Genomic DNA, 57671 nt, shown 5'->3' on the forward strand with positions numbered 1-57671 from the left:
TCCATATTACGGTTTGTTCCGTTGGGGCTGCGTATCATGAGTTGTTTAGGCACAGTCCAATTTTCTGAATGAAGAAGTAACGATTGTTCTGGGGAAAGGCACCATTCGTCACCAAATCGTTCATTTAAATAGGAAGCACAAAAACTCCAGAAAGAAGCATACCAAGCTGTACTTTCGCCTTTTTGTTCATCAGGTTTTATNGGTACATACCAACCTTTTACAACCTCTTCTAAAAATGCATTTTCTACAAGCCGCTCCCTATGAGTACGACTTATCTCTTTGGATTGGATGGCGTACTTACCTTGCTTTTGTAGATTGTGTAAAACTTCTAGTGACTCCGCTAGCTTTTCTGAAGGTTTCATAATATTTCAATTTATAGTTGCATGTGGAAATTATAGTATATTATGTTGTTGAGATTATAGTTTATTCCGTTGTGGAAATTATAGTTTTTGGGGTTGCGATTTCTAAATATATTTAAAAAATAATTATTAAACAAATAGTTAATTTCGTATAATATGGAATACAATCTCGTCTAAAATGGAATATAATGAATTTTTCTCATTTATTTAATACACTTTTAATTTTTATTTTCATTGAAAATCTATTTAAGCAGTATAGATATAAAAAACGCTAGAAACTGAAGGGCAAGTGGGACTGCCATGTCATTACTGAGTTAGATGTGTACTAGCCTATTTTGCAACTTTGGTACAGGGATAACCCCTGTATTTAAGTGTTTAAGGATTTATTTCTGGTATCAACCATATATTCGATAACACATTTTTGAATTCGATCTTTTGTGCTTGACAGACGCAAGGTTTTGTACCGAAAAAGCGATGTATTGAATTTTCTCCAACAACAAAAGATTTATTACTCAACCAGTGACGAAGGTCAGTTACAACCCGTTGAGAACGCATAAATTTAAAAATTCGTCAGAATAACTTTGATTCATTTCCGATGGTTTGACTGTTGTTTGGAGAATAATGAAAAATCAATAGTGCCATTTGAGTATGACTTCATGGATTTGCTGAAAAAACATATGCTTGAACTAATTACATAGCCTAACGCAATATGCCTAACTTTAATTTTGTCACGTTTTATCCAATTAATCGTGACAAATTCCACTTGGTTTTTTCCGGGCTGTAGAACCTCTTCAGCAGCTCTTGTTTTCTGGCTTTTAAAAATGAATAGAAATGTAATGCTATTTTTGATTAATTATATAGTTTCAGATAAATGACTCATGTTAAGAAAACTTAAAAATGTTAACATGACTTACTTTTCATGTTAAAAAAATCGGATTTTCTTAACATGACTAAAATTAAAACTACAGGTCTTAACGTGTGCAGAATCCTACTAATCAGTGATACCCATGGAAATTTGGATATCATCAATCAAATGGTAACTCAAACTAATGCAGATATGGTCATTCATGCTGGTGATTTTGGATTTTATGATGAGCAAAGCATTGATCGGCTCACCCAGAGGGAATTACGCTTGTTAGTATCCCACTCACCAGTTTGGCGGCAATATGAAGTTGATAAACAAACTAGTCGAGAAAGATTAATAGAAATCATCAAAGAAAATCGATTACTAGGTGATTTTCCAAATTATGTCTCAGGTGAAAAGAAGTTCTCTGTTCCTGTATATGCTGTGTGGGGAAATCATGAAGATGTGCAAGTTTTAAGGCAATTAAATACCGGCCTCAATGTTGAAAATCTGCATGTGCTTGACGAACACCACTTTTATCAATTTCACACCAGTGAAAATGAGCTTGAATTTTCTCTTTATGGCTTAGGAGGAAATTTTTTGGTCAGTAAAAAGTTATTTGATAAACCAATTGCGGGCAATGGGGGAAAGGTCTGGACAGCATTGCATCAATTTGGCGTTTTGTATCAGCAGATTAAAAATAAAAGTAAACCTTCAATATTCGTTTCACATGTTAGTCCAGGGAAAGAGCCACTTTTGTCTCGTCTAATTATGCATTTTATGCCTAACTTTTGGATCAGTGGTCATATGGGGGCACCGTTTACCTGTACATGGAATCAATTTACTATCCGAGATATGGATGAATCTTTAGATTGGTTAGATAGCGATATTGATTTAATAGAAGAACAATATCAGCAAGGTCGCCTTACAGATGAGGCCATATTGGCTTATGAGATAATAAAAAGACCTCTCGATAGGGATGAATCCTGGTATAAAAAATTATGGAATATTAATCTTCCTGATGTGGCAGATGGACATGCACTTTTAATTCTGAAAGACGATAAATTTTCCTTAGAGACCTATTCAAACGGAATTAAATTCAATAATTAGATACCGCTATTTGCAGACATAGGAAATCATCTGTGAACGACAAAATAATCCTTAAATATAAAATTCCTCTGGTTCTGATTTGCCATCTAATAACGCCATCAATTCGAATAACAATAATTGAGTTTCATTAATCAAAAACTCTTTAAACTTATCTTTTTTTAGAGTTCTTTCCTGAACATCTAAAGGAATAAAGCGTGATAGCTCATTATGGAATGCTTCGCTGTAGATGATTTTTTCAATATTTGCAATTGTGCTTTCAAGTTTGGCTGGGTAATCACTAATTTTATAATCATTGATTTTGGATAAAATGAATTGTTTGTTAATAGAACTTCCGCGTTGCTGTAGCCAGCGTAAATCCCAAATGTCTCTATGACGTACATATTTGGTTGTATTAACCAAGGAGATTAATTTATCGGCCATAATTTCATCAGGGCTTTCTGTCATGATCAGTACATCGCCATAACCGTCAGGCAAAAAATCATAATTAGCATTTAGATCCAGTGGTGTTCTTGTATATGCGGGGATATTGCATACCTCGATTTTAATTTTTTGTTTTGGTAAGTCCTTTCGAGTTGGTGATGTAGTAATGGCAATTTGCCATTTATCGACTTTAATGTCTTGATACTCAGGCTCAATAGACATTTCTGACGGTCCTTTCACCGTTACATCCAAACCATACCGAGAAGCGATATAGCCTTCAATGCACTCTTTCATATCCAGTAGTTTTGACGTGGTAAAATCATGACCTCCAGCAAAATCGAGATCCTCGCTAAAACGTGAAGAGCCATAACATAGACGAAGTGATGTACCGCCTTGAAAGGTCAATTTATCCAACAACCCTTGTTTATCCAGAGCAAAAAGCAAATCATAGTGTAATAATTCTTTTTCAATGACAGGCCTCATATGCGAATAACCTTCTTCCCGCATGGCAAGTTCTACTAAAAAATTAAAATCTTCTCTGTTAATGGCAGTAGATTTAATCATACTAATTCATCCAAATTAACTAAATTCATATTTCGACCAACTCGTTTTAGGTCTCTTAAAGCAGCTTGTTTAGTGGCCATTCTAAGCGGTCGTTCATTGATTTTGGTAGTGTTATTGAGAATATCTTTAACTGTCCGCTTGGTATGTGTAAATTCAATAACACCATAGGCTGTCTTGTAGACTCCCTTTCTGCCCGTCGTCATGATCGTTATTCTATCGATAGGAATTTGTGAGATGATGCCATATTCGGATAGCATGGACTCCAAACTGACATAATTGTACTCGCCTCGTCTAAGTGTTTTCGCAATACGTTCGATGGCATAACTATCAAATTGCCTGGCATCTTCATTAACATATACATCTCGGCAAGCGCGCTTAAGTACCCCTGATTTTACTAGACGTTTAAGTCCTTCATTGAACGTTTTAAAGGAGTCCTCTGGAAATAATTTAGATAGATCGCGATTAGTAAAGATGTATTTGCCTTGTCTATCTTGTTCTTTCAGTACATTACTGGCGTGTTCTTTATTCATAAGCGGACTTAAGTGGACGTTTATACCATATAATTATAGTATAAATGTCTACTTAAAGCGATAATTTTAGATAAGTACACAGAAATACTATATTTATATGGTATTTCTGTATACTTATTTTTATTTGTATGAAGAAAATTCAGCATAAGAATTCGAATAAGTTAAATTATTAGAATAGTGTTAACCCGATTTAACACTTATATCGAGATGCTACGTCCTATTAATCAGTGATTCAAGATTGATGATCCATGCTATAAAAATAAAAACCCGCACGATTTGAGCTTAAAGACAGAAGTCTCTATAGGCTTGGCGGGTGTATTGCTTGTAATTGTACTGTGATAAATATAGTTCTGCAAATATATGTAATTAAATTCGGTCTTTGAATACCGGATTTGTAGGTACATAAAAAATCCCTGGGATGAAAGGGACAAATGGGGCACCCTTGTCATTACTGGGTAAGATTCGTTCCCTCCCTATTTTTCATTCTTGGGACGTATGGGACACAAATCTTTGAAATCGATCTTTTTTCCTTGACAATCTTTGAAGGAATGCGCAATACTTTTTTCGAGCTTGAAGTTGAAGCTTCCATAGCCAAAAGGCTAGTGAATATCAATTACATGTCCAAGTCTAGTCGGATAGGCATTTGAATTCATCTCCAAGGATGGTACTGGTCGGCATTATGCTGAATGAATAACCAATTGCGGAGATCCCTATGTCTGCTCAAAAACCATCCCGTTTACATCTATTAAACGAATTTGAATCTGCGCCACATTCTGCGCTTTTTAATCAACAAACCATTGCTGCGGTATTGAGCTGCTCCACCCAGGGAAACGCTTAGGGAGGAGGGGAGCTTCACAGCAACTTACAATACCTTCAGGTTGTACGTATTGAAATATTTGAATGGCCAAAAGTCCAGGTATTCACAAAAGAATGCAAACGACCAGCAACCGAAGAGACTGGCTGTAAATCAGGACAAAGAGAAAAAGCCGACCACGATGCCTTCATTTAGCTTTAATCCTATACCCAAGGAGTTATTATGATAAAATGCATTTTTATTGATGGATATAGTATTCATAAAGTCCCACATGCCCCACCTTAATTGTAAAGTGTGNGGACGGCTGAAACCTAGTATTGACGCGCCTGCCCCAAATGTCCCCTTTGTCCCCGAGATATTGAACAACATGCTTATGTGAATTTATGTCCAAAAATTATATACGATTTTCGCTTGATTGAAGTTGTGCATAGAGCACCACCATTTTATAAATTGATATCTCATCAACCGTAATTTACGCAAAAATTTTCATGTTTTTGAAGTCTATTTTCAAATTCATTAACTAAAACTCTGGGTAGTGAGCAGTCTGGGCTATCGTCATATTTTTTATCTACTTTTGCAAGGGATTTGCAAGTGTTGGCCCATTCTTGCNTATATGATTCATAAATATTTTGCANGCAGTTATNAGTTCTAGCTTTTGTCCAAGCNCCATAGCCAAAAAATGCAATAACAGCAAAAACAATCGCACCACCTATAGAGATGGAACGGCTTGCTTTAGCATGATCTGTGGGTGAATTATCTTTCATTCATTTTACCTAAGTCGCAATTTTATCTATTTGTAGTAAGTGCTTTGTTTGGCCTAAGAAGGTGGACATATAATACTCATGTATTCAAAAAATGTCCAATAGCAATTGTAGCCTGTATTAGACGAAGTCGTAATACAGGTGGTCAGATTGCCTGTCTAATCAAGTTAATGTGGAAAAATAGGTGGTACCGGGTGAATAATCTCTACGATATCGTACTATGAAAAAGCTTTTCTAAGTTGAACGATGATGTTTATATAAAATTGAAATGAAAAGGGCGATGACATGATTGGGATAGATCCTGTATTACGACTTCGTCTAATACAGGCTACGCTTGCTAAAGCACTATACATTAGTGTTTGAATTAGACTGGCAAGTACATTACTAAGTTAATGGCGTATGTAGTCAGCCTTGGATTTTGACCACATCAGGGTGGAAGTAAATTTACTGCAGCTAAATCTTAATCCTAGTTCATTTCATGGCTTGTAGGTTCAGTTATTTTTATATTCAGAGCTCTTTCATCACTTAATAATTCGACTAAACGTTTGCGTATGAGTGCGAGCTCCATATTCAAAATTCCATGAGCCATCGGTGAATATGCTCCTTTTTTTAGGATGACTTTATCAAAATCATATGAAAAATATTTAGACATACTATATAGCAGATCTGTGAAATAATTTATTCTATTTTCTTCCCATCTTTCTTGCGCATTTTTGTCTTGTGTTTGTGGATAGGAATTTAGATGATCACGATATATATTCCAAGTATCTCTGATTTCTTTTTCATTATAAAACTCAATATCAATAAGATTTAGTGCTTGGACATGTTCAAGTGAAATTGTATCCGCTCGAGTAGCAAGAAGAGTTTTGAAAATATACAGTTTTCTTTGATTTTGCTCATTATATTTTTCAATTTTTTTCTGAATTTTTAATGCAATTACTGGGGAGAATAAAATGGCTCATCGACAGACCCTATTAATCTGCCCACAGTTGCTAATCGATCGTATGACTCTCGCCGGATTACCACCCACAAGAGTATTCGGTGGTATGTTCTTGGTGACTACTGAACCGGCAGCCACAACCGAATTTTCACCTAATGTTACACCGCCGATAATTATTGCACCGGTCGCTATCCAGACGTTTTTCTCAATCACAATGGGTTTTCCTATTGTGATATTGCGGCGTTTTGAAGGCTCAAGGGGATGGCTGGCAGTAATGATGCTCACGTTAGGCCCAATCATTACATCATCTGCGATATCGAGTCCGCCAAGATCATAGAGGGTACAGTTCTGATTTATGAAGACATTACGTCCGATGCGGATTTCATCTCCGCCAGCGGTATAAAAGGGTGGTATCAGTAAAAAGCTTTCATCTACCTTTTTCCCGATAAGTTCACTAAACAAAGCTCGAATTTCATCTGCGTCATTAAACGTTAAACGGTTAAGCTTGGCTGTGATTGTCATCGCCCTTTTGATGTTTGCCGACATGGCTGCTGATTCTGGTGTCTTACTCAAGATTATCTTGGAGTCTTCCACATTCGACATTTGGTATTCCCTTTGCACCTTATTTTATGTCTACATTGCGTCTACATGACTTTTTGAATTTTCCGAAAACTACACATAACTACTTGATTTTATTGGTGGGCCCACTAGGACTTGAACCTAGGACCAACGGATTATGAGCCCCCAGCCTTAAAATTAACTCGTTGATTTTAAAGTAATAATCTGTCGCGAGATACCACTACAAATGTCGTACAGAGTATAACAGTGTCGTACTCAAACACGCAAATCTCACGCAAGGGTATTTTAGCTACTTTATTGGCATTTTTATAGAAATGACTATTTGTGACGTTATTTTGTGCTATAATAAAATGACTATTTGTGACGCAATGGTAAAAAGCTATGAACATAAAAAAGCATTACAACACAGCTTTTCGTGCAGAGTTAATAAATAAAATTAATTGCATAAAAAGCCGTGTATTTTCGAGAGATGATTTAACAAAAGATCATTCTAATCGAGAACAATTACGTTTAAATCGTGCGCTTCGTACTTTTATAGATGAAGGTATTATTATTAAAATTGCACATGGCTTATTTGCCAAGGCTGAGCCCATGACAATACCTGGACGAGATACTCAACCAGTGCTTACTGAACCTTTTGAAGCTGTAGCGACTGAAGCATTAGATAAGTTGGGTATCAAATGGGAATTGGGAAGTGCCATCCGCGATTATAATGCTGGAAAAACCACTCAGGTTCCTGCGGTTTTTAGTGTTCGATTAAAAAGCCGATTTCGTGGTTCTATTCATGCTGAAGGCCGAAAGCTAATATTTGAGGGTGGTATCAATGCCAGGTGAATTAAATGAACAACAAATACGCCAAACTGCCATTATATTAGGCTTGTCTGCTGACTTCATACGTAAAGATTATTTTGTTACCAAAGCAATCCGCTTATTGTCTGAAATATCTAATGATTATTTTGATCTTGTGTTTCAAGGAGGAACAAGCCTTTCTAAAGGTTATGGGGTGATTAGCAGATTATCTGAGGATGTTGATTTCCGGGTAATTTCCAAGGCTGTTACTTTGAATTTAGGTCAAAGTGCGAAAAGACGCGAACTTAGATTGTTTCGGCATTCTTTAGTTGAGTCATTAATCAACGCTGGTTTTGATGTACAGGAACAAGACGTTAAGGTTTTTTATGCGGGGCGATATATGAGCATTCGTGCCTCCTTTGATGGTGCCCAGGGTATTGTATATTTGAAACCGCATATTGCCATTGATTGTTTTCTTGGTGAGCTTGAATTAAAACCAGAAATTAAAAGTATCTCATCAATGATTAAAGTGACTCTTGGTGATACAGAATGTAATCATCGTTATTTTCCAGTTCCTTGTGTAGCCTTGGATGAGACAGCTGCGGAAAAATGGGTAGCACTGTCACGCCGGATAGTTGACGCTAATAAAACTCCGAGAGATTCAGATAAGCACTTGGTTCGGCATTTGTATGATCTCTATCAACTACACCAACAAAATCGGCTGTCTGATGATTATTATTTAGTGCGCGAACGCGTTTTGGAAAAAGAGCAAGCAATGTTTGGAGCTGGATCTTTTGATAATATACAGACAAAAATAGCAGCATCATTACATCATCTTCGTACTGATAAAAAATGGAAAGAGCATTGGCAATTTTTCCTTGAGCAAATGGTTTATCAATCAGAAAAACCTGGTTTTGAGCAGGCTGTTATTGCTGTAGAAGAACTTAATTGTAGATAGAAATAGGAAATCTCAAATAGCAACTTCAATTGATAACGGATTATAAGCAAACGCACCAGAATCAAAATATGGCATTGCCCACTAAGCTTTATACTGCGTTGCAAGTTCATTCGTCTTCAGTCATGTACTAATGTATACTCCTTCGCCTCATTCACTTGCGCCTTGTCTAAAACTTAGTGGGCAATGCTATATAGTTTATCTTCTATTATTACTTAGCGGCATCAAAGCTATAATCAGCTATTTTTATCTTCATCAAGCCATTTCTGGGTTTGTTTTTTCCATTCAGCATAACACTCATTGCCGCAAAAATACCGGACATAATCTTCCCCTTCAAATGAATTAGCTGCTGATTTTGGAACCAGTTTAAGGCAGGTATAACAGCTTTCTGTTTCGCAGTTTTCCTGGAGATTAAATTTTTCAAATGAAGTGAATAAGGGCAAGGCTTTTCTATCTTCTTCGGTATGTGTTTTGAGTGGTTCTGTATGGTGTCCTAAAGCCAATGCACCAATAATGGTATGTCCTTTAGAGATTTCTATTTGCTCTTTGGTAGCAGCCTCATCCAAGGTAACCCAGCAGCAGCCAATATCAAGGGCGGCTGCAGCCAGCCACATATTCTGCATGGCGGCTGCACCGCTGTATAGGTGCTGATTATGCTGCTTTAACCACTTATCAATGTCAACACCTGTATCAATGGTCACGATAATTAACAGCTGGGCTTGAGAGAGGAATGAAGCATGCTGTGCTTTCTTAGATAATGTGTTCAAGGTGTCTTTGTTGCGAATCAGGGTGAAATGCCAGGGTTGTGAATTTAAAGGGCTGGGTGCGTATTGACCGGCTTGCAGTATTTTTTCAATGGCTTCCTCATTCAGAGGCTTATCAGAAAATTGACGTACCGCCCGTCTTCGTTTTATTACTTCAAATAGATCCATAAATAACCATCCTGTGTTTTCTATATTAACTAAGTAAAACAATGTTCATCACTCAGAAAAAGTGCAGAAAAACCGTTACCGGGGTAGTTTGCGCGTTGTTGATTTTCGCCAGTCAGCGCAAAATATTTTTTCTGCGATAGCAATTCCTCGAGTACCACGTGCATCTCTAATCTGGCTAGAGGTGCTCCTAAGCAAAAATGAATCCCTTGCCCCCAAACTAAACTATGCTTCGTGTCCCCTCGAGCTTAATGATGTTTGGCTCATCGAAGATACGCGGGTCGCGATTGGCCGCTATCCACATCAGCGACAGATTCTCACCTTGCGGAATGGTTCGATCTGCGATTTTGACTTCACGTGTTGTAACACGGCGATTGGCGACAAGCGGACCATCGACGCGCAAAATTTCTTCGATTGCCTGAGGAATAAGCTTATGATCGTTTCTAAGCCTATCTTGCAGATTGAAATCTTGTGCAAGATGAAAAAGTAGAATACTTAATCCAGCTGCTACGGTACCGTGTCCGGCTGCCCAATTGCGTAAGATACTTACGATTTGTTCATCATCTAATTTCGTGCCATCCACGTCCGTCTTAAGTAGCGCGTCGGTTGCGTTATTTTCAAACTCTAATGAAGCTCGGTGTTTATCTAAATTAGGCTTGACGCATTCTGAAAAAAGTGTGGCTAGTGCTTTGCCAGCTGTTTGATCTCTATTAAAAGCAGCATGTTGATTGTCATTTGCCCAGCCACTTAAAAATTCCCATTGCTGCTCGGACCAACCCAGAAAAGCACACAAGGTTTTGAATGCAAATGGGGTAACAAAAGAGCGCATGAGTTCTGTTTTTTCATTAAAAGGTATAGAATCAATAAAGTCTCTGGCAATTTTGCGGGCTTGGGGTTCAAGGCTTGCCATTTGTTTTTTACTAAAATTGGGAGCTAAGGCTTTGCGGTATTGTTCGTGAATCGGAGGATCCATTCCATTAGGAATAGCTAAAAATTGAGATTGATTATTAAAGGTTCCTGGTTCGGATAAAACAGTTGTAATGTCTTGATGGCGAAATAAAGACCAGCCCATGAAGTCGCTATGCGCTACGGGACATTTCTCTCGCATTTTATCATAGGCTGATCGTTGATTTTGCAAGACCGATTCATCTCGCGGGTCCCAGTCATCGCGTGTCATTTCATCCATTGTGCACTACCTTGTTCAAATATCGGAATTGAAAAAATCAAATGTAATTTCTTTTATCTGGTATTTTGTTATTTTAAACTATGAATCATAAGACGATGATTGTCACGTTCTTAACATTTTTGAAATACTTTAAATTCTTTATTTTTACAAAAACGCATCGCTGTAAATTTTATATGAGGGAACGCCAGCCAGAAATGCTTTTGTTTTTAGTTTATTGGTCGTTTCTTTTGGACCACACACATAAACTTGAACATTATCGGTATTATTTAAATGTATCAATAATTGCTGTGTAATATCCGATTCTTGGTAACGTCCATTACTCTTCAATACGCAGGGAATGTATTGAAAACTCTGGTAAAACGTTGATAGCGTTTGCAGTTCTTCAGCATAATAAATATCATTGTCCTGACAGCCCCCATGGATTAAGGTGATTTTACCTTGGTGTTGTTCGCTTAATGCCGTTTTGACGATGCCTAATAAAGGAGCTAATCCAGTACCGGTTCCGGCTAAAAGTATCTCGAAGGAAGATTGGTCCGGATTCATATAGTAGCATTTCCCAAAAGGTCCTCTAATATGAACCATTGTGTCAACGGTTGCTTTTTTCCGTAGCCATTGGCTCATTGCCCCATCGTCTTTAAGCTTGATATGCAGTTCAATATAACCTTCTTTTTCGGGCATGTTGGCGATGGAATAACTTCGCGATACCCCTTCAGGATTCAACAGATTCAGATATTGCCCTGGTATCCAGTTTTCCAAATGTTCTGCTAAAAGTTTTACTCTAATAACATTGTCAGTGAGGGAGCATAGCTCTGTAATCACGGCTTGTTGTTCACACTCAGCCGCATCCGGGTCTTTCAGATAAATAGTATTCGCAGGTTTGGCCTGACAAGCAAGAAAATATCCTTGAGATTTTAATGCCTCAGGCAAACCTTCCTGCCATTTTGGCTCGATTGGTCGATCAGTTGTTTTTATCAAACAAGCTTGGCAAATTCCTGAACGACAGGCATGAGGATAATCAACATCATGCCGTAGCAGGCAATCAAGGACAGACTCATCTTCTATTGAATGAAGAACTTGCTTATTATAATACAGTTCAGTCATAGCCTTACCTGTCCAAAACGTCATCACGCACGCTGTTGGCAATAGCAGCTACCCCCTGAATATCCTTTTCATTAGCGCCCAACTCTTGCAAAGTTGCTCCCAGGTGCTCAATAACAATATTGACATGGGAATCATTTAATCCACGTTTGATTAAATGGCGATGACCTTCGCGCATGTCTTTTCCGCTATAATGATTAGGGCCACCAAAAACCATGGTTAAGAAGCCTTTTTGTTTGAGGATTTGTTGCTCCATATCTACATCCTCAAAAAAATGACTGACTCTATCATCGGTTAACATTTTGCGGTAAAAGATATCAACAGCAGTGTTGACGGCGTTTTGACCACCCAAGCGCTCAAATAATGTTTCAGACATGATATACTCCTTAAAGATGTATTTTAAATACATCTTATAAGAAGAAATAATATCCGTCAAGAAATGGTTTAGAAGGATTACTTATGCAGTTAACTCAGTTTACTGATTATTCATTGAGAGCGTTGATATACATTGCTCTTAGAAAAGAATTGTGCACGATTAATGATATTGCCAATGCTTATGCAATATCATCCAACCATTTGCTGAAGATCATTCACAATCTATCTAAGATGGGGGCTATTAAAACCACTCGAGGAAAAAGTGGTGGTATTACAATGGCTCAAAATCCCTCTGATATTAATTTGGGCGAATTGGTTATCAAGCTGGAGCCACATTTTGATTTGGTGCCTTGTTTTAATAAGGAAAAGGCAAACTGTTGTATCGCGCCTGCCTGTAAGCTAAAACGTATTTTATTTGATGCCAAAGAAAGCTTTTTGGCTGTTTTAAAAGAATACACACTTGCAGATATTCTCGACAATCAAATTGCCTTGAAAGAATTTCTTTCTATTGATGAGAAGACGTAGCCAACAAATCCAATTCCGGTTTCTTCGGCCAGCAATCAAGAAAAGCTTTTAGTACCCTGGCATGATTGTGTTTTTTATCTTTTGCCGCATAAAACAATACGACTTCCTTGTTTTTGGCTTTTGTCAGTATTTCTTCAACTAATTCTTGTTTGCTACCAAGCTCATCGATATATTGACTTGCAAAGTCCAGCCATTTTTCAGGTTCATGATTGAACCATTTTCTTAGCTCTGGACTGGGTGCTATTTCTTTTAACCACGCGTCAATTGGAAGTTTATTTTTCTTTAAACCGTGAGGCCATAACCGGTCTACTAAAAGCCATAAGCCATCCTTTGTTTCAGGGGGCTCATAGACTCTACAAATTTTGATGTTTATTTCGTTGGTTGTCATAACAATCCTTGGATTTTTATAAATGTTTCTGAGCAAGCAGATGACCGAAGATGCCTTGTTTGGGTTTGCCGCTGTCATCCAGCTTATGCAATTGGCCTGGTTTCTCCTTATATTCCAGAATAGACCAGCCACTGTCTTGATAAAAATGATAAAGTTCGTTTGTCTCTGCCAGATAGGTAAAATTTTGAGGATAAATATAGGGTTCTGCTTTAATGGGGAAAACCAGAAAATGCGTCCCTCCTGTCGAGGTTAGGGATTGAAGTTTTGTCAGTAACGGATGAACGCTGGAGTGGTTTAAAAATTGCAGGGTTACTGTGGAATAGATAAAGTCAAAGGACTTATCTGTGATGGGAAGAAGTTGATTCAAATCATGAATATGGGTTTCAATGTTTGATAATCGTTCTTGTGCTGCGATATGGCTAATATTTTCAATAGCTTCCTTATCCTTATCTATACCAACAATTTTGTGTCCGGTTAAGCCAAAAACCAATGGATTTCGACCCGAGCCGCAGCCAACATCCAAAACAGACATTTTTTCCTGCTTTCTCAGGTATGTTTGATGGATGGTCCATAAGTCATGATGGACAGGTGCCAGGCGATATTTTTTCTCAAAATAGCGATGAGGCTGGCAGCAAAACTGCAAAGTGGCTTTGAAATCACTGCTTGTCGAGGCAATTTTATGCCATGATGCAGGCGGTATCGCAAGCGTTTGGGATTTGGAGTTTAATGTATGATGTGACAGCTCATGTCCATGTCCATCGAGAAAAACAAACTCAAGGGTACCTTCATGAACGGTCAAGTGTCCCCATGTACCTTCTTTGGTGCTGTGTTTATCAAGAAAAAATTGAAGATTTTTTTCACTGCTTAGCTGAATTTGTTTGTACACTTTTAAGTCTTTGATTGCCTGTTGATAATTCATAATTAAACCTGATGTTTTGAAGAGTTTACTAATCCTAACCGTTTAACCAACATAGTGTCCAATGCCCAACGTCCAGCTCCTACAACCAACAAGTAGCAGGCGCCCATTAACATCGCCCAGTCGGTTCTTGATTCGTGCATGAAGCTCCAAAAGCCATAGCGATTGAGCTCGTGAACATGAAAAATCCACCAGTCGCTTCCTATCCAGATGGGAATTTTTGTGGAAAGAAACGCAACCACCATAATGATAATCAAAGGGATGCTGGCAAGACGCGTGAAAAGTCCAAGCAATATCAATGAACCACAAATGAGTTCTACCCAGCCGACAAAAGGTCCCATGATATCAGGATATGGAATACCGATACCTATAAAGCGACCTGCACCAAGCATATTTGGATATAGTAATTTTTGAATACCTTCTGGCAAGAAAACCAATCCTACAGATAGACGGATGAATATCACCCAAGGAGAGGCAGAGCTATATAATAGGCGTTGGAATAAGTTTTTATTCATTGCAATCAACTCCATTTCATTGATCTTTTAAGTAGTAACGATGGAAGAGGTGCCAAATTAGTCCCAGCGCAATTAATAACAATCCTGATAGCCAAATGGCCAGAGGCACCCAGAAAGCTAGAAACAAACAGGAAATAAGACCCGAAACCGCAATGAAATTTGGATACAATCGCTGTTCTTTGGGTAAGTACAGCGCTGATAGATTGGTAATCGAGTAATATATCAAAACCGTGAAAGCACTGAAGGACCAGGTAGTTTCAACGCTGCCAAACAAGGTAAGAGACGTAATGACAAGTCCAATCCCAATAACCGCAGCAACAGGTGTACGATGCTTACTGGAAACCACTGCAAATGATTCTGGCAAATCCAGATGACGACCCATGGCCAATACCATCCGAGAAAGCCCTAATATGAGATTTAATAATACGCCCAGCATTGCGGTACATGCACCGACAGCGATAAGGGTAACCAGTCCAGGTCGGTTTATGGTACTGGCGGCTATTTCAAGCGGGGTTGCTCGACTTTCTGTGACGGTTGCCAGTTGGTTTGAACCTACAGTGCCAATGGCAACCAAAGCGACTAAAACATAAATGGCCGCACTTACAACTAAGGTCAGGATAATGGCTTTGGGGATAGTGTTTTCCGGCTCTTTAACTTCCTCACCCATGGTAGCAATGCGTCCATATCCGGTGTAAGCGACAAACATCAAAGCAGTTGCATACAAAAAATGACTGAGTCCCTCTTCAGCCGTTTTTGGAAAAAAAGGAGAGAGATTTTGCCCGCCATGTTGTAGTAGGCTGGGGGATCCATAAACAACAAATATCACAAGCGATAGCAGTGTAATCGATACAATAACTAGGTTGGTTTTGCTCGAACGCTTGATACCGCTTAACACAATCAAGGTTAAAACAACCACAACTGTTACGGCAACAGGAATAATGGAAACTGACCGAAATCCAAACAGGTGCAAAAAATACCCCGCAAAACCCAATGCAGCCGTTGCGGCAGAAGCTGTTTTGGCACATAAAAACATCCACCCTGCAGTAAATCCTATTGCCGGATGAAGATATCGATAACCATACTCATAAGTTCCACCGCTCACTGGATGGCTGGCTGCAAGTTGCGCACTCGATAAGGCATTACAGGTTGCAACCAATGCCGCAAGTATAATGGCTAAAATAACTGAGGGGCCTGTTACACCTGCTGCAATACCGATACTGACAAACACACCTGTACCTAGGATGGAACCTAAGCCCATCATTGTTGCACCCAACATGCCAAGATCACGGCGTAGCTCATGATGAATGGTTTTATTGTTCATACATCGTCCTTGTGTAATAGTCGCTTGTTTAACTACGCTAGCGTTTTTAATATACAATCCAAGTCATTTTAAAATTGCTTTGTTTATAGAGTTGAACAAATACAGTATTCAGGTCTATTTATAAAACAACAAGATAAGCATACATGACGTAGCGAACAATGCTACTGATGATAACAATGCAAATCGACTAAATTTTTGCGTCTGTTGTGCCATGATATGAGCCTCAATTAATGAATCGGAGATCATTTTCTTCATAGATTGAACTGATTCTCGGGTAGATTCTTGTAGTAATCTAGCCATCGCTTCTTTACTACTAGCTAATGCCACATTGAGAACCTTTTCAGCTTTTTCCTGGGCGTCATTCTTCCATTGAGAGGAAATAGCCTCCATTTCCCCTTTAAAGAAAGCCAGCATATCCTGTTGGACCTTTCGGTTTTCTTCAAGCAGCCTTTCGTTCATCGTTTGGAAGATAAGAACCGGATCGTCTTTCCCCAAGACCACACCATGTTTGACTGCAATGTCTTTGATGGTTTCATTGATTTTATCTGACATTAGATCACCATGGCATTATCAATCTGGCTAAATAATTGATCGCGTATCAGCTTTAATCGTTGCCTGGTCATAATATTTCGCTCAGGGGAATCGATTGCTTCATTAAATGTAATTTTTTGTTGAAGCATATTTGAGAGATCATGGCCGAAAGTTTCTTCCTTTAAGTCAGGGATATTGATTATTGCCGCTATTCGGTCTTTTGTTTCTTTGTATACCCTCATTTGCTCAAAAGACCTTCCTTCGCTCTCAATTTTGCCCCAATAGGGATTTAGCCAAACAACAAAGCGCACATCTTCCGGAAATTGGTTAACCAACTGAGAAAATCCGTTCGTTGTATCCAGCAACGCTTGACCACCAGTGATAACGGTATGGATTATGAGCTCATGCCCCAGTTCTTTTAACAAGGTGGGCACCTGATTGGTAAGTAGGTAATGCGACAAAGGAACAAATGAACTGGCACCATTATCAATAATCACATCATTTTGCGTGTTTGCAATTTTTTCAATTAAAGCGTCAAAGTGGCGCGGGTTTATTTCATCGCCATCCATAATATCCAGGCGCTCGACCTTAAGTGATTTAAAACCATGAAATGTGGCATTAATGGGATCGGTATCAAAACAAAGTAGTGGTTGTTCTTTGTAGCGTTTGTATTGAGCAGTGGTTGCTGAGACAAAGGATTTGCCTACACCACCTTTGCCTTGCATCGTAATATGTATTTTTGCCATTACAAGAGTTCCTCCGGGTTAGGTATTGGATTAAAAGTAAAACCTTTGATTTCATGTGTTGTTTTACTTTTGCTCTGTTTCTCATCCCTGGTGTTTTCCTGCGCTGACTTAATTAACTTAAGTACGTAATGTCTAAATGCTTTATAACCAAATGAAATATGACCTTCATCAGACAAAGTTTCCCAAACAGCTTTCATCGAACATCCCTTATCAAGGGCTTCTTTAATGTCTTCTTGGAGTGCTATAAATTCAATCTTTGCACTTATTCGCCCGGCCTTTTTTTTTGACTGGCTCTGGATTACTCGTTCGGAAAGTGGTTTTTTCATTCTTCTTTGGAGTCACATTTTTTTATTTAAAAAGTCTAAATCATAATTCGGTTTGGAACAAGGGGAAAAGGAATATTCTGGAATTATTAGGAACTTATTGGAATATGATAAGGGAGGTTTTAGCCCTATAAAGGAGCTTTTAAGAATAATTTGGATTTATTTGGTCCTCTGAGCGAAAAAGTTCTATAAAAATCGTTGCAAGCTCCAAAAAGTTCCTGCTATGATTCTTAAAAGGGATCTAGAAAAGCAGGGCAAGATAGGTGAAGTTAGCTAACCAGCAAGCTGGCTACCCAACCTCACAAGTCTTATTCGCACCTTCGGTGCTCAACGAAAACTCTATATTTTAAGGTCAAATCAATACCCAAAGGATTGCATAACCACTTAATTAAGAGGTCGGCATCCTTATGGACGAGAAGCTTAAAACACCCACCAGAAAAAATGGTCGCCATCTTCGCGTACCTGTTTTGCCTTCCGAAGAAACTCAGATTAAATCGAATGCAGCCACAGCTGGGCTTTCAATTGCCGAGTATTTAAGAAGGATTAGTCTCGGTTATCAAATTCAAAGTAGTGTTGATAAGGATTATGTGCTGCAACTAGCCAAGATAAATGGAGACTTAGGACGGCTCGGTGGACTGTTAAAACTATGGCTGACTCAGGATAAACGCGTTGCACATTTTGACCTCCAAACAGTTAAAACATTATTAAATCGTATTCAAGCTACCCAGGATGCAATGTTGGAAGTGGTGAAAAAATTATGATTATTCGCCATATTCCCATGAAGAAAACAAGGCTTAGTAGTTTTTCAGGTCTTGTTAAATACCTATGTAATCAACAAAATAAACAGGAGCGAGTGGGCAAGGTCAGGTTATCAAACTGTAACAGTATCGATCCCATTTGGGCTGTTCAAGAGGTTTTGGCTACGCAAGCTAAAAACCAAAGAGCGACTGGAGATAAAACGTATCACATGCTTATTTCTTTTGCTCCAGGAGAAAACCCTTCGGCTCAAATTTTACAGGAAATTGAAGATACAGTGGCATCATCGATTGGATTTAAAGAACACCAAAGAATCTCAGTTGTTCATCATGACACAGACAATCTTCACATTCATGTTGCGATTAATAAAATTCATCCTCAAACCTTTAATATGATTGAACCTTTCAGGGCATATAAGATTTTTGCTGAAGTCGCATCCAAGCTAGAAATTGAATTAGGTCTTCAAATAACCAATCATCAAACCCGTAAAAACCATTCAGAAAATCTTGCTGACGATATGGAGCATCATTCAGGTATTGAAAGCTTAATTAATTGGATGAAACGCTATTGTAAGGAAAAAATCGAGGCTGCCAGTAGTTGGAAGGAGATTCATAGTATTTTGACAGAACATGGGTTGATAATTCGAATTAAAGCCAATGGTTTTGTGTTCTGCAATGTCCAAGGGCTTACTGTTAAAGCAAGTTCAATTTCCAGAATTTTTGCTAAAAAAAATCTCGAATCCAAGCTAGGTTCATTCGTACCATCGCACCCAGAAGACGATGGAACTGCATCAAATGTTTATCATTATGAACCATTAAATAAAAAGGTACTTGGCACCAATCTCTATGCTAAATATCAGCATGAAAAATCACACAATAAAAGTTTCGTTTCAGACAAGCTTAAAAAGTTGCGTGAGGCCAAAACAAAACTTATTGAAAAGGCGAAAAAGCGAGGACGAATTAAACGAGCGGCTTTGAAGTTAATGAACCTTTCTGAAGTACAGAAAAAGTACCTCTATCAACATATAAACAAAACGCTGCTTAATGAGATTGAGAACATAAGAAAAAATTATGCAAAAGAACGTAGTCAGTTATTAGATTCTTATCAAAACAAAACCTGGGCTGACTGGCTGAAACAAAAAGCACAAGGCGGTGACCAAAATGCTTTAATGGCAATGCGGTATCGTAATCGTAAAAATAAACATGATTACACCATATCAGGATCAGGCCCTTCTTTTTCTTCCTCTTTAAATTTTGGACAAATCGACTTGGTTACTAAAGAAGGTACGGAGATTTATAAAAAAGATAACAGTATTATTAGGGACAATGGAAAGGAAATTATCATTTCTAAAGGCGGGTCTATTCCTGCGCTTAAACGAGCCTTGGAAATGGCAAGGCAGCGCTATGGTGACTGTATTTGTGTGAATGGGTCTCCATTATTTAAAAAGATTATCTTGCAGATTGTTATTCAATATCAAATGCCAATCACTTTTGCTGATTTGGATTTGGAAAATCAACGTCAAAAACTAAATTTTGAACAGGAGAAATCCCATGATCAATCAAGAGCAAACCGACAAAGCCATCGAGGAAGAACTTCAGGAGGCCATGAGGCTGCTGGAACAGCCACTGGAAAGAAAAGGGGTAGCACAAAGCCCAACTCTTTCAGCATTAGACAAGGCTCGCCAGCCAAAGATCACAACAGCTTGCGAAACCTGTCCAAATGCGATCTGGTTCAGCTCACCGGAAGAGGTCAAGTGTTATTGCCGGATAATGCACATGATCACCTGGAGCGGCAAGGATTCAAATTTGATAACCATGTGCGACGGGAAGTTTCTCGATTAAAGACAAATAGAAAGCATTACAAGAACCAAATTAAACCAATTTCCTATTGAAAGTTTGAAGTCAATAATTATTCCTCAGACTAAAAATGGTGCATTTTTCTTGACAATATACCCACCAAGGGTATATACCTATAGGGGTATATTGGAGAATTATATGTCAAAACACCCTAAGCATCATGAAGAGTTGTCTCGACTTAATAGAGTAACCGGACAACTCGAAGGCATTAAGCGGATGATTGAAGAACAACGCTACTGCGTGGATATCCTTTCTCAGTTACGCGCTGTTCGTAATGCAGTAAAAACTATTGAATTGGGTGTGCTTGAGCGCCATGTTTTAAACTGCCTTAATGAGGTCGCCTGCCATGGAACTTCTGAGTCGCGTCAGGAAAAAATGGATGAGATTATGGCATTACTAAAAAAATACGACTGAGGTGGATGATGAATACACAAAACCAGGATGCTAAACACCACAAAGAAGGGCATAGTTGTTGTGCTCATCAGCATCATCATGCACCTATGTCCCAATTTGAGATAACATCAGATCATGTAATTTACACCTGCCCTATGCATCCACAAATCCGCCAAGACAAACCAGGAACTTGCCCACTATGTGGTATGGCGCTGGAGCCAGAGCAGGTGAGCATAACAGAACAAAGAAATCCCGAGTATCACAATATGTTCTGGCGTTTTATCATTGCATCTATAGCAAGTATTCCAGTCATTTTCTTGAGCATGGGTGAGCGTTGGTTAAGCCCATTAATTCCAATGTCTCTATCGTTATGGACTCAAGCTATACTTGCAACGCTGGTGGTTTGGGGCTGTGGTTGGCCTTTCTTTTTAAGAGGATGGCAGTCTCTTCGCACCCATCATCTGAATATGTTTACCCTGATTGCTTTGGGCACTGGTGTTGCCTGGGGGTATAGCTTGGCAGTCGTTCTTTTTCCACAACTACTTCCCCTGCATATGCAAGGCGATGGCATGATGCCAGTCTATTTTGAAGCTGCAGCAGTGATTACGACTTTGGTGCTTTTAGGCCAAGTGTTGGAATTAAAAGCGCGTGAGCGCACCGGAGATGCCATTCGTGCATTGCTTCATTTAAGTCCAACAATTGCTCATCGATTAAATGACGGCGAAAATGAGGAGGACATCTCTCTTGATGAAGTAACGGTAGGTAATAGATTGCTGGTACGCCCTGGTGAAAAAATCCCGGTTGATGGAGAAGTAATTCAAGGTCAAAGTGATGTGGATGAATCCATGCTCACAGGTGAACCTATGCCTGTCGCCAAAGAAGTTGGCAATACGGTGATTGGTGGGACACTGAATCAACAAGGAAGCCTTGTTATCAAAGCAGCACACATAGGCAAAGACACGTTACTTGCCCGCATTATCTCCCAAGTCAGTGAGGCCCAACGCAGCCAGGCCCCTATTCAACGCTTGGCAGATGCTGTTTCTGCTTGGTTTGTGCCTATTGTTTTAGCAATCGCATTGATTGCGTTTCTTGTTTGGTTTTTAGTAGGCCCCTCGCCTTCCTTAAGTTATGGCTTAATCGCTGCCATCTCCGTATTAATCATTGCATGCCCTTGTGCTTTGGGTCTTGCAACCCCCATGTCCATTATGGTTGGGATAGGAGAAGGCGCACGACGCGGTATTTTAATTAAAAACGCTGCTTCTTTGGAGCAATTAAGAACAATCAACACCCTGGTTGTCGATAAAACAGGAACATTGACCCAAGGTCATCCGGCGTTAACCCAAGTTATTCCAATTGCTAGTTGGCAAGAACAGGAGCTTTTGAGTCTCGCGGCATCTCTTGAGCGTCACAGTGAGCACCCACTAGCCAAAGCACTACGTGATGAAGCGCAAACACGTCAAATTACTTTAAGAGAAGCTACGGATTTTATTGCAGTTAGAGGAAAAGGCGCTCAAGCAAAAATCGATGGAAAAAGCGTTGCCATTGGTAATGCACAGTGGCTTTTGGTTCCTGCCGAGCAAATTCCTGATGCGGCGTTGAAGGCCCAAGAAGAAGGGGCTACTTTGATTTATTTGACAGTTAATAAGCAGTTCGCAGGTGTTTTTGTGGTCGCTGACCGCATTAAAGAGTCAAGCCACGATGCTGTCGCCACGCTTATCAAAAAAGGTATACAAGTCATTATGCTCACCGGTGATAATGCCATTAATGCCAAAGCAGTAGCTCGACAAGTAGGTATTCAAAGGGTTATTGCCGAAGTCTTGCCCGATGAAAAAAGCAATATGATTGCTCAATTGCAACAGGAAGGGCATGTGGTTGCCATGGTTGGTGATGGGGTGAATGATGCCATTGCCTTGGCAAAAGCCAATATTGGTATTGCGATGGGAACCGGAAGTGATGTAGCAATTGAAAGTGCCGGCATTACCTTATTAGCAGGTGATTTAAATAAACTGGTAGAGGCTTATGAATTATCGGTGCATACAGTAAAGAACATCCATCAAAATCTTTTTTTTGCTTTTATTTACAATGCGCTGGGCGTGCCCATCGCGGCAGGTGTTCTTTTCCCATTTACAGGCTTATTACTAAATCCTATGATAGCTGGTGCTGCCATGGCATTAAGTTCTGTGTCGGTGATTGCCAATGCTTTGCGTTTGCGCAAGAAGCTGACATGATAGGAAAAATAATTAAATTAATTTAATTAATATTAGGGACAGAATGTACATGATGAATCAGAAAAGGGGTTTTAAGTATTTTGTGATAGGGCTGACACTGTTAATGCCTGTATTAGCACATGCAAAATCCCCGTTGAATCTCAAAGAGCTGACACAACTGGCAATTCAACAGAACAAGGATTTAAAAGCAGCGCGTTTTGCCATCTCTATTGCCGAGGCACGCTTGGTACAAGCAGGATTATGGTCAAATCCCAATATTAATTTAAATAACAACGACGACCGATTATTTAATAACGAGGGTGAATATTCGCGAAGTATCAGCTTTAACCAGGCCTTTCCCATATCAGGTCGTATTGCCAAGCAAAAAACAGTGGCACGCATTGATATTCTTCGCGCCCAGGCTGAGGTTTTTGAGGCGACCCGGCAGTTAAGTGCCAAAGTTGCTAATGCATATTATGCGGTGGTCATCGCAGAGAACCGCATGCAACAATTAAATTATTTACAAAAGATAAATCAAGAGTTGGTGCGTGTTATTCATAATCGCTACCATGCCGCTGAAATTTCTAAATTGGATGATAATTCGGCTCGCATTGAATACGCACGTATTACTCAAGAAAAACAACTGTTAAAAAGTCAGCTAATTAGCCAATATGCCCTTTTAAATCAACTCATTGGTCAAACACCCAATTCGCCACTGAACGTTAAAAAAACGATTAGGATAGCAAAAGGCATTCCTCCATTAGGAAACTTAATCAATCACGCCCTCAGTAATCGTCCTGACAGGAGGGCTTTGCTACTTGCTGGACAACGCGCCATGGCCGATAGACGTTTAGCCCAAGCTGAGCGCTTTGCTGATTGGACTCTTGGTGCTGGAGTGCAACAAGATAAAATCGTTGTGGAAGGCGGGTTACCGCAACCAGCTGATCGCACATTAGGGGTTTCCTTATCCATTCCTCTGCCTTTACTCAATCGCAATCAAGGGCGAATTATGGAGGCCTCCGCAACTGGAACTCAAGCCATGATCTCAGTAGATGCTTTAAATCTCACGATTGAAACAGAGGTTACGAGCAATTATGGCCAGCTTAATGCTCTTAAAACTAGTGTCGCGCAAACGCAAGGCACCTCCCTTCGTTTAGGGCTTGAAAACGTGAAACTTGCTCGTGAAGCCTATCAAAATGGACAAGTTTCTTTTTTGAATGTCTTGCAGGTGCAAAGGCAACAAAATGATGTACAAATGGCCTACTTAACGACCATTGGCCAATATTTTCAATCTTATGTTGCCTTATGTACGGCTATTGGAGCACCCCATACAAACGGATTCTGCTCGTATTTATCCTTAACAAAGGACGTGACCAAATGATTCATACATTTAACTCCATCCGCCAAAGAGTGTGGTTTATTGTTTTACTGGGTATTTTCTTTCATTCGTCATTGCTAATGGCGCATGGAGACGAAATTGAAGTCAGCACGTCAGGCCCAGCCCAGTCGGTTACATTAACTCCTGAACAAACCAAAATGCTGGATATTCAGGTCTCCGAAGCCACGCCGCGCCCCATGGCTGACTTGTTAGCATTAAATGGTCAAATCCAATTACTGCCCAATGCACAGGCCGATGTCAGTGTGCGTATTAGTGGTGCCGTGACTGATATTGTGAGCAATCTTGGGGACAGTGTCACCAAAGGCCAAACATTGGCCACGGTACAATCTCGCCTAGTTGGTGATCCTCCACCTAGTGTCGCGGTAAAAGCGCCTATTTCAGGTGTTATTGATGCACGCAATGTGAATTTGGGGCAAGCGGTAGAACCCAACACCGTTTTATTTCACATCAGTAATCGTGAGCAAGTGCTCGCTATTGTTCAAGTGTATGAAGAGGATTTGGGCAAGATTAAAGTAGGGTTGGATGTGAATGTGCATGTTTTAAGTTATTCCAAGCGTATTTTTCCTGGAAAAATAACGCTTGTTGAACCAAATTTAGATCCCTTAACGCGCACCGTGAACGTCCAAATTAGTCTTGATAATAAAGAGGGATTATTAAAACCCGGCATGTTTGTACGTGCCAACGTGGTATTACGATTTACTCAGGCAGCACTTACGGTACCTAATAACGCCATACTGGAAATTGATAATGCCACCTTTGTGTTTGTGAAGAATGGCACAGCCTATGAGAGGACGGTGGTTAGCCTTGGGGCTCGTGATGATAAGTATACTGAAATTAAAGAAGGTTTAGTTCCTGGCGATGAGGTGGTCACGCAGGGTAATCGAGAATTGTACACATTATCTCTAAGTGGTGGCGGCACTAAAAAATCTGGTGATAAGGAGCCTCACTAATGTTTACACGCTTAATTGCCTGGTCGCTTCATAATCGCCTTTTGATTTTAGCTTTAACGCTCGTGCTGTGTCTTTTAGGTGGTTACACCTTAAAACAAATGCCAGTAGATGTATTCCCGGAATTTGCCCCTCCACAGGTGGTGGTGCAAACCGAAGCGCCGGGCATGGCCACCCAAGATGTGGAAACGCTAATTACTTATCCATTGGAAAGTGCGATTAATGGCACACCAGGTGTAGCCAGTGTTCGCTCTAAAACATCGGTAGGTTTATCCACCATTACCGTGGTTTTTGATGACCGAACGGATATTTACCGTAATCGACAACTGGTAAATGAACGTATTCAACAAGTCAGTAATCGACTCCCACCCGGGGTTAATCCTCCAGTGATGTTACCGGTAACCTCTGCAGTGGGTTGGCTTGTCAAATATGCCTTAATCAGTGATACGGTAAGTCCTGAAACATTACGCACCATTTCAGATTGGACCATCAGACCCCGAATTCTAGCATTAGGTGGGGTTGCGGCCGTCGTGTCACTTGGTGGGGAGGTCAAGCAATACCAAGTGCGTTTAATTCCTGAGCGCATGCTTTCTTATGGGATTACCATCGAAGAAGTACGCCAGGCGTTAACCACTGCGAATCAAAACGTACCTGGCGCTTTTATTCACCAAGCCGGTAGCGAGCTTGTGGTCGGAACTATGGGGCGAATCCAGTCCTTAGAAGACATTAAAAAAACCGCCATTGTGGTACGAAAAGGAATTCCTATCACGATTAATAATGTAGCTACCGTTGCTTTTGGTGGTGAAATAAAGCGCGGTGATGGTGCTTACAATGGAAAGCTCGCGGTGATTGGCACCATTTCCAAAGCCTATGGTGCCGATACGGTGACAACCACGGCTAAAGTGGAGCAAGCGCTAAAAAACATCAAACTCACTCTCCCCGCAGGGGTGGCGTTAGAAACGGAAGTCTTTCGTCAAGCCAATTTTATTGAATCAGCGATTCATAATCTATCTCGCGCTCTTCTTGAAGGGGCAATCATTGTCATTGCGGTGCTTTTTGTGTTTTTAATGAATTGGCGTGCCTCATTTATTACCTTTCTGTCCATGCCTGTATCCTTTGTCATTGGTTTATTGGTGCTTCACTATTTTGGCATTGGGATTAACTCAATGACACTTGGTGGGATGGCCATTGCGATTGGCGAGGTCGTAGATGATGGCATCATCACGGTTGAGAATGTGGTGCACCGTTTAAGAGTAAACCGTCAAGAACTCCATCCTTTACCTGCCATTGAAGTGGTGTTTGATGCGGTACTTGAGATACGAAGTTCGGTTGTTTATGCCACCATTATTATTAGCCTTGTCTTTTTGCCTATTTTCTTTTTATCAGGGATTGCTGAGCGTATTTTTAGCCCCTTGGCCATTGCCTATATTGCCTCTGTCTTGGGTTCTTTGGTGGTATCGATTACCATGGTTCCGGCGCTTTGTTACCTTTTATTGGTTCGTGGCAAAGAAAAAGCAGAAGACTCTGAAGTGAGTCTACATGGCTTATCTCAGCGTGAGCGTCATTATGGGGTAGAGCAAAAAACGGAGCATGAGAAAGAGTCTGAAACCCGGTTTGTCCTGTTTCTTAAAAGGCATTTTCTAACAGCACTGCACTGGTCTTTATCGCATGTTAAAGCTGTGGTTGTGATGGCACTGGCTGCTTTTTTGTTTGCATTAACCCTACTTCCCTTTTTTGGTAAGTCCTTTTTACCGGAGTTTCATGAGGGAAATTTCATTATTGCTATGAGCACATTGCCAGGAACTTCATTAGAAGAGTCGATGCGTTTGGGACAACAGGTGCAAAAATCCTTAATGCGCTACCCACAAGTCATCTCGATTTCCCAACGCGCAGGTCGCAGTGAGTTGGATGAAGATGCGCTACCCCCTAATGTCAGCGAATTTGATGTCCGACTTGATTTTACTAGAGACAAATCGATGCCACCTGATGAGCTATTACGACGAATTCGTGCTGATTTAGCCAATATTCCAGGTGCGATGTTTAATGTGGGTCAGTTCATTGCCCATCGTATGGATGAAGTGCTTTCAGGGGTTCGTGCCCAAGTGGCGGTGAAGTTATTTGGTGATAATTTAACGACGCTCAATGAATTAGGTCAATCTTTAGAGACTGTTTTAAAATCTGTTCCGGGTGTTGTTGATGTCAATAAAGAGCAGCAGATTAATGTACCGCAACTCATCATTAAAATTGACCGAGAAAAGGCGGCACGTTATGGGGTCAATGTAGGGCAAATTTCTGAAGACGTACAAGTACTTTTAAATGGAGTCAGTGTTTCGAATGTTTTGGAAGGACAGCGTACCTTTGATTTGTACCTTCGTATGGATAAACCTGGACGAGATAGCATTAAAGCCATTCAAGACATGTTGATTGACGCACATGGCCAAGCCGAGGGAACTTCTGGTCAAGTGCCTTTGCGGGCTGTGGCTGATATTAAAGTAGAGCCCCAACCCTTTGCCATTAATCGGGAGAATGTGCAGCGGTTATTGGTCATTGGCTTTAACGTACAAGGACGAGATTTAGGCAGTGTCATTGCTGATGTAGAACAAGAGGTACAGGAAAAAATAAAACTACCCGCAGGCTATTTTATCCAATACGGCGGGCAATTTGAAAGCCAGCAACAAGCTTCTAAAGTGATTATTACCTTTGGTGCTTTAGTTATTTTCATTATGCTGGTCTTACTGCATAAAGCCTTTGGTACCTTAAGAGAAGCTTTATTGGTGATGTTTAATTTACCTTTGGCGTTAATCGGTGGGGTGATATCACTTTTTATCGCCAGTGGTGAGATGAGTGTGGCAGCCATGATTGGTTTTATTACCTTATTTGGGATTGCGGCACGCAATGGGATTATTTTAGTGAGCCACTACAATCAATTGCGGTTGCAGGGAAAAACTCGAGAGCAAGTGGTCATTGATGGGACACTCGATAGATTAGTGCCGGTACTTATGACAGCGGCTACCGCAGCCCTTGGTCTTTTCCCGCTCCTTTGGGGTTCACCCGCCGGTAAAGAGTTAGAGCGTCCTTTGGCACAAGTACTATTGGGAGGGCTATTGACTTCAACCGTGCTCAATATGTTTGTTGTTCCCACGGTCTATAACGCCATTGAACAATGGCGGGAAAGACATCAATCTTTAGATGAAACCAATAAGGAGAAACACCATGAACCAAAAACAATGCAACCGTAAGTTAAAGTGGTTTAGTTTGATAATGAGCTTTTTTATTTGGACAATACCTATAGAACTCTTTGCCGATACAAGCGAAGCGTCCAAAGTAACCATTCCATCAACTATCCCAGCCATTTGGAAAGCCATTGATGAGCAAGCGGTGTCGATTAATCAGGCATTAAAAGACAATCAACTCACCTCCATTCATGAGCATGCTTTTGCTATTCGCGATTTAGTCAATGCACTGCCTGCTTTAAGCAAGGATTTATCTGAAGAGCAGAAAAAAATATTACAAACAAATTTAAGTTATGTAGGGCAATTGGCCACTCGTCTTGATAAAACAGGGGATGCAAACGATAAAGAGGGAACTCAAGCCAATTGGGATAAATTGGAAAAAATATTAAGCCAATTACGTGCCCTTTATCAAATCTCATCATCTAATTAAGAGTATTTTTATGAAATTATCTTTTTGCGTTCAAGCAATACTTGCATTAAATGCCCTGTATGTTGGGCAAGTCCTTGCAGTTCAAAATCCGACCTCACATACAGTGACTAAACCCACCGTGTTGTTGATTAAAAAATATCAAACCGAAGTGGATGGTAAACCTACTGAATTATTTCGAATCGAGCAGCCTGATGGTACTTGGGGATATCATGGGGTTAAAGGCGACATGTTTGATGCCATTGTAAAAAATCAGACTGATAAGCCCACAGTGTTACATTGGCACGGCCTCATTGTACCAAATGACCAAGATGGAGTGCCCTATGTGACGCAAGCACCTATTCCCCCAGGCGGTGAGTTTCATTATCATTTCTTGCTCAAACAATCTGGGACTTATTGGATGCATTCGCACCATGATTTGCAGGTACAACAATTTTTATCAGCACCTTTGATTATCTCCGATGCAAAAGATAAGGCAAGTGAGAAAGAGGTTACTTTATTCATTGGCGATTTTAGCTATAAAAAACCAGAAGTGATTTTAAGTGAGTTAAAGAAGGGACAAATGACCCACATGCATCATGGAAATGGCATGTCTTCTATGCCTATGAGCCAACCCGAAGCCGATTTAAATGATGTCAATTATGATGCATTCCTAACCAACTATAAAACGTTAAAGAATCCAGAAATTGTTCCCGTTCATCAAGGAGATACTGTTCGGTTAAGGTTTATCGCAGGCTCTGCAATGTCTAATTTTTTTATCAATACAGGCATTTTAAAAGGAAAGGCGATTGCTATTGATGGGCAAGCGATTAAACCAGTAGAATCCAATCAATTTCAACTGGCTGTGGGACAGCGGATTGATGTTTTGGTGACCATTCCCCAAGGTGAAAACGCATATCCTATTCTTGCGCAAGGAGAAGGGACTGCGATGCAAACAGGTTTAATACTTACAACGCCTAAAGCGAATATCCCTAAACTAAATGAAAAAACGTCAAATAAAGCTGGCGCTTTAAACTATGATCAGGAATTTAAATTTAAGGCCTTACAGCCAATGTCAGCTAAAACTCCTGGACAAACGCTTACAGTCAATTTAGAAGGCGATATGATGTCCTATGTGTGGACAATTAACAATCAAAAATGGCCTGAAATAAAACCATTAACGGTTCAGAAAAACAAACGGGTTGAACTTGTCTTCAATAATAAAACGATGATGGCTCATCCCATGCATTTGCATGGTCATGTCTTTGAAGTGACTGAGATTGATGGGAAAAAGATAAGTGATGGTCTGTTGCACGACACGGTTTTGGTGTTGCCGAAATCAACTGTTAAGGTTCAATTTGATTCCGATAATCCGGGCAACTGGATGATGCATTGTCATATGCTTTATCATCAAGAGACTGGGATGATGACTCTGATGACTTATCAGGATATTAAATTACCAGACTTAACAAGCCATCATTGACGTTAAACACCATCTTTAAGGATTAAGCTGCTTTTAGAGAGTATTTTAGTCGCTCATAACTAAGAATAGTACTTACCTAGATGCGTCATTATGAGGATATGGGTAGTTTTGGCAACAACTGAACTGATCAGCTGTTGCCATTTGAAATGAATTTATGCAATATGAGCCACATTGGTCTTTTGCGATAATAGCAAACGGCTATTTAACTTAGCATATCTATAAATTTTTGATTTTAATTGTCGTTTCACTCCCTCGAGCCCTAACTTACTGTTGTTAGCCAGATCATTAAAATCGCTAAATTGTCGGGGGTTTGATAACTGCTCTCCCGGAGCAAAGGTCGGTAGAATGATGAAGCCATTAACTGAATCAGCTGCTTCTTTTCCTTTTTCTTTCCCAGGGTTAATACCTTTTGTTAACTCAAGGTGTTTGTCATCATCTGCAGCCACAATAATTGGAGTATTGGGATATTTATCATGTAGCGCTTTAGCGACTGGTTTGAGATTACCGGAGTCAAAGGCAGAGACAACAATAGGTAGCCCGGTTGCCTCTTTTATAGTTGCAGCTGTAGCATAACCTTCAGCAATAACAATGACAGGCGTTCCTGAAAGTTTTTCTAGGCCACCCAATACATGAAAACTGCCTTCCTTTCTTGAATCTTTTGCAAAGCGTTTGGTTCCATCTTCGGCAATGTATTGAACAGTCCAAAGTGTACCTTGGCAATCTGTTGCTGGAATACAGGTTAGTTTTCTTTCTTCATCCGTATAGGCGCCAGAATGAACCTGAATACCTTTGGCCTGCATATAAGGTGTGGGTTCCAAAATCTCTGTCATCATCGATAATTTTTCTTTGAGTCTTAATGCAGTACTTTTTTGCTTAGCTTCAAGCTCACGTTGGCGAGTTTGTTGTTGCTCGAGTGCTTCTGCCTTAAGCGTTGTCTTCTGTTCATCAGTTAAAATGTAACCCTTACATTTCCAATTAAGTTCGTCACCAGTTCGATTATTTTTAATATATCCAGCCGGAATACCATCTAAATGGGCCACATAAAATCCTGCCTTTTCACCGTTTTTATCACCCTCTGTAGCTATGCGATGAGGTTTACCATCCATAATTGGATGCCCACCTGAAACAATAGCACCAAGGCTCACCAATGCCGCCTTAAATTCATCTTCTGGTATAAGCGCTTTATCCTGGGTTAGTATTTGATTTTCAGGAAGCCAGGCTTTGATTTTCTCAACAGGAACACCAGGATTTGCATACCAACATTTTTGAACTTTATCCCAAGCAATACCTGGTGTTCCATCAGTGAGTTTTCCTATTGTGGATTTAGCACTCTCTTTTTGTTTGAAGGGGATGCTTAACCAGACCTTTTCAGAAGTGATGTTTTCAGGCGTCATAAAGGCTACCTCTTTAAGTTTCTCATCCTTGATTTCAATAAGTTCTGTTAGTTGAATGTCTTGGGTTTGCTCAAAAGCACCCAGGTGACTAACTATTTTTTCTGCATCCGCAGATGCTCTGAATATTTCTAAAGGCTCATCTTCCAGAACTTGAATCCACGATTTGATATATGCCGTGTGTTGAGAAGGGGCATGGCCTATACCAAGCTCAGCACCTAAAAGCATGCTTGCAATTTCTGCTCTCAATTCTTCTTTGGCGTAGGCATCTGAACCAAAAGGATGACCTAAATCTCTATCCAGTCTGGAAGGATGACCGCTCCAATGCCCAAGCTCATGCAGGGCAGTGGCATAATAGTTTGCTGCAGATTTAAATTGCTCTTTTGGCGGAAGATGAATGCTATCAGTCGATAATCTGTAAAATGCTCTGTCCGCTTCAGAATGAATAATGGTGGCGCCAGAGTTATGCAGTAGTTTTTCTGCTCTTTCAATTAAGGACCAGTCCGGCTCTTTTGTAATGAGTTCGGGCATATTATCAATCTGTGAGGCATGAAATACTGTTGAATAAAACACCTTGGGTCGTTCAAGATTCACCTGCACTTTTAATGGATTACCGTGCTCATCAAGCACAGGTTTACCAGCATCATCTTGTTTGATTTGTTCTTCATGAAATTTCCAATACTGAATCGTCGTGCCTTTTTCTCCCTTGCGCACTTGCGCATCCATGCTTTGTGCTTGTTTGTAAGTTAACCAGCGATTGTCATCACTTTGGTTCAGCATTAAATACAATGCATTAATCCCGCGATAACGTTTTCCTGTTATCGGATTATAAGGAACTTGACCATTACCTGTGCCTGGCTCCCATGGTTTTAGCCAAGGTGCTGTTCCTGCTTTCAGGCTCTCAATAATTTGATTGGCAACGACTTGATGGTAAGGCATTTTAGTCATAAATAGCCTCCATCGCGTCTTCTTCATTGAGTGCATCTTCAAAAAATGCGCCCATGATGTCTGCTTCTATCGGACTGACCTCGACAAGAAAGCCAGGGATTACTAAATCCTCGAACTTTTCTGAAATCACATCCATTAGCTCGGTTTCATGATTCATGTGGTTTTCTCCCGTTTATTAATTACCCATATGGGTGTGATCATTCCCTTGATTTGTCTTGTGTGAACAAGACCATAATATCGACCATCGAATGACCATTCGCTTTGACTGGTCATCGTCATGATTTCATCTTCTTGAAGTTGATAATTCATTACCTGCCATTGAGGTAAAGTGCGGTTCATTCCATCCTGTAATTTTGGTTTTGAATAAGGAGTTAGCATTTGATTCACATAAACTCCTTCATTTGTCGTAGAGAGGACATCGCCAGATACAGCCACTATTTTTTTCATTAAATAGCCATATCCATTGCAATAAAGACCAGGGTCTATATAACCTCTGTTCTTGGCTAATCTGAAAGTTTTCCTATCATCTGGGCAAAAAATCACATAAGCATTTTTTAGTGGCTCTGTGCCGGTGATGCGATATAAGCCTATAGGAATGGACTCAGTAAGATTTATCTTAAAGCCCATAGAATGGAATAACATACCTGCAGCAATAGTGCTTATCAGAAAAATAGCGATTATGACGGATAGTTTTTTCATAATCGGATCATCTCATCTTCACTTAAACGAACACGTAACATATCTGATTGAGCAGGAGCCTCTACAGATGCCCTAGCCATGAAGACTGGATCTTTAAAATAAAGCGGTTGTTTACCATAAATGGCAGGGAAGCCCGCTGCATAAACAACCATATCCCCAGCTTCAATAATCAGGCCATTAGAATCTTTTTTGGGGCCTGGCATACGCAGGCACTCATCAACAGTTAAAAGAGGTCTCGATATTTCTTGAATGGTTTTTGATATTTGATTTAAGAACGTAGAAAAGCGTTTCCCACTGGTAGTGATGTGTTCTTTAACAATAGTTGTTTGACCTGTCAGCTTGGAAAGATGTTCTGCTGTTTCAACCCTGTTGGGTGGATAAGCATTTTGGATGTGGCAATTAGAAGTGATGGTCTCATCAGGCCCATAACCACGTTCACGGCTTTTAAGCTGATTAATGTCCTGGCAAATTAAGTAAAACTTTAAACCATAACCTGCAACAAAAGCTAATGACTCTTGTAGAATATCGAGTTTTCCAAGGCTAGGAAATTCATCAATCATGCAAAGCAGTCGATGTTTATACGTTTTTTTAGCGCTCACATAAGATAATCCTTTGTCATTGGATATACGCTCAAATTCCATTTTGTCTGCCAATAGTCTTACTATCATATTAATCATTACTCTAACCAGAGGTTGAAGCCTGGCCTTGTCATTAGGTTGAGTAACAATATAGAGACTCACAGGATTTTCATGGTTCATCAAATCTCGAATACAAAAATCGGAAGACGAGACGTTATGTGCTACCACCGGATCTCGGTATAACGCCAAATAAGATTTTAAAGTAGATAATACAGAACCTGCTTCTTCTTCGGGGCGGTCTATCATGTCACGCGCAGAGGCTGAAATAACAGGATGGGTTTTGCCTTCAATATGCGGGTATTGCGTCATTTCAATGAGCAGGTCGGCAATATTAATATTGGGATCAACCAGCATACGGTCAATATTGGGAAATGTAGCTGGTTCTCCCTGGTTTTTCAGTTTATAAATCGCATGCAGAATAAAACCAACCAAAAGGGCTTGAGAGGTCTTCTGCCAATGCGTTTCCAATCCTTTACCATCGGGATCAACTACAAGTGTTGCCAAATTTTGCACGTCACCGACCTCTGATTCCGTACCGACTCTGATTTCATTTAGTGGGTTCCAGCGTGCACTTCCTTTTAACGTTGCCGGTTCAAATCGAATGACTTTGTTGTTAGCATGTTTCTGACGCCATCCAGCAGTCATTGCCCAAAGTTCACCTTTTAAATCGGTAATGACGCAAGATTGTTTCCAGGATAGAAGGGAAGGGATCACTAGACCAACTCCTTTCCCTGAGCGTGTTGGTGCATAGGTTAAAACATGCTCAGGCCCATTGTGGCGCAAATAATGAATCTCTCCTTTGTCATCTTCGAATGCCCCAACATAAACTCCTTCATCATGTCCAATGAGGCTCGCACTGTTTAAGTCTTCCCAATTAGCCCATCTGGCTGAACCATGGAGGTAATCACTCACATTGTTCTTTTTAAAATATTTGGAAGCCAATACGATCATCATTAAAAACAGACAACCCATCATCACAATGAGGCCAAAGGCAGCATTAAAAGAATCTGGGTAATAGGATTGATATTTACTAGCCCAGATAAAAATCTGCCAAGGCATATAAATATGGGCGAATGAAGCCCCTAGGACATCAGCATAGTGAAATTGATGCGCGAAAAACTGCGTGCCAATTTGCATGCTGATTAGAAAAGAACAAATCACTAACCAGGTATGCGTTTTATTTGTCTTGCTATGATTTTTTTCTCTGACTTGGGGGCCTATGGCTTGATTCAGTTTGTTTTGGCTCATTGGCTCTCTCCCGATGCCTTTTGGTTCACAAACTGACTGACCTCATCTGATGTATCAGTACCTGAACTAAAGCTACCTCCAGGAGTACCCATAGACAGAATATTTTGTGCGTTGGATTCTTGCGATTCAGAAGCAGATGAATCTACCTTGTTCTGAATTGCCTCAGCAATTTTCCCACCTGTTGTGTCAGCAATTTTGTCTGCAATGGCCTCTTTAACCGAGTTTGCTTTTTCACGAGCCACATCCATAGTACCTGATGCTAAATGGGAACTAAAAGAACCTGCAAATTTGGTAGCTGTTCCCATGGCTTCAGCTAAACCACCAGTTTTAGAGCCTTTATCCATTCCTGACAGAGAACTTGTATCACCAGAATTGGTTGATTGACTGGCTGCTTTAAACGCGGCATTCAGTGCGGATAATCCACCACCACTTTGAGCAAGTGCAGTGCCTGCTGCGCCTGCCATGGCGGCACCCGCAATTCCTGCAGCCCCCATAGCTCCACCAAGACCGAGCCCACCGCCGCCACCAGAACCGCCTCCTGACACAATGCCAGCCAAGGCAGGCGGAATTTTGTCAATAAGAACCAGTAACAGTACGGCAACTACCAGCATGACAAACATTTCTTTAAGCATGATGTTTTCAGACATTGCAGCGTAATATTGATCTACAAAGGATTTACCAATACCAATAATTAAAATCATGGCAAAAGCTTGTAATGCAATCCCCAACACAGTTTTGTAGTAGTTAATTGCAATGTCCTGAGTCCAACGGCCACCGCCAAACCCTAATAAAACAATGCCACCATAAGTTAAAATCCATGCGGTGATTAAGATAATGAGCATATTGATACTGACTAAAGCTAATATAATCAGAATAACCCCTGCAACGAGTAATCCTACTGTAGTTGCTGCAGGAGACCAGATGGATGAGCTGTCTATGGCTTTTGAAACAATATCAAACCCAACATCCACAATATCAGAAGGAGAGACATGCTCATTAATCCCAGAAGCCTTGGCTGCAAGTTGCCGCATGGAATCTATTATCGCTTTTGCAATTGCAGGCCCATTGTCCAAAATCCAATAGAAAAAACCGATAACCACAAAAAACCGTACTGTTTCAGCTAAGAATTCTTGAATGTCTGCTCTTCGCAATGCCATCAAGCCGTAAGTCCACACCATACTGATTGAGGCCAAAGACCAGAACAAATATCTTGCGTAACTCAACATGGTTTTGCTCCATAGCGCGGATGTGCTGGCAAAACGTTGTAAAATATTATCGAGTAAATCACGACTATCCATGCCATGCCCCTGAGCATGGCAGTATGTGGAAAACCCAAACAAACTAAGAGCAATTAAATAGGGGATTATTTTTTTATTCATACCATCACCACGTCTTACCAGAGCTTTTGGAATAGCTACCACCACGGAAACACGCATCACCAATAGCTTGGAGTTCTTCTTTAGTTCGACCCTCTCTTGAGCTGTTGCATGTTAGAGAAGCCAAATGTTCAGCCTTTTTTTGAGATGCGGTTTCAGCGCTGTCGCAACCTGACAGGACACAAGTAAGAACCAAAATTGATAAACATATAACTTTCATTTCCTCTCCTTTTTATGATGGATTACCATTTTTTTCCTGAGCTTTTATGATATGCCCCTGATCTGAAATGCTCATCTCCCGCAGTCTGTATTGCTTCTTTGTTGGCATTCGCCGCATCTTTGACTGCCTGGGCATTCTGTTGCGCCAATAACACGCCTCTGATTTGAAGCAATTGATGGGATTGATTACTTGCTAATTGAGAAGCGGCTTGGAGAGCCTGTTTTTGGCCTGCAGCACTTTGTGCTTGAGATTGCAACGTACGCAGCTTTGCAGAATCATTTTTTAAGCTCTGTTGTTGTTTATCAATCCCTTTGAGCATGGCATCATTGGAGCGTTTTTCAGCAACAGAAGCCGCTAATCTGCTTTGTTTGATTTTTCTAAGTTCTTCAGCAGAACATTGCCCCGTGCCATTAAAACACGGGGTCTTTTGGTAGTATTCCTGACTTTGGAATCGGTCCAGATATCCTTGAAGGCTGCCAGCTTCCTGCTTGTAGTAATCAATGGTATCAGTCGACTCAAGCAAATTATTAATAACAGAGTTGGCATTATCCCATTCAAAGGAAGTCAGTGATTTGGTGTTGTCTAACATGTTTTGATATTGGTCCATCTGATTCTTGTATTGATCGACTTGCGTTTTATACTCTTTAATCTGATTCAGTAGCATTTTTCCATTTTGTACATAATTGGGTAAATCAAACACTGGCATATTTGAGAAGGCATTAAATGACCATAAATAAACAAATAGAATTCGAAGTTTCATCACATTTCCTCTTTTTTGTTATGCAAACTGACGATAAGGCTGTTTAAACGTTAAATCCTTCACCACGATGATATTGAACCGATAACCTGGGCGAACGTTTATGGTGGGAGACACATTCAGGTTTTTTGAAACCAGTTGGGAAGTGACCTCGCCCAACTGTTGCCCTAAAGCTTGACTCATCACGCTGCCCGCGGTGGGTTGGGCATAACCGAATTGATTAGATTGATTGGTATTTTGGCTATAAGTAATGCCAGCAATAATGCCTGACATTAAAAGTGCTGAACCATAAATTCGTGCATAATGATGATCTACCTGATCGCGAAAACCACCATATCCAGCACTATCAGCACCGGGCATAGAGCCGATATCCAGTGCTTTACTGTCTGGAAACACCAGGCGTTGCCAAGCCACTAATACGGAAGACTGACCAAAAGGGATATCACTGGAATAAAGTCCCAATATCTTCGTTCCTTGAGGTATTAAAAGATATTTTCCGGTAGCGGTGTCATATACGTTTTGTGATACTTGAGCGATAATTTGACCTGGTAATTCTGAAGAAATACCACTAATCATTACCCCTGGAATCACACTGCCAGCTCTTAGTTCGTATCGACTGTTCGGATTTTGCAGCGTTGAATTTAAATGCCAGCGCATTTCATTTTCCTCACCACCTAATGTTTGTGGCATAGGTTTGGCCTGTCTTCCTTGTAATAATGCGAGCTGCTCTTTAAATGCTGATGAAGGGTCGATGTTTAATGTAATATCATTGCTATTCATGGAAGTTTTAGTAGTGTAGCGATTATTCAATCGTGGGTTATCTACCATTACGGATGACTTAGCTTTGACGGCCTCTTCAAATTCTTGAGTTTTTTCCTGACGAATACGCTCGATTTCAGCTTCAGATACCTCTTGTGTCAGAGTATCTTCTTGATGAGAAAGTTGTTCAGGAATGGGCAAAGGAGCTGTTTCATTATTAGCTATCGTGCCGCTATGGGGCGGAATCACTGCTGTTTTATGATTTCCTACCACATCATTAGCAAGGCTCATGGTATTTTTCTTAGGGTTCTTAATCTTTGCTATTTCTTGTGGCTGGTTTTGCGCATTAGCCCGTTTGTTGGCAACCAATGCGATGAGCACCACAAAAAGAGTTAAAATACCAATTGCAATCATGAGTGGCACATTATTTACTCGTTTTACACCTGTGGTTTCAAGCTTTTGCGGTGAATTGTCTGGTGACAAATAATCATTATTTTTATTCATAGTTCTTATTCCTTATGAGTCCATGCGCTGACAGGGATGATATTTTCGCGGCTTTTTGCATATAGACGGCTCAATGTTTGTATTCCTACAAAAAGGCTTACTCTGTAACTTTGAGGTTTAAGCTCATCAAGAACGTAGAAAAAATTAGCTTTATTCTTAGGGCATTGATTTTCATTGATGCCATAGCCCTTTTTTCTCAAATTTTGAATAAGACTTAAGCCAAAGCCATCGTTGACTGCCTGACCAATACAAAATGTATTTTGAGCAGGGGGATAGACTCGGGTTAATTGAGTAGCTGCATCTGTCGCCAAATAAGCATCTTTGCCCTGAGCCATTTGGGTGAAATTGCCATAACGCATGCTGGCACAGCTTGATAACAAGACGGCAGCCAATAAAACACTTAATTCTTTCATCTTCAGCACCTTGTAATCGTAATTTTTTCTTGAGAGGAACCGCTGCCGATAACCAATATGGCTTTATCAAAAACACCATCTACGATGTAACGACAACCCTGGAGGCGATAATTGACCATGACGGATTCTGATTTTTTAAATAGCCCTCGACTTCTTAAAACTAGCAGCGCGGGCGCTTCACTTTGAGCCATGGTTCGTGGCATCTCAATAATCGTTTTGACGCCATTGTTATATACTCTAACAGGCTTAAATCGGGCATTGCCTTGAATGCGATAATTGAAGTTAAGATCACCTAGATATTCATTGGTTTCTGGTAAGGTATCTACTTTTCGTCTTTCAGCCTGGATGCGTTGTAGTAACTGCCATTTGGCTTTGGCCTCATCAGGATAAGTAAATGAAATGTAAGGCATAAATTCGGTTCTATCTGACTTTAATCTAAAGTGATAGGTTCTTCTGTCTGTGGTGACTACCAAAGAAGAATCAAGCCCTACATCTTTAGGTTTTATGAGCAGATGGATTTGTTGCATAGCCCCAGATCCTGTGATGGATGGTTCAACAACAAAACGTGGGTCACCGACATTCATGTCGTTAAACTGCTCACCTGGTTGGAGGGCAATATCACACACTTGTAAAGGCGCACAAACTACCCTGATTTGCCCTGATCCATAAATAAAACTGACTGAACCATCGCTTGATACAAAGGGTTTACTTGTTTTTTCTCCTTTTTGTGTGCGTTCTGCGATATCCAAACCTTGTTTTTCCTGACTCGATAGCTTGGGTACAGTATCCGAAAAATAATGTTCCGCCAGAATAGTGTTATCCAATGCAAAACTTGTGAGCGGTGTTAATAAACAAAATAGCTGCATTATTCTTTTCATTGTTGTTCTCCATGCTTTAATTCGTAGGACCAGTTAAAATCACGCACATAAATCAGATGCGGATTTTTTAAAATGGACTCGCTGGTAACATCATTGATTTCATTCTCCTGATACATCGTAACCATTGCTTTCATCATGCGAGGCTTTTCCTTAAGCGATCCATCACGATTTCTCACCGTTTCAATCCAGTCAACTTGCCAGGTCTCATCGGATTCTTGAAGTACTGAGCGAATGTCTATGCTTACAATCTCAAAGGCAGCTCTTTCAAAGGGATTAGATTGTTGTTTGTCGCTATAGAACTCTTGAATCTTAGCTAAAGCCGCATCATTGGCATTTAAATAGGAATACACCTGAAAAACTGCTTTCTTTTGCAGTTCCGTATCAAGGCTTACCATGCGAACGTTTTCAATGAAATGTGCTGCTGCAGCACGATAATCATCAATGCTTGCGTCACCAACCTTGTCAGCACGAGTAACTGATAAGGTATTGCCATTGGCATCTTGTTGAAACACCAAAGGGATAAATTTGGATTGGCTACCTATCACAATGAGTCCACCAACTGCTGCCAATGCGATTAACAGACTGCCTAATCCAACCAATTGCCAAACTTGTAGTGATTTCATAAGCCCTGCGGTATGAACATTCCAGGCGCGTCTGGCGTTGAGGTAGGGGTTATTCGTTATACTTTTTTTCATGCTGCTTCTCCGTACTGAGCCAAATGAATACCTTTTTCTGAAAGCCATTGAGAGACCCACTCATCCTCATATTTCGATTCCAATTGCTTCATACGCGCAATCGAATCGGGATCTGTTGCACCCACAAACGCTAAGGCATAAGGACCTAATGCCAATTGATAAAGTCTCTGGCCTTTTTCACTGACATAGTAGTAATCACGTTTGGGAAGGGCTGCGGCTATGATGTCTATCTGGCGTGGATTTAAGCCCATGCGCTCATAAATGAGTCGGGTCTCAGGATCTCTTGCATAAAGATTGGGTAAAAAGATTTTGGTGGCAGTTGATTCAACAATAATATCTAAGATTCCAGAGTTGGCTGCATGAGATAAATGTTGTGTTGCCATAAACACCACACAGTTTTTCTTAGCCATGGAATCAAGCCATTCAGCAATCTTGTTTTTAAACACAGGATGCGCCAGCATTAACCAGGCTTCATCAAGCAAGATTAAGGTGGGGCGACCATCTAATGAGGTTTCAATCCGCCTAAAGAGATAAAGCAACACAGGCAATGCAAATTTTTCACCCAAGCCCATTAAATGCTCGATTTCAAAAGTCATAAATGAAGACAAACCAAGCCCATCACTTTCTGCATCCAATAAATGCCCCATCAAACCATCAATAGTGTACTGCTTTAACGTTTCTCTAATGGGTTCATCCTGTATCGTCATGACAAATTCAGATAAGGTTTTAGAGCCACTTTGGTGCATGCTTAGAATGGCATGACCGATTTCATTGCGCTGAGCTGGTGTGGTATTCAAACCATTCAAAGCTAGAATCGTATCAATCCACTCCATAGCCCAGGCTCTATCCGCTTTAGTTTCTAAAAACTGCAAGGGCGCAAAGGCAAGGCGAGAGTCTTTGCCTGCGATAGTGAAATGCTCCCCACCTGTTGCCTTACAGGTTGGATACATAGACATGCCTTTATCAAAAGAATAAATACGTGCATCTTTATAGCGACGCCAGGACAAGGCCAATAAACCAAGATGGGTTGATTTCCCAGAGCGTGTTGGACCAAACATAATGCCGTGACCTAAGTCTCTGACATGAAGATTCAAACGAAATGGCGCATTACCACTGGTGACACAGTGAAGCAGAGGCGGTGATTGAGGTGGAAACAGGGGACAGGGTGCTTTATTTTCACCAGTCCAAATGCTGGATGTTGGCAACAAGTCTGCCAGATTCATGGTATTCATCAGAGGTCTTCTGATGTTTTCAACACCATGGCCGGGTAGACTACCCATGTAGGCATCCATAGTATTAATGGTTTCTGTTCGTGCGCTAAAGCCTAAAGCGTTGATATTCTTTTCAATAAATAGGGCGGCTTTCTCAACGCTCGTTCTATCCTCATCCATTAATACAACGACGGATGTATAGTAGCCTTGACCCACCATTCCTGAATTGGTTTCGGCAATGGCTGCTTGCGCGTCATTAACCATGCTGAGTGCATCTTCATCAACGATACCGGAGCTGGTATTAAACATTTGGTCAAAAAAGCCTCTGACCTTTTGCTTCCACTTTTTACGGAACTTAGTGAAATGAGCTACAGCTTCATGAGGATCCATGAATATGAAGCGAGAGTTCCAGCGATATTCCACAGGTAATTGAGTCAAGAGCGTTAAAATACCTGGGTAAGACTCCATGGGGAATCCTTCAATAGCAACACATTGAATGAACTTTCGGCCAATTTTGGGTGTTATACCTGGAATTAATTCCTGACCGCCTATGAGTGCATCCAGATAAATTGGATTTTTAGGCAGATTAACGGGATGGTTAATTCCAGTGACACAATATTGAATGTGTCTTAAAAAGTTATCTTGAGTGATCTTATGGTTTTCATTGATTAGTATTTCAGAGCCTAACCTTTCGAGGTGAAGCGCTGCGCTCATACGTGATTCAAAGTTTCTGCATGATTGCTTGAAGGTTTCAATTAATTGATGGGTTTTGGCTTTTTGGTTTAATTTTTCCCCTGAATCATCAAACATCAATTCAACAAAACGCTTTTGCGCCAATACAGGTGGATACCAGGTTAGTGTGATAACAAAATATCCTTCATACAAAGCACCAATACTTTCAAAGTACTGCCTTCTTTCTTCATCAACAGCCTTTGATACAAGATCCGGAAAATATGACGCATTGCACTCACTGTAACCAGGAGCAGCACGTCTTATGGCATCGACATGAATCATCCAGCCATTACCCATAGAGGACATTGCCTGATTGATTCGAAAAGCCATCATTTCACGCGCTTCATCGGTAGTATTGGCTATATCTTCACCTTGATAAAGCCAGGCTGCCATAAACGATCCATTTTTACCGATAATTACGCCATCATCGACAACTGCCGCATAATTTAGTAAATCAACCAATCCTGCTGTATGACTTCGATGTTTGTTGACATGGTGTTTACGACTTTTCATTTGAGTGGCGTGAAACAAAATACCTAATAGCAACAGCCCAGTAATACTGATTAAAAAGGTAATGAACTCAATCATAAATAACCCCCTTTATTATTACGAAAAGGGGTTGAACGTGCTGGATAATAGGCCTGATAGCCTCTTTGTCTCAGATAAACTGCTCTCATATAAGGATCAGCCTTTGCCATAAGCCTTAGACCTTTTAAAGATAAAAACCAAAGGGCAAAACCAAAAAGTGCAGCAAGCCAATCCTGAGCTGCGAATACTAAAATTGCTGAGAGTAAACCTGAGAACATAACCAGCTCGCGGTCACCACCCATAAAAAGACTTGGGCGGTTACCACATCTGCGTATAGGAATGGTGCGAAGACTCATGGCTGTGTCTCCATAGCACTTTTTGAGACTGAAGGTTTAGCAATTTCGGCTCCTTTGCCTGTAATTGCTGTCATGGTATTTTGTGCTGCAACCAAGAATGAAAGCACCAGTACAATAAAGAGAAGAGTTCGCAAAAAGCCATTCATTTCACCACCAAAAATCAGCGTGGCTCCCGCGCCAACCAAACCAATAATTGCTGCGGTAAATGCAAATGGGCCTGTTATGGATTTTTGTATTTTGGTCAGATACGAGTCAAAAGGTAATCCTCCACCTGCGCTAGATGCACATGCAGGGTGTGTTATTAACAGAAGCAATAAAACAATCGCTCCCATCATCCATAGACTTCGATAATTTATATTAACTGCTTGATTCATACCTATTCTCCTTAAATAAGTTGTTCGATGTTGTAATGACCGTTTTCATACCCTTTAACCGATATGATTTCTTCAACTCTGCGTCCTTGCGGCGTTCTTGTGATATGCACCACACAATGAACCGTTTCACCAATTAAAGGTTCAATTTCAGTTGGGGCAGAGGGGTTACGGGTAATCAGTGATTTCAAACGATGAAGTCCTGCAAGACAGTTATTGGCATGCAAAGTGGCAGCACCACCCTCATGACCAGTATTCCAGGCATCGAGTAAATCCAGTGCTTCACTGCCTCTAACTTCACCAACAAGGATTCGGTCTGGCCGCATCCTAAGAGTGGTTTTTAAAAGCTGGGTCATATTGACATCAATAGTGGTGTGATATTGAACGCAGTTCTCAGCGCTGCATTGAATTTCACCAGTATCTTCAATTATGAAGACGCGCTCGGATGGTGAACTACGAACCATTTCATTGATAATGGCGTTCACTAATGTAGTTTTCCCAGAACCCGTGCCACCAATAACTAGAATGTTCCGATGTGCAATAACAGCTTTTTTAATCACTGCAAATTGTGCTTCTGTCATAATTTCTGATTTTACGTAGTCGTCCAGTGTAAAAACCGAAATGGCTTTTTTACGAATTGCAAATGTTGGTTTTGAGACCACTGGTGGCAGCTGCCCTGCAAAACGTGATCCATCCAGTGGCAGCTCACCTTCCAGTATCGGATTAAAACGGGTTATTTCCTTACCATGAAAGCCTGCAACAGTTTTAATGATGGATTCAGCACGAGCGTCATTGATACTACCTATACAACGCATTGTTTCACCAAGACGTTCCTGCCAAAGTTTGCCATCTGCATTGAGCATGATTTCAACGGTTTTAGGATCACTTAGCGCCTGTTCAATCATGCCACCCAAATCACGCCTTAGCTTTTCACGGGCGCGGTCTTTAACCGTTATCCCTTGTTCTTCTTGTGCGTTCATACGAATAATCCTCGATGTTTTTAAGCTGACTTCAAGCCGTGTTTGAATTTGCTAATTAAACGGTCAACAATGCTTTCCTTATTGGAAGGAGAGTCGCTGAACCATTGATCTTTTTGGCGTTCTCGATAAATACGTCTTTGGATTTCATCACGATGAACAGGGATCGATTGAGGGGCATCGAAAGCAAGGCGAACTTCACCATCACGATAACCCACTACAGTGCAGTAAACTTCCTCACTGATAACAACAGACTCCCCAACTTTTCTTGTTAAAACCAACATATTGCTTCTCCTTCTATTATTTAAATAAATAGGCTTTGCACTGCCTGATATTCTCTTCAACCACTTCTTTGCTGGCTGGTTGATATTTTTCTGGTACGACATTAAAAGAATTTCGTCTTTTAATATCACGACAAAAGCCAATCATTTGCGGCAGGGTAGGTGGCATTTCGCAATGATCTCGGCAATCAATAATGACCTGATTCAAAATCTCATCACTGAATTGACTTAAGCCCTCCAGCCACTCCTTCTTGGCAAACTCCAGAAAACCATCACTCTTGAACTGACTGCGCCACAAATGTCCGTAGTAAACTGCAAAGCGAGTAAACAAGTTTTCAATACACTTTTTTCTACTGTCGGTAGCATTGCAGGTTGATGACGTTTGACTGCTTGTATTCGTCTTCATCGGTGATTGCTGCGTCTCCTGTTTCTGGGTTCCAGAATGGATCAATGGCTCCGCTCTTAGTATTTGTGCCGCACTTCTCATTCCTTTTCTCCTGCGTTAATTCGACTTTGACTTCATCTTCCCAACATTTTTGAGACAACCAGTTGGCTGGAAATTTCCATGCTGGAACCCATTCCCCATGGGCTTCTTTTGCTGTACGGGTTTTGATTTGTTGATCCAGGGCTTGCAGCATGCTTTGCAGTAAAGGCTCATCTGGATTGATTTGTTTAAAGATTTCAAAGGCACGTTCACGTGACTTTTTCTCGGGGTACATACGCCAGAAATGGTCGAAGCGTTGTAATAAATAAATATAATTATTTTCTTTTATTAGAGGTGTGTCGGCTTTTAGGATTTCATCTGTGTCGGTTTTTGCTCCTACACCATCAGAATACCCTGTATTTATAAGGAGTTTCGCAAGTGGCTTTGTGTCGCCTTGCTGTGTCGGGTTTGTGCCGGGTTTATTTTGGACACAATAACTGATATCCGCCAAAAGACATTTTAAAATAAGATGTTTATCGAAAGATTGAATGACAATAAGACCTGAGCGTTCAAGCCCTTTAACGGCTCGTCGAATTTGCTGACGGCTAGGACTTCCAGATTCTGTAATGCCTTGATGGGGCTCAATATAAAGTACCTCAGCCAGCGATTGGTAACTAATACGTCGCTTAATCCCTACTATGAAAGTATTGCGATCCATGTAGGGTCGAATCCCTCTTAAGTAGGTAATTTGTTGGATATATGAAAGCCCACTGAGTGCATCCAATTCCTTATCATTCACTGTAAAGTACATAAATAGTCCGTTATTCCTTAACTAAAGTCTTAGCTCCCTAGGAAACTTGTGGTACCATTTTGAGAACTTAAGACGTTAAATAGCTCTTAATGAGCTTAATTACTCAAAACGAGTATTTTATAAATCTCAAAATAACACAAATTGAGCTATAGTCAATATATAAATGGATTAATTTATTAACCAAACACCGTGGAATAGGTATGAACATCAAAGAGAAAATCGGCCAAAGAATCATGAATGAAAGAAAGGCCAAAGGATTGACGAGAAAAGCATTGGCTGAGTTGACCAGTGAGCTGAAAATTTCACGTATTAATAATTATGAAAGAGGGGACCGCACTCCTGGTCCAACAGAAATTAAATTGCTTGCTGATGCGCTGGAAGTTTCAGCCTCTTATTTAATGTGCTTAACTGATAACCGCGAAGGGAAGATGACAAAATCCCTTGGGATGGGTGCAGTGATTCCTGTCTTAGATTACAAACAGGCAATTGATTCAGCTGCTTTTATCCAGAAAATTAAAGAGGATGTTGATACTAAAGTTGAGTTTATTCCTGTTAGTACAGCTGTCAGTGATAGCATTGGAAAAAATGCTTTTGCGCTGCAGATTAAGGATGAAAGTATGATGCCTGAATTTCGGATTAATGATGTCATTGTAGTTGATCCCGATACAAGCCCTAAGCCTGGTGATTTTGTAGTGGCCTTGGTTGAAGGGGAGCAGGAAGTGATTGTTCGCAAGTATAAGCAATTATCAGCCTCCAAAGATGCAAGAGAATTTGAATTGATTGCTCTTAATGAGGACTGGGCAGACATTCGTGTTGGTTCCAACGAAATGCAAGCTCAGATTATTGGATACGGGGTTAGCTTGGTTCGGGGATTAAAAGGCTAAATAGTTGGGAATTAGACATCATCAACTCGACAGTCATTGTCGAGATAAATAAATAATTCCTTGATAACAGGCCTATTTAGATAGATCTAAAACATAGATTTTGGTTTCCTCAGGTAAATCTTGGTAACAATCACGTAGATAATTTCTCATCTCATCTACTGATTTTGGTCTTTTACGTTTCCAAGCTTTTGGGGGTTTTATTTGTTCAGGGATGTTTCCAAACCACAAGACTATGTATAAGCCAATACCATTTGTGTGGTAATCGTTAGTGTAATTTTTTAACTGATCTGAAGCAGCTGTCCACATTTTAGGATGCCATTGTCCTTTAATTTCAATGGGCAAGTCTATTGTATTATATGTGCATAAAATATCACACCTTGTTTCGTCTGATCGTGCACCTTCTTTATGTAGCCGTACATTGAAACGTTCTAAGTATGGATTTAGGGCAGCAATAATACGATCTCTACAATAATTTTCAACATGAGGCGTGTTATCATTCCAATAAGTTTTGTATTCGTCTGTTTCACTGTGCTTTAATCGTTTTTGAAAGTTTTCCAGTTGATCTATCAAAAGTAATTGTAAATCTTTAGGACCAGTTGGTTCTTCATTTAATAATACAGATTGAACTTCAAGCAATGTAAAATTCTTTGTAGCTAAGGCATGGTTTCGCTTATTGTTAGCAAGAGCATGCTTTAGTTCATCTCGATAATGAATGAGATTATTATCCTCAATCAGATTATTGATATAATTTCTTGATTCAATGGTCGTAATTAACGCAATCTTTTTTATAGCATTTGAAATTAATTTATAAGCATCCCATGGATTTTCATTTCCTTCCCAACCTCCTTCAGGACAAGATACCGGAGGAAATTCAGGTCCATAGTGCTTAATAATGAATCTTAACTGGTGTTCGTTTAACTTTGGCCAATAAATTGATATTTGTTTGTTAACAAACATGAAATGCTCTATTTTCCAGAGTGTATTTTTATTTGAAGTAGCATAATCATTAAGCCTTTGCATATGATACTCAAAATCAACTATAAAACTGGCACCTAACCATAAATCCTTATTGGTGGATATCTCAAAGGATGGATCATCAATTCGCTTTCGAATAATTGGTTTTAAATCTTCTGGGGCATGACATATAGCTATGGTTAGAACTTCTCTCAATTTGTCACAATCTAAATCAGGATGTTCCTTTAACCATTTGATTGCCGCTACACCGGCAATATCTTTAAAAAATGACTCTTGTTTAAGTTGTGATAACCATGGAACAAATTTATCGGTGGAATTAAGATATGGTTCAATCACCTCGTATATGAACATCTCTTTAGAACGTCCATCATTAAATACGATTACTTCAAGTTGTTCTTTGATTTGGGGAGACAGTCCATTTCCCATAATAATATGGTTCAATTGATATGCCACTAGGGCTGATTGAGCAATATTTATAGGAATGTCAGATAGTGCTTTTCCTTGTGTAAACACTAGGTCACAGTAAGCTATCAAAATAGGTTCAAATGGTGAGATTAAATTTTGGTTGACACGTAAATCTATGAGCTCTTGCGCGCTTGGTACAATGTTGTTCTCAATAACAGCAATAATACCCTCTAAGGCTAAAAAATCTTTTCCAACGAGTTCTGCAACTCGCTCTTTAGGTCCATTGCCATCAATATCATTAAACCAACCCAAATAAGCTTTTGCAATTTGTAAAATAGCATTTATATGGGATCCAGATAGAACTTGTTCTTGAATCGCTGAGTATTGAGTATGTCTTTTGACAGTCTGCTTTTTTTCCGAAAGAGTTCTAATCTCTTTATCTTTTGCAAATTTTTGAAGCTCTTTTTTAGCTTTTTCTCTTCCAGTTTCAATATCGTTTAAATGTGATTGCAAGATTAAAGAGTCTGATGCTTGAGTTCTAGCATATTCTAATGCTGAACCAGTGAATGGTTGATATACGAATATCCAACGGACGATTTCTTTCCACCTTAAATCTTTATCATCTATGTCCAAGGTTAGAATATTTTGAAGTTGATATTTGATATCATTTTCAATTACCCACAGCCAGCTATGGCTCAGACAAAGTATCAACCATAGATCTTCGGAAGAGGATGACATTTCTATAGCGGCACATTGAATTTTTCTGCGATAATCTTCATCGCTTAAAAGGAAAGTTCTAATTTTATCATCTTGATGAATTCTGTTGTGAAGATCCCGATCCAAAGTGCTTAACCAAGACCATAATTGTTTTGCATCAGGTTTGGGATTGTGCACTAATCTTTCATCTATTAATTGGAACATTGTCGCCTGAATTTTATACGAATCTTTTTGGGGCTCTTCTTTCATTGTCAGACAATTTTGAAAGATTCCCATACAATCTTCCAAGTGTTCAAGAGATAGTTTATTAAACAACCTATAACCTAAGCCAATATAAAAAGTAGAGTCTTCATCAGGGGTATCGATTATTTTAAGTATTACCTCTGCAAGTTGGCTACCATTAATTAGTCTGGTCTTTCTCTTAAATATCTCAATAATGACTTGGAGTGAATTTGTATCACCCATTTTTCTCAATTGATTATACAAATTAAGCCAATCAACCTGTACTGAGCAATTACTTAAGCATTCGACAATTCCGTTTCTTTCTGTGAGAGAGAAATTCTTATCGAGTAGAATTTCAATAAGTTCATCTTTCATTTCATCTATAAGCTTATTAGATTTAGTAAGCCCGATTGACTGAATAATTAAATATGATAAATGGAATGGGGTATTTTTACAGTGTAAGATAGCCAAAATATCTTCTTTTAACTCAGGCTTTAAAAATTCCCCTCCAATACTTGAATGCCAGTCGTTTTCTCTGAAATAAGGGTCCTCGATAGCGACTCTTTGTAATGATGCTAGAAGCAATCTTGCTTGCTCTATTGTTAAAACAGAGGGATCGCCATATTTTAAATAACCATAAGGGTCCCGCATAACAAAACAATTCCTATCATGTTGATAAAAAGTTGCAAGCCATGCATGAAGTCCCCTTAATGCTGAAGGTACAATAAAATCATCACCATAAAGAATCGCTTCAAGGCGACGCAGAGACAATTTATCTCTAAGATTTTTACTTAACCATTGTGCTGCTAAAAACTCAGCTATCGTTCTATGACAAGGCACTAAAATATTATTGCTATTTAATCTAAATAACATGCTAGATAAGATATATTTAGATAATTTTAATTTATCACTATCCTGTATTAAGTCATTTATTTGGGGTGCAGCAGGATTTTTTTCGCCATTAATAGAAATGCCTATGCTATCTGATAGTAATAGTTGAGCAAAAATAAAACCCGCTGTTTCAATTAATGTTTGAGAACTCGGGGGTATTTGTTTTGATCTATGTATATTACTATGCTCTTTAACAAGTGCGATACAAGCATGTTCATACAATTCTCGTCTGGATGATGGCCATGCTCCTCGTTGCTTAATAGCTTTTAAAAATAGTTGTAAATTTTTAGGGTTTCTTATGAGCTCAACAACGTTTTCTTGCCGGGCTTTTAATAAAAAATCATGAGCATCAACACTCTCATCTATTGCATTAATAAATTGTATAATTTCATTGTCACTAAATGGAATCAAGTGACCAATAGTTGGTGTTTTTTTCCACCTACTTTCAATGATTATGATATTCAATGAATGTTGCCAATCTGCCGAGCGGCATGAGAGTATAAAATTAGGCTTCACGTGGTTTGATAATTTACATAATATGCTATCAGCCAAAGTAGAACCCTCATTGTATGTAGTTACCTCATCCACTCCATCAATGATTACTTTAGAAGGGCAAGAAACCTCTTCAATAGTTGGATATAAATTGATTGCTGAAGCTATAAAGAAAGGTGAGTTGGTTGTCTCTTCAAATTTTTCCAAGAGAGCTGATTTTCCTGCTCCTGGCTCACCTAGTAATACCAACGGTCCTTGTATAAGAAAGAACTCTTCATCCATATAGATGTGTGGCTCACCTTTATTATCAAAAACTTGTATTTTTCTTGATATATAGTTCATTTAAGCTTCAGTCTCAATTTGAGATAAGTTACTAAGTAAAAACTTCTCTACATTATCTAATATAGAATTATTATCAGTTTTATTTAGTTCACATTCCCACACGATCATAATTCTCCAACCTAAATTTTGAAGCTCTTTTATATTCTTCTTGTCTCGTTCGGTATTAGATTTGAATTTAGTTTCCCAAAAATCTTTTCGCGTCGAAGGAGTCGTTGTGTGTTTACATCCATGACGATGCCAGAAACAACCATTAACAAAAATAACAGCTTTGTATTTTGAAAAAACCAAGTCTGGCGAACCAGGTAGCTTTCTATTATGCAATCGATAACGAAATCCCATGCCGTGCAATGCTTTTCTTAATTTCATTTCGGGGTTAGTGTTCCGGGATTTGATTTGACTCATATTCCAGCTTCTTTTTTCAGGAGAAATTTTATCCATTATTTTCGCTTACTTAAAATATGAATTAATTCTTTTGGCAAAAAAGCAGGTTTTCTCCGATGTAACATTGAATGACAGTTCGGACAGATGGGTATAAGATCCTTTGCCGGATTGAGAACATAAGCTGCGCCCATTTCAGAGAGTGGTATAACATGATGCACATGAATAAACCCATCACCTAATTCGCCAAAGACATCTCCAAAACTAAAGCCACATATTTTGCAGTCGGTTCCATGAACTTCTATACAAGCTGCTCTGTTTATTCGGCTTCGTTCAAAATGTTTAACAACTTTGAGCAAAGCGGTTCCCTCAACTTCTCCTTCCGATAGAGGCTCCTTCACTTCTTCAAGAGGCAATAATGCTATTGCAAGTCCAAAAAATCCTGTTGCCCATGGGAAGACTGCATCAAAATCATAACCAGTTTCATTTTCAACAATGACTCCTATTTTCTTCATAGCTATTGATATATTTTCCCAGGTCCTTGGCCATGAAGAAGGCTCTGATGCATTCACTTGTTGATGATCAAAGTTAAGTAAGACACTAGCTCCCTTAAATTTTAAAGAATCAGAGAAAACTGCAAATGCTGCCTTTTGCGATTCGCTTGCTGATCTAGTACCTTTCACTAATTCTGAAGCATAATTACCAGGAATGAATAAGGCGTTAATTGTTCTCCATCCTAAATGAAATTCGACTTGGAATGATATTGTGTGCTCTATCCCGCTCGGCCGAATAATGACCTTTTGCCCATTATTCTCTAGAGAAGAATAAGCATCAACTTCCAAACCAAACCGTTCTGTCAATGCCTTAGAAAGATGTTTGGTGTCAATCATATTCATTATTCATCCAAGTCAGGTTCAGGAAGATCTTCTACCAATTTTCTCAATAATCGAGATACTTCAAAGCGCAGTTCTTCAAAGTGGGTTTTTGTTGCCTCATTTATCGTTCCTAATTCTGCTTCAATCAGAGCCCATAAAAGCGAATCCATACCTTGAATGGTTACATCTGAGGCCAGATTAGGAATATAAACTTTATGGTAAAAAGGATGACCTGTATTGATTCTGACAGCATGGTGACCTTCTATGATCGCAGGTGCCCACAATATTCCATCGTCAATACTTTCTGAAGGTTGAATGCAAACTTGTCCGGGTGCATAAGCTTCTCCAACCTTCAGTTTCAGGCGGATTGTGCCTGATTTATTTTTTACATCAACGGCTCCTGAGCTAGGATCAACGACAGTTACTTCTGCTGTTCGCAGATCCTGTTCTTTCCCAGAAATTGAGCGATTTGAACCATTATGGGCATCTTTGGCTTCTTCACTCACTTTTTTACGCTGACCTTTTCTGTAGCGTTCATTAGCAGCATTTCTTGGTGCCGGTAAGAATTCATTTAGAACCCAGTTATATAACTCTTCATTAAGAAGAATTCTGGATTTTTTAATGTCAACCTGAAAGGCTTCATCTGATTCATGGTTGAATGAAAATTCAACTCTTAACAATGACAGGTGAGGCTCTTTCGTGAACATACCGAGCCAATCAGCAGGATGAATAAGGCGGTTTTCCCGGTAAATGTAAATGCCCTGCATGTTGTTCGCAAGACGAGCGTTTTTAGCTTCATCTTGAGTAGAAAAGTGCTCTCTTCTAGGAAGTACAAAAGCTCTAATACAGAATTCAACAATGCTGCCATCAGGAAGCTCTGCTTTAAGATTTTTTTCGGCAACTAGTTCAGTTTCGTTCTCATTTTCACAGAATGGGTCCCAAAAAGGCACAATTTGGCCATTCAATGTTATTTTAATATTTTTGGCCCGAGTATCTGCCTCATTCAAAAAGCGCTGATAAACCATGGCAGCATGATCTTTAAAATTAGCTATAACCTTCTCAAGCGCTTTACGGGCAGGCTTTCCATTTGAATCAGAATAATTCTTCATTAACCGATCAACCTTTTCCCATATAACTAGTGTTCCGGATGATTCTGCAGACACTTCATTTAAAAGTTCTTTTTCATAGCTTGTTGGGGAATCGATGAGTAGTTGCCAATCTGCTACACTACCCACATGATCTAAGTCCCAAGTTGCTTTTATCAACTCACTGTCAGAAGTGTTTCTTGTAACAACTGAAAGCTTTCGACAGAATGCTGTTGATGCTGTCTTTAGTCCCATACCAAATTTACCTAGTCGTTTAGGGTCCACACGGCCTTGGGCACCATAAGTCATGCCATCCAGAAGGGTAGGTTCGTCCATTCCGCAGCCGTTATCTGCTACTGTAACTATTATATCGCCATCTGGATCCATATTGATTCTGACATCGATTTCGGTTGCACCTGCATCAACAGAGTTGTCTATAATATCTGCAAGTGCCGTGTTGAAGTTATATCCGGTATCCCTCAGTCCTTCAATGAGTCTGGCTGGGTTCGGTGGCAGAGTATGTTTTCTAGTCATATTGTTCTCTCGTTTTATATTTTTACAACTTTCCAAGAATTACTGAGTTTCAGCGGTTCATCACCTTTTTTATGAATATCGATTTTTTTATAATTCACATAATAAAATCCGTCAAAATTTCTTGACAAGGTTAAAGTATCTCCTGATTTAAGGTTGTAGGCATTCATATATCGAGTCATACTGGTCAGACGATATTCATTACGGGTTCCACCAAAAAATTTGCTATTGTAATATATGAATGAAAAAGACCACTGTTCACCAAGGTGATCTTTAAAAGTAATCAGAAATCTTGGATTTTTTTCATTGCTGTCAAATGAAGGAAAAAATGAAAGTATTTCCTGATTTTTAGGAATAAGAATACCAGCCTGATGACCTCCTGTTTCTCCTGTATCATTTCGACTCAATATTTTCTCAATCGCATTGGTTCTTGGATTCACTTGTTCTCTCCTTGCGGACTCAAATTCGGTGAGAGGTTAATGGCTCTTGCTATATCAGCTGCTTCTACTTCGGTTGCTTCGGTACCGACTACAGCTGTTTCTGCCAATAAACGTTTGCGCTCAAGTCTGTCATTAATTACATCTTCCACTGTATTGGGATAAAACAAACGATGGACAGTTACTGGCAATGTTTGGCCTCTGCGAAATGCACGAGCAGTTGCCTGATCTTCAATTGCTGGATTCCATTCAAGTGTATAATGAATTACATGGTTGGCTGCTGTAATATTCAGCCCAGTTCCTGCTGCTTTAGGATTCAATATCAAAATCGCGGGTCCATTTACTTCTGAAAACTGATCAACCAACTTCTGCCGATTCTCAACAGGTGTTCTTCCATCAATCTGCCAGGCTGGAATATTAAAGCGTATTGGTATATCAGATAAAAGTATGTCAGACATCATAATAAATGATGTAAAGACTATAACTTTTTCTTGGTTAAGAACAATTTCATCAACAATTTCAATCAGTCTTCGGTATTTGGAGCTTTTTAGGAGTGAAATTTCGGATACCCCAACATTTTCCTCAACAAGTAAAGGATGCGTACAGTATTGACGAAGACGTAATAGAGAAATCAGAGAAGCAGATTTACCATACTCATCAGCTACTTTTTTACGGATACATTCATAATTACTTCCTTCCTTATCATCCATGTTAACTGGTTGTGGGATAATTATCTTTTCAGGTAGATCGGTTGCAACATCTGCAACTCTTCGTCTAAGTATGAGTGGTGATATTATTACCTCAAGATTTTCAGCACTTTCCTGGTTATCACTATAATTCCTATCGAAATCTTCACGCGTGCCGAGAAATCCGGGACAAGAGAAATCCATGATTGACCAGAGATCTACTAATCGATTCTCAATTGGTGTTCCAGTAACAGCAATGCCGACATTGCGTTTTAGTCCTTTTGCCGCGATTGCTCGCCGTGTTTCTTGATTCTTGATTGCCTGTGCTTCATCTAGGACAACAAAAGCCCATTCGACCATTGCAAGTAGTCCCTGATCCCTGACTACTGTTTCATATGAACTGATAACAATATCATATTTTTTCAATTGTGAAGGAAAGCCTGTTCGGTCGTTACCTGAGTGAACGTGAACTGACATTTTTGGAGAAAAACGTGCAAACTCCCTTCGCCAGTTTTCTAAAAGTGTTGCAGGAGCAATAATTAAAGATGGTTGTCCCCACTTAATTTTGAAGTAGCTTAGCACTGCAATAATCTGAAGAGTTTTTCCTAATCCCATTTCGTCTGCAAGAATACATCCTAATCCTTCTTCAGAAATGCTTTTAAGCCAAGAAAAACCATTTTTCTGATATGGATAGAGAGTAGCCTTAAAACCATGTTCTGCCAGAAGATTTAAAGCTCTATCACAGCTGAGGTTTACGTGATCTGAATTATCAGGTCCTGCAACAACTGAACAAAATGACACTAAAGATGAACCTGATTTAATCAAGTCTAAGGTCTGTCTCAGCGAAATTATTCCAAATTCAGATATGCGACTTACTCGAAGGACATCTTGGATTTCCTTGATATTATCATCTAGAAGAGGGAACCACTCCATCTGATTAATAATAATTTGATCTGATTCTGGGAACTCCTGTATCGAATATGATTGACCATAGGATATTGCAGATAACTCTACAATCGGCCTATTTAGACTATCTGACGGTATTTTTAGTAAGATTTTAAGTTCGCAAGGAAATCTATTGAAATGTATGGAAGGAAGAGCTTCGGATGGTTTTAAACTAACAGGGACTCCATTAACAGTTGATATATCTTTAAACTCTACACGCACGATATCAGCTGCACTAAGATTGTGAATTGTATCTGCAATCTTAATGCAAACTTTCTTTTCCGCTAATATCCAGCCTTTGAATAGATCTCCTGTGTTTTCTTGTGAGTCCACCATATTCAGCCCTTACTATGAAACATCTTTGCAATTTCTTTGGCCGTAGATTTTATAGCAGGTACAACTACGCTGTTTCCTATTTGTTTATATGCTTGGGTGTTTGATACAGGAAAAATAAAATTTTGAGGATCATATCCTTGTAGCTGCATTGCTTCTTCTACTGACAATCTTCTTGGGCGATTCCCTTGTTGCTCAATCAATATTTCTGCGCCGTCTTTATGGTACCTTGCAGAAATTGTACGGGTTATATCATCTTTGGAAATTGGGAATTGATGTACTTTATATCCAAAACCATTTCCTTTTGCTGCGTGATTTGCTTTATGACGTTCCAATGTATCCCAAGTTCCCGGTCCAAGGGTATAACCTTTAAGATTGCTATTTATAATTGATGATAAAGCAGGATAGTTATAACCTGCCTCTGGTTCACTCGGGATAACAATATTTTCTTTTTTTATATCAAGTTGTGTTGGATCATATCCAACAATAAATACTCTCTCACGGTGCTGTGGAACCCATTTTGCTCCATCAATGATTTTCCAGTTTATTACATAGCCCAGAACGTCTTCTAGAGTTTGACGGATTATCTCAAATGTCTCACCTTTGTCGTGAGAAATTAGGTTTTTTACATTCTCTAGCATGAAAGCTTTGGGGCGTTTAATACGAAGAATTTCTTTTATCTCAAAAAATAAAGTGCCTTGAGTTTCATCATCAAACCCATGCTTTCGTCCAAGCGAGTTTTTTTTCGAAACACCTGCTAGTGAAAAAGGTTGACAAGGAAAACCTGCGCAAAGCACATCGTGATCAGGAATTTTCTCTTTGTTGATATTACGGATATCACCATAGGGAGTTTCACCATAATTGGCTTCATAAGTTTTTTTTGCATATTTATCCCATTCACTAGAGAAAACACATTTTCCTCCAGCACTTTGAAAAGCTTGTCGGAAACCTCCTATTCCTGCAAAAAGATCAATAAAAGTGAAATTCCATGATTTTGGAGGTGGGTAAGGAAAATCATCCCAAGATAATTGTAGCAATGGCTGATATATCTCGTAAGC

General features: G+C 39.8%; 54 protein-coding genes and 2 pseudogenes (1 of these 56 running past the window's edge). 16 read left to right on the forward strand and 40 right to left on the reverse strand.

Annotation, left to right across the window (positions count from 1 at the left end):
- Positions 1 to 808: 808 nt before the first annotated feature.
- Both B094_RS17555 and B094_RS0103440 read left to right on the forward strand, forming a co-directional pair.
- Positions 809 to 916, forward strand: a pseudogene (locus tag B094_RS17555) (DNA-binding protein); the annotation flags it as partial.
- Positions 917 to 1305: 389 nt separating this feature from the next.
- On the forward strand, positions 1306 to 2313 hold the full coding sequence (locus B094_RS0103440; protein ID WP_155823558.1) for a metallophosphoesterase family protein: 1008 nt from the start codon (positions 1306 to 1308) through the stop codon (positions 2311 to 2313).
- A 51-nt stretch (positions 2314 to 2364) separates the two neighbouring features.
- Here the strand turns inward: B094_RS0103440 and B094_RS0103445 are convergent, their stop codons facing one another.
- The gene (locus B094_RS0103445) at positions 2365 to 3297 is read right to left on the reverse strand and encodes a nucleotidyl transferase AbiEii/AbiGii toxin family protein (protein ID WP_018576400.1); all 933 of its coding nucleotides are present in this window, start codon (positions 3295 to 3297) and stop codon (positions 2365 to 2367) included.
- Positions 3294 to 3827, reverse strand: a complete 534-nt coding sequence (abiEi, locus tag B094_RS0103450; RefSeq protein WP_018576401.1) for a type IV toxin-antitoxin system AbiEi family antitoxin — start codon at positions 3825 to 3827, stop codon at positions 3294 to 3296. The genes B094_RS0103445 and abiEi overlap by 4 nt, the downstream gene beginning before the upstream one ends.
- Before the next feature lie 827 nt (positions 3828 to 4654).
- Between abiEi and B094_RS17695 the strand changes: the two are divergent.
- Positions 4655 to 4867: pseudogene (locus tag B094_RS17695) on the forward strand (TraK family protein); the annotation flags it as partial.
- Between the two features lie 1001 nt (positions 4868 to 5868).
- On the opposite strand, the gene B094_RS17660 reads toward B094_RS17695, so the two are convergent.
- Both B094_RS17660 and B094_RS0103470 read right to left on the reverse strand, forming a co-directional pair.
- On the reverse strand, positions 5869 to 6357 hold the full coding sequence (locus tag B094_RS17660; RefSeq protein ID WP_337589154.1) for a DUF6680 family protein: 489 nt from the start codon (positions 6355 to 6357) through the stop codon (positions 5869 to 5871).
- Positions 6358 to 6360: 3 nt separating this feature from the next.
- On the reverse strand, positions 6361 to 6945 hold the full coding sequence (locus B094_RS0103470; protein ID WP_018576405.1) for a sugar O-acetyltransferase: 585 nt from the start codon (positions 6943 to 6945) through the stop codon (positions 6361 to 6363).
- A gap of 357 nt (positions 6946 to 7302) precedes the next feature.
- Here B094_RS0103470 and B094_RS0103475 point away from each other — a divergent pair, with 357 nt between their 5' ends.
- Together B094_RS0103475 and B094_RS0103480 are read left to right on the forward strand one after the other, a co-directional pair.
- The gene (locus B094_RS0103475) at positions 7303 to 7755 is read left to right on the forward strand and encodes a hypothetical protein (protein ID WP_018576406.1); all 453 of its coding nucleotides are present in this window, start codon (positions 7303 to 7305) and stop codon (positions 7753 to 7755) included.
- Positions 7745 to 8668 (forward strand): nucleotidyl transferase AbiEii/AbiGii toxin family protein, encoded by a 924-nt coding sequence (locus B094_RS0103480; protein WP_018576407.1) that lies wholly within the window; start codon positions 7745 to 7747, stop codon positions 8666 to 8668. Before B094_RS0103475 ends, B094_RS0103480 begins: the two co-directional genes overlap by 11 nt.
- Before the next feature lie 233 nt (positions 8669 to 8901).
- On the opposite strand, the gene B094_RS16395 is transcribed toward B094_RS0103480, so the two are convergent.
- The 4 genes from B094_RS16395 to B094_RS0103500 all read right to left on the reverse strand — a co-directional run bounded on the left by B094_RS16395 (position 8902) and on the right by B094_RS0103500 (position 12254).
- On the reverse strand, positions 8902 to 9597 hold the full coding sequence (locus B094_RS16395) for a DUF3330 domain-containing protein (RefSeq protein WP_018576408.1): 696 nt from the start codon (positions 9595 to 9597) through the stop codon (positions 8902 to 8904).
- Between the two features lie 217 nt (positions 9598 to 9814).
- On the reverse strand, positions 9815 to 10780 hold the full coding sequence (locus B094_RS15645; protein ID WP_018576410.1) for a cytochrome P450: 966 nt from the start codon (positions 10778 to 10780) through the stop codon (positions 9815 to 9817).
- A 144-nt stretch (positions 10781 to 10924) separates the two neighbouring features.
- Complete coding sequence (locus B094_RS0103495; protein ID WP_018576411.1) at positions 10925 to 11881, reverse strand: FAD-binding oxidoreductase; 957 nt, start codon at positions 11879 to 11881, stop codon at positions 10925 to 10927.
- Between the two features lie 4 nt (positions 11882 to 11885).
- Positions 11886 to 12254, reverse strand: coding sequence for a group I truncated hemoglobin (locus tag B094_RS0103500; RefSeq protein WP_018576412.1), 369 nt, complete (start codon positions 12252 to 12254; stop codon positions 11886 to 11888).
- An 83-nt stretch (positions 12255 to 12337) separates the two neighbouring features.
- Here B094_RS0103500 and B094_RS0103505 point away from each other — a divergent pair, with 83 nt between their 5' ends.
- Entirely contained in the window at positions 12338 to 12778 is a 441-nt protein-coding gene (locus B094_RS0103505) for an Rrf2 family transcriptional regulator (protein ID WP_018576413.1), read from the forward strand.
- Here B094_RS0103505 and B094_RS0103510 read toward each other — a convergent pair.
- The 7 genes from B094_RS0103510 to B094_RS0103540 all read right to left on the reverse strand — a co-directional run bounded on the left by B094_RS0103510 (position 12759) and on the right by B094_RS0103540 (position 17521).
- Entirely contained in the window at positions 12759 to 13166 is a 408-nt protein-coding gene (locus tag B094_RS0103510; protein WP_018576414.1) for a DUF488 domain-containing protein, read from the reverse strand. The genes B094_RS0103505 and B094_RS0103510 overlap by 20 nt on opposite strands.
- A 16-nt stretch (positions 13167 to 13182) precedes the next feature.
- On the reverse strand, positions 13183 to 14085 hold the full coding sequence (locus B094_RS0103515) for a TehB-like domain-containing protein (RefSeq protein ID WP_018576415.1): 903 nt from the start codon (positions 14083 to 14085) through the stop codon (positions 13183 to 13185).
- A 2-nt stretch (positions 14086 to 14087) separates the two neighbouring features.
- Positions 14088 to 14597: a DoxX family protein gene (locus B094_RS0103520; protein ID WP_155823564.1), complete on the reverse strand. Its 510-nt coding sequence runs from the start codon at positions 14595 to 14597 to the stop codon at positions 14088 to 14090.
- 16 nt (positions 14598 to 14613) lie between these two features.
- Complete coding sequence (locus B094_RS0103525; RefSeq protein ID WP_018576417.1) at positions 14614 to 15918, reverse strand: APC family permease; 1305 nt, start codon at positions 15916 to 15918, stop codon at positions 14614 to 14616.
- A gap of 114 nt (positions 15919 to 16032) precedes the next feature.
- Positions 16033 to 16470 (reverse strand): hypothetical protein, encoded by a 438-nt coding sequence (locus B094_RS0103530; RefSeq protein WP_018576418.1) that lies wholly within the window; start codon positions 16468 to 16470, stop codon positions 16033 to 16035.
- The gene (locus tag B094_RS0103535) at positions 16470 to 17195 is read right to left on the reverse strand and encodes a P-loop NTPase family protein (protein ID WP_018576419.1); all 726 of its coding nucleotides are present in this window, start codon (positions 17193 to 17195) and stop codon (positions 16470 to 16472) included. Before B094_RS0103535 ends, B094_RS0103530 begins: the two co-directional genes overlap by 1 nt.
- A complete protein-coding gene (locus tag B094_RS0103540; protein ID WP_018576420.1) occupies positions 17195 to 17521 on the reverse strand; it encodes a TraK family protein in 327 nt (108 codons plus the stop codon). Before B094_RS0103540 ends, B094_RS0103535 begins: the two co-directional genes overlap by 1 nt.
- 404 nt (positions 17522 to 17925) lie before the next feature.
- Here B094_RS0103540 and traJ point away from each other — a divergent pair, with 404 nt between their 5' ends.
- From traJ to B094_RS0103585, 9 genes are all read left to right on the forward strand, one after another.
- Positions 17926 to 18279: a conjugal transfer transcriptional regulator TraJ gene (gene traJ / locus B094_RS0103545; RefSeq protein ID WP_018576421.1), complete on the forward strand. Its 354-nt coding sequence runs from the start codon at positions 17926 to 17928 to the stop codon at positions 18277 to 18279.
- Positions 18276 to 20165, forward strand: coding sequence for a TraI/MobA(P) family conjugative relaxase (traI, locus tag B094_RS0103550; protein ID WP_018576422.1), 1890 nt, complete (start codon positions 18276 to 18278; stop codon positions 20163 to 20165). The genes traJ and traI overlap by 4 nt, the downstream gene beginning before the upstream one ends.
- Before the next feature lie 103 nt (positions 20166 to 20268).
- Complete coding sequence (locus tag B094_RS0103555; protein WP_018576423.1) at positions 20269 to 20544, forward strand: metal-sensitive transcriptional regulator; 276 nt, start codon at positions 20269 to 20271, stop codon at positions 20542 to 20544.
- Between the two features lie 8 nt (positions 20545 to 20552).
- Entirely contained in the window at positions 20553 to 22751 is a 2199-nt protein-coding gene (locus B094_RS0103560; RefSeq protein WP_018576424.1) for a copper-transporting P-type ATPase, read from the forward strand.
- A 49-nt stretch (positions 22752 to 22800) separates the two neighbouring features.
- Complete coding sequence (locus B094_RS0103565) at positions 22801 to 24111, forward strand: TolC family protein (RefSeq protein WP_112220347.1); 1311 nt, start codon at positions 22801 to 22803, stop codon at positions 24109 to 24111.
- Positions 24108 to 25079 carry an efflux RND transporter periplasmic adaptor subunit gene (locus B094_RS0103570; RefSeq protein WP_018576426.1) on the forward strand — a complete coding sequence of 324 codons (972 nt, stop codon included), beginning with the start codon at positions 24108 to 24110 and terminating at the stop codon, positions 25077 to 25079. Before B094_RS0103565 ends, B094_RS0103570 begins: the two co-directional genes overlap by 4 nt.
- Positions 25079 to 28315, forward strand: a complete 3237-nt coding sequence (locus B094_RS0103575) for an efflux RND transporter permease subunit (RefSeq protein WP_018576427.1) — start codon at positions 25079 to 25081, stop codon at positions 28313 to 28315. Before B094_RS0103570 ends, B094_RS0103575 begins: the two co-directional genes overlap by 1 nt.
- Positions 28290 to 28739 (forward strand): hypothetical protein, encoded by a 450-nt coding sequence (locus tag B094_RS0103580; protein ID WP_018576428.1) that lies wholly within the window; start codon positions 28290 to 28292, stop codon positions 28737 to 28739. Before B094_RS0103575 ends, B094_RS0103580 begins: the two co-directional genes overlap by 26 nt.
- Before the next feature lie 10 nt (positions 28740 to 28749).
- On the forward strand, positions 28750 to 30198 hold the full coding sequence (locus B094_RS0103585; RefSeq protein ID WP_018576429.1) for a multicopper oxidase family protein: 1449 nt from the start codon (positions 28750 to 28752) through the stop codon (positions 30196 to 30198).
- Between the two features lie 152 nt (positions 30199 to 30350).
- Here B094_RS0103585 and B094_RS0103590 read toward each other — a convergent pair whose 3' ends face one another.
- The 18 genes from B094_RS0103590 to B094_RS0103670 are packed head-to-tail and all read right to left on the reverse strand — an operon-like array spanning position 30351 to position 46415.
- Entirely contained in the window at positions 30351 to 32537 is a 2187-nt protein-coding gene (locus tag B094_RS0103590; RefSeq protein ID WP_018576430.1) for a zincin-like metallopeptidase domain-containing protein, read from the reverse strand.
- The gene (locus tag B094_RS17420) at positions 32530 to 32694 is read right to left on the reverse strand and encodes a hypothetical protein (protein WP_014842343.1); all 165 of its coding nucleotides are present in this window, start codon (positions 32692 to 32694) and stop codon (positions 32530 to 32532) included. The genes B094_RS0103590 and B094_RS17420 overlap by 8 nt, the downstream gene beginning before the upstream one ends.
- Entirely contained in the window at positions 32691 to 33236 is a 546-nt protein-coding gene (traF, locus tag B094_RS0103600; RefSeq protein WP_018576431.1) for a conjugative transfer signal peptidase TraF, read from the reverse strand. Before traF ends, B094_RS17420 begins: the two co-directional genes overlap by 4 nt.
- Complete coding sequence (locus B094_RS0103605) at positions 33233 to 35122, reverse strand: type IV secretory system conjugative DNA transfer family protein (RefSeq protein WP_018576432.1); 1890 nt, start codon at positions 35120 to 35122, stop codon at positions 33233 to 33235. The genes traF and B094_RS0103605 overlap by 4 nt, the downstream gene beginning before the upstream one ends.
- Positions 35119 to 36501 (reverse strand): P-type conjugative transfer protein TrbL, encoded by a 1383-nt coding sequence (trbL, locus tag B094_RS0103610; RefSeq protein WP_026253860.1) that lies wholly within the window; start codon positions 36499 to 36501, stop codon positions 35119 to 35121. The genes B094_RS0103605 and trbL overlap by 4 nt, the downstream gene beginning before the upstream one ends.
- 4 nt (positions 36502 to 36505) lie before the next feature.
- On the reverse strand, positions 36506 to 36718 hold the full coding sequence (locus tag B094_RS17560; RefSeq protein ID WP_081621025.1) for a hypothetical protein: 213 nt from the start codon (positions 36716 to 36718) through the stop codon (positions 36506 to 36508).
- Positions 36719 to 36740: 22 nt separating this feature from the next.
- Entirely contained in the window at positions 36741 to 37478 is a 738-nt protein-coding gene (gene trbJ / locus B094_RS0103615) for a P-type conjugative transfer protein TrbJ (protein ID WP_018576434.1), read from the reverse strand.
- A gap of 18 nt (positions 37479 to 37496) precedes the next feature.
- A complete protein-coding gene (locus B094_RS0103620; protein WP_018576435.1) occupies positions 37497 to 38738 on the reverse strand; it encodes a TrbI/VirB10 family protein in 1242 nt (413 codons plus the stop codon).
- A gap of 5 nt (positions 38739 to 38743) precedes the next feature.
- Positions 38744 to 39151, reverse strand: coding sequence for a conjugal transfer protein TrbH (locus tag B094_RS0103625; protein ID WP_018576436.1), 408 nt, complete (start codon positions 39149 to 39151; stop codon positions 38744 to 38746).
- 2 nt (positions 39152 to 39153) lie between these two features.
- On the reverse strand, positions 39154 to 40029 hold the full coding sequence (gene trbG, locus B094_RS0103630) for a P-type conjugative transfer protein TrbG (RefSeq protein ID WP_018576437.1): 876 nt from the start codon (positions 40027 to 40029) through the stop codon (positions 39154 to 39156).
- Positions 40026 to 40724 (reverse strand): conjugal transfer protein TrbF, encoded by a 699-nt coding sequence (locus B094_RS0103635; protein WP_018576438.1) that lies wholly within the window; start codon positions 40722 to 40724, stop codon positions 40026 to 40028. The genes trbG and B094_RS0103635 overlap by 4 nt, the downstream gene beginning before the upstream one ends.
- Positions 40721 to 43255 (reverse strand): VirB4 family type IV secretion/conjugal transfer ATPase, encoded by a 2535-nt coding sequence (locus tag B094_RS0103640; protein WP_018576439.1) that lies wholly within the window; start codon positions 43253 to 43255, stop codon positions 40721 to 40723. Before B094_RS0103640 ends, B094_RS0103635 begins: the two co-directional genes overlap by 4 nt.
- Positions 43252 to 43551, reverse strand: coding sequence for a conjugal transfer protein TrbD (locus tag B094_RS0103645; protein WP_018576440.1), 300 nt, complete (start codon positions 43549 to 43551; stop codon positions 43252 to 43254). Before B094_RS0103645 ends, B094_RS0103640 begins: the two co-directional genes overlap by 4 nt.
- Complete coding sequence (locus tag B094_RS0103650; protein WP_018576441.1) at positions 43548 to 43925, reverse strand: TrbC/VirB2 family protein; 378 nt, start codon at positions 43923 to 43925, stop codon at positions 43548 to 43550. Before B094_RS0103650 ends, B094_RS0103645 begins: the two co-directional genes overlap by 4 nt.
- An 11-nt stretch (positions 43926 to 43936) precedes the next feature.
- Entirely contained in the window at positions 43937 to 44902 is a 966-nt protein-coding gene (gene trbB, locus B094_RS0103655; protein ID WP_018576442.1) for a P-type conjugative transfer ATPase TrbB, read from the reverse strand.
- Positions 44903 to 44922: 20 nt separating this feature from the next.
- The gene (gene csrA / locus B094_RS0103660; RefSeq protein ID WP_018576443.1) at positions 44923 to 45183 is read right to left on the reverse strand and encodes a carbon storage regulator CsrA; all 261 of its coding nucleotides are present in this window, start codon (positions 45181 to 45183) and stop codon (positions 44923 to 44925) included.
- Between the two features lie 16 nt (positions 45184 to 45199).
- Entirely contained in the window at positions 45200 to 45511 is a 312-nt protein-coding gene (locus B094_RS0103665) for a vir region protein (protein ID WP_018576444.1), read from the reverse strand.
- 19 nt (positions 45512 to 45530) lie between these two features.
- Positions 45531 to 46415: a hypothetical protein gene (locus B094_RS0103670; RefSeq protein ID WP_018576445.1), complete on the reverse strand. Its 885-nt coding sequence runs from the start codon at positions 46413 to 46415 to the stop codon at positions 45531 to 45533.
- Positions 46416 to 46615: 200 nt separating this feature from the next.
- Here B094_RS0103670 and B094_RS0103675 point away from each other — a divergent pair, with 200 nt between their 5' ends.
- Positions 46616 to 47299 carry a helix-turn-helix domain-containing protein gene (locus B094_RS0103675; protein ID WP_018576446.1) on the forward strand — a complete coding sequence of 228 codons (684 nt, stop codon included), beginning with the start codon at positions 46616 to 46618 and terminating at the stop codon, positions 47297 to 47299.
- A 72-nt stretch (positions 47300 to 47371) separates the two neighbouring features.
- On the opposite strand, the gene eruA is transcribed toward B094_RS0103675, so the two are convergent.
- The 7 genes in view from eruA to dcm are tightly spaced (at most 14 nt apart) and all read right to left on the reverse strand, a layout consistent with a single transcriptional unit that may run on beyond the window.
- Entirely contained in the window at positions 47372 to 51343 is a 3972-nt protein-coding gene (eruA, locus tag B094_RS0103680) for an NACHT domain-containing antiphage protein EruA (protein WP_018576447.1), read from the reverse strand.
- Positions 51344 to 51781: a very short patch repair endonuclease gene (locus B094_RS0103685; protein ID WP_018576448.1), complete on the reverse strand. Its 438-nt coding sequence runs from the start codon at positions 51779 to 51781 to the stop codon at positions 51344 to 51346.
- Positions 51781 to 52617 (reverse strand): HNH endonuclease, encoded by an 837-nt coding sequence (locus tag B094_RS16400; protein ID WP_018576449.1) that lies wholly within the window; start codon positions 52615 to 52617, stop codon positions 51781 to 51783. Before B094_RS16400 ends, B094_RS0103685 begins: the two co-directional genes overlap by 1 nt.
- Positions 52617 to 54215, reverse strand: coding sequence for an ATP-binding protein (locus B094_RS0103695; RefSeq protein WP_018576450.1), 1599 nt, complete (start codon positions 54213 to 54215; stop codon positions 52617 to 52619). The genes B094_RS16400 and B094_RS0103695 overlap by 1 nt, the downstream gene beginning before the upstream one ends.
- A 14-nt stretch (positions 54216 to 54229) precedes the next feature.
- Positions 54230 to 54652 carry an EcoRII N-terminal effector-binding domain-containing protein gene (locus B094_RS0103700; protein ID WP_018576451.1) on the reverse strand — a complete coding sequence of 141 codons (423 nt, stop codon included), beginning with the start codon at positions 54650 to 54652 and terminating at the stop codon, positions 54230 to 54232.
- Positions 54649 to 56616, reverse strand: a complete 1968-nt coding sequence (locus tag B094_RS15655; RefSeq protein ID WP_018576452.1) for a DEAD/DEAH box helicase — start codon at positions 56614 to 56616, stop codon at positions 54649 to 54651. The genes B094_RS0103700 and B094_RS15655 overlap by 4 nt, the downstream gene beginning before the upstream one ends.
- 2 nt (positions 56617 to 56618) lie before the next feature.
- Positions 56619 to 57671, reverse strand: the 3' portion of a protein-coding gene (gene dcm / locus B094_RS0103710; protein ID WP_018576453.1) for a DNA (cytosine-5-)-methyltransferase. It continues 213 nt past the right edge of the window; only the last 1053 of its 1266 coding nucleotides appear in the window; its start codon lies beyond the right edge, outside the window — the gene reads right to left on this strand; its stop codon occupies positions 56619 to 56621.

It is taken from the genome of Legionella shakespearei DSM 23087 (genome assembly GCF_000373765.1).
GTDB classification, from domain to species: domain Bacteria; phylum Pseudomonadota; class Gammaproteobacteria; order Legionellales; family Legionellaceae; genus Legionella; species Legionella shakespearei.

Excerpts from the sequence above, each read along its gene's own strand:
- B094_RS0103440 (WP_155823558.1), top strand. The coding sequence starts at position 1,306 with ATGACTAAAATTAAAACTACAGGTCTTAACGTGTGCAGAATCCTACTA.
- B094_RS0103445 (WP_018576400.1), bottom strand. The coding sequence starts at position 3,297 with ATGATTAAATCTACTGCCATTAACAGAGAAGATTTTAATTTTTTAGTA.
- abiEi (WP_018576401.1), bottom strand. The coding sequence starts at position 3,827 with ATGAATAAAGAACACGCCAGTAATGTACTGAAAGAACAAGATAGACAA.
- B094_RS0103470 (WP_018576405.1), bottom strand. The coding sequence starts at position 6,945 with ATGTCGAATGTGGAAGACTCCAAGATAATCTTGAGTAAGACACCAGAA.
- B094_RS0103475 (WP_018576406.1), top strand. The coding sequence starts at position 7,303 with ATGAACATAAAAAAGCATTACAACACAGCTTTTCGTGCAGAGTTAATA.
- B094_RS0103480 (WP_018576407.1), top strand. The coding sequence starts at position 7,745 with ATGCCAGGTGAATTAAATGAACAACAAATACGCCAAACTGCCATTATA.
- B094_RS16395 (WP_018576408.1), bottom strand. The coding sequence starts at position 9,597 with ATGGATCTATTTGAAGTAATAAAACGAAGACGGGCGGTACGTCAATTT.
- B094_RS15645 (WP_018576410.1), bottom strand. The coding sequence starts at position 10,780 with ATGGATGAAATGACACGCGATGACTGGGACCCGCGAGATGAATCGGTC.
- B094_RS0103495 (WP_018576411.1), bottom strand. The coding sequence starts at position 11,881 with ATGACTGAACTGTATTATAATAAGCAAGTTCTTCATTCAATAGAAGAT.
- B094_RS0103500 (WP_018576412.1), bottom strand. The coding sequence starts at position 12,254 with ATGTCTGAAACATTATTTGAGCGCTTGGGTGGTCAAAACGCCGTCAAC.
- B094_RS0103505 (WP_018576413.1), top strand. The coding sequence starts at position 12,338 with ATGCAGTTAACTCAGTTTACTGATTATTCATTGAGAGCGTTGATATAC.
- B094_RS0103510 (WP_018576414.1), bottom strand. The coding sequence starts at position 13,166 with ATGACAACCAACGAAATAAACATCAAAATTTGTAGAGTCTATGAGCCC.
- B094_RS0103515 (WP_018576415.1), bottom strand. The coding sequence starts at position 14,085 with ATGAATTATCAACAGGCAATCAAAGACTTAAAAGTGTACAAACAAATT.
- B094_RS0103520 (WP_155823564.1), bottom strand. The coding sequence starts at position 14,597 with ATGAATAAAAACTTATTCCAACGCCTATTATATAGCTCTGCCTCTCCT.
- B094_RS0103525 (WP_018576417.1), bottom strand. The coding sequence starts at position 15,918 with ATGAACAATAAAACCATTCATCATGAGCTACGCCGTGATCTTGGCATG.
- B094_RS0103530 (WP_018576418.1), bottom strand. The coding sequence starts at position 16,470 with ATGTCAGATAAAATCAATGAAACCATCAAAGACATTGCAGTCAAACAT.
- B094_RS0103535 (WP_018576419.1), bottom strand. The coding sequence starts at position 17,195 with ATGGCAAAAATACATATTACGATGCAAGGCAAAGGTGGTGTAGGCAAA.
- B094_RS0103540 (WP_018576420.1), bottom strand. The coding sequence starts at position 17,521 with ATGAAAAAACCACTTTCCGAACGAGTAATCCAGAGCCAGTCAAAAAAA.
- traJ (WP_018576421.1), top strand. The coding sequence starts at position 17,926 with ATGGACGAGAAGCTTAAAACACCCACCAGAAAAAATGGTCGCCATCTT.
- traI (WP_018576422.1), top strand. The coding sequence starts at position 18,276 with ATGATTATTCGCCATATTCCCATGAAGAAAACAAGGCTTAGTAGTTTT.
- B094_RS0103555 (WP_018576423.1), top strand. The coding sequence starts at position 20,269 with ATGTCAAAACACCCTAAGCATCATGAAGAGTTGTCTCGACTTAATAGA.
- B094_RS0103560 (WP_018576424.1), top strand. The coding sequence starts at position 20,553 with ATGAATACACAAAACCAGGATGCTAAACACCACAAAGAAGGGCATAGT.
- B094_RS0103565 (WP_112220347.1), top strand. The coding sequence starts at position 22,801 with ATGATGAATCAGAAAAGGGGTTTTAAGTATTTTGTGATAGGGCTGACA.
- B094_RS0103570 (WP_018576426.1), top strand. The coding sequence starts at position 24,108 with ATGATTCATACATTTAACTCCATCCGCCAAAGAGTGTGGTTTATTGTT.
- B094_RS0103575 (WP_018576427.1), top strand. The coding sequence starts at position 25,079 with ATGTTTACACGCTTAATTGCCTGGTCGCTTCATAATCGCCTTTTGATT.
- B094_RS0103580 (WP_018576428.1), top strand. The coding sequence starts at position 28,290 with ATGAACCAAAAACAATGCAACCGTAAGTTAAAGTGGTTTAGTTTGATA.
- B094_RS0103585 (WP_018576429.1), top strand. The coding sequence starts at position 28,750 with ATGAAATTATCTTTTTGCGTTCAAGCAATACTTGCATTAAATGCCCTG.
- B094_RS0103590 (WP_018576430.1), bottom strand. The coding sequence starts at position 32,537 with ATGACTAAAATGCCTTACCATCAAGTCGTTGCCAATCAAATTATTGAG.
- B094_RS17420 (WP_014842343.1), bottom strand. The coding sequence starts at position 32,694 with ATGAATCATGAAACCGAGCTAATGGATGTGATTTCAGAAAAGTTCGAG.
- traF (WP_018576431.1), bottom strand. The coding sequence starts at position 33,236 with ATGAAAAAACTATCCGTCATAATCGCTATTTTTCTGATAAGCACTATT.
- B094_RS0103605 (WP_018576432.1), bottom strand. The coding sequence starts at position 35,122 with ATGAGCCAAAACAAACTGAATCAAGCCATAGGCCCCCAAGTCAGAGAA.
- trbL (WP_026253860.1), bottom strand. The coding sequence starts at position 36,501 with ATGAATAAAAAAATAATCCCCTATTTAATTGCTCTTAGTTTGTTTGGG.
- B094_RS17560 (WP_081621025.1), bottom strand. The coding sequence starts at position 36,718 with ATGAAAGTTATATGTTTATCAATTTTGGTTCTTACTTGTGTCCTGTCA.
- trbJ (WP_018576434.1), bottom strand. The coding sequence starts at position 37,478 with ATGAAACTTCGAATTCTATTTGTTTATTTATGGTCATTTAATGCCTTC.
- B094_RS0103620 (WP_018576435.1), bottom strand. The coding sequence starts at position 38,738 with ATGAATAAAAATAATGATTATTTGTCACCAGACAATTCACCGCAAAAG.
- B094_RS0103625 (WP_018576436.1), bottom strand. The coding sequence starts at position 39,151 with ATGAAAGAATTAAGTGTTTTATTGGCTGCCGTCTTGTTATCAAGCTGT.
- trbG (WP_018576437.1), bottom strand. The coding sequence starts at position 40,029 with ATGAAAAGAATAATGCAGCTATTTTGTTTATTAACACCGCTCACAAGT.
- B094_RS0103635 (WP_018576438.1), bottom strand. The coding sequence starts at position 40,724 with ATGAAAAAAAGTATAACGAATAACCCCTACCTCAACGCCAGACGCGCC.
- B094_RS0103640 (WP_018576439.1), bottom strand. The coding sequence starts at position 43,255 with ATGATTGAGTTCATTACCTTTTTAATCAGTATTACTGGGCTGTTGCTA.
- B094_RS0103645 (WP_018576440.1), bottom strand. The coding sequence starts at position 43,551 with ATGAGTCTTCGCACCATTCCTATACGCAGATGTGGTAACCGCCCAAGT.
- B094_RS0103650 (WP_018576441.1), bottom strand. The coding sequence starts at position 43,925 with ATGAATCAAGCAGTTAATATAAATTATCGAAGTCTATGGATGATGGGA.
- trbB (WP_018576442.1), bottom strand. The coding sequence starts at position 44,902 with ATGAACGCACAAGAAGAACAAGGGATAACGGTTAAAGACCGCGCCCGT.
- csrA (WP_018576443.1), bottom strand. The coding sequence starts at position 45,183 with ATGTTGGTTTTAACAAGAAAAGTTGGGGAGTCTGTTGTTATCAGTGAG.
- B094_RS0103670 (WP_018576445.1), bottom strand. The coding sequence starts at position 46,415 with ATGTACTTTACAGTGAATGATAAGGAATTGGATGCACTCAGTGGGCTT.
- B094_RS0103675 (WP_018576446.1), top strand. The coding sequence starts at position 46,616 with ATGAACATCAAAGAGAAAATCGGCCAAAGAATCATGAATGAAAGAAAG.
- eruA (WP_018576447.1), bottom strand. The coding sequence starts at position 51,343 with ATGAACTATATATCAAGAAAAATACAAGTTTTTGATAATAAAGGTGAG.
- B094_RS0103685 (WP_018576448.1), bottom strand. The coding sequence starts at position 51,781 with ATGGATAAAATTTCTCCTGAAAAAAGAAGCTGGAATATGAGTCAAATC.
- B094_RS16400 (WP_018576449.1), bottom strand. The coding sequence starts at position 52,617 with ATGAATATGATTGACACCAAACATCTTTCTAAGGCATTGACAGAACGG.
- B094_RS0103695 (WP_018576450.1), bottom strand. The coding sequence starts at position 54,215 with ATGACTAGAAAACATACTCTGCCACCGAACCCAGCCAGACTCATTGAA.
- B094_RS15655 (WP_018576452.1), bottom strand. The coding sequence starts at position 56,616 with ATGGTGGACTCACAAGAAAACACAGGAGATCTATTCAAAGGCTGGATA.